This window comes from Pseudomonas nitroreducens (genome assembly GCF_010994165.1).
Taxonomy (GTDB): domain Bacteria; phylum Pseudomonadota; class Gammaproteobacteria; order Pseudomonadales; family Pseudomonadaceae; genus Pseudomonas; species Pseudomonas nitroreducens.
This window is the reverse complement of record NZ_WMBX01000005.1, coordinates 454,202-502,769: the sequence shown is the minus strand read 5'-3', so window position 1 is coordinate 502,769 and position 48,568 is coordinate 454,202. Positions and strand designations below refer to the sequence as shown.

At 65.4% G+C, this 48,568-nt stretch carries 44 protein-coding genes, 2 pseudogenes and 1 riboswitch (1 of these 47 only partly in view); of the genes and pseudogenes, 29 read left to right on the top strand and 17 right to left on the bottom strand.

Annotation, left to right across the window (positions count from 1 at the left end; genetic code table 11):
- The 8 genes and pseudogenes from GJV37_RS23865 to hutG form a co-directional block, all read left to right on the top strand.
- A pseudogene (locus tag GJV37_RS23865) lies at nucleotides 1–258 on the top strand (urocanate hydratase); the annotation flags it as partial.
- Between the two features lie 118 nt (nucleotides 259–376).
- Complete coding sequence (locus GJV37_RS23860; protein ID WP_170858809.1) at nucleotides 377–1,789, top strand: purine-cytosine permease family protein; 1,413 nt, start codon at nucleotides 377–379, stop codon at nucleotides 1,787–1,789.
- Between the two features lie 142 nt (nucleotides 1,790–1,931).
- Nucleotides 1,932–2,840 (top strand): ABC transporter substrate-binding protein, encoded by a 909-nt coding sequence (locus GJV37_RS23855; RefSeq protein WP_420875896.1) that lies wholly within the window; start codon nucleotides 1,932–1,934, stop codon nucleotides 2,838–2,840.
- 62 nt (nucleotides 2,841–2,902) lie between these two features.
- On the top strand, nucleotides 2,903–3,757 hold the full coding sequence (locus GJV37_RS23850; protein ID WP_038803328.1) for an ABC transporter permease: 855 nt from the start codon (nucleotides 2,903–2,905) through the stop codon (nucleotides 3,755–3,757).
- Nucleotides 3,754–4,569 (top strand): quaternary amine ABC transporter ATP-binding protein, encoded by an 816-nt coding sequence (locus tag GJV37_RS23845; RefSeq protein WP_024764190.1) that lies wholly within the window; start codon nucleotides 3,754–3,756, stop codon nucleotides 4,567–4,569. Before GJV37_RS23850 ends, GJV37_RS23845 begins: the two co-directional genes overlap by 4 nt.
- A gap of 49 nt (nucleotides 4,570–4,618) precedes the next feature.
- Nucleotides 4,619–6,151 (top strand): histidine ammonia-lyase, encoded by a 1,533-nt coding sequence (gene hutH, locus GJV37_RS23840; RefSeq protein WP_170858811.1) that lies wholly within the window; start codon nucleotides 4,619–4,621, stop codon nucleotides 6,149–6,151.
- Nucleotides 6,148–7,344, top strand: a complete 1,197-nt coding sequence (hutI, locus tag GJV37_RS23835; protein WP_170858812.1) for an imidazolonepropionase — start codon at nucleotides 6,148–6,150, stop codon at nucleotides 7,342–7,344. The genes hutH and hutI overlap by 4 nt, the downstream gene beginning before the upstream one ends.
- Before the next feature lie 216 nt (nucleotides 7,345–7,560).
- On the top strand, nucleotides 7,561–8,364 hold the full coding sequence (gene hutG / locus GJV37_RS23830) for an N-formylglutamate deformylase (RefSeq protein ID WP_065327951.1): 804 nt from the start codon (nucleotides 7,561–7,563) through the stop codon (nucleotides 8,362–8,364).
- A gap of 116 nt (nucleotides 8,365–8,480) precedes the next feature.
- Here the strand turns inward: hutG and GJV37_RS23825 are convergent, their stop codons facing one another.
- Both GJV37_RS23825 and GJV37_RS23820 read right to left on the bottom strand, forming a co-directional pair.
- Nucleotides 8,481–9,878, bottom strand: coding sequence for a hypothetical protein (locus GJV37_RS23825; protein WP_170858813.1), 1,398 nt, complete (start codon nucleotides 9,876–9,878; stop codon nucleotides 8,481–8,483).
- A gap of 115 nt (nucleotides 9,879–9,993) precedes the next feature.
- Nucleotides 9,994–10,975: pseudogene (locus GJV37_RS23820) on the bottom strand (LysR family transcriptional regulator).
- Nucleotides 10,976–11,038: 63 nt separating this feature from the next.
- Between GJV37_RS23820 and GJV37_RS23815 the strand changes: the two are divergent.
- Genes GJV37_RS23815 through GJV37_RS23805 form a run of 3 tightly spaced genes read left to right on the top strand, consistent with a single transcriptional unit; the run spans nucleotide 11,039 to nucleotide 13,597 of the window.
- Nucleotides 11,039–12,283: a D-amino acid dehydrogenase gene (locus GJV37_RS23815; protein WP_038803330.1), complete on the top strand. Its 1,245-nt coding sequence runs from the start codon at nucleotides 11,039–11,041 to the stop codon at nucleotides 12,281–12,283.
- 24 nt (nucleotides 12,284–12,307) lie between these two features.
- The gene (locus tag GJV37_RS23810; RefSeq protein ID WP_024764186.1) at nucleotides 12,308–12,658 is read left to right on the top strand and encodes a RidA family protein; all 351 of its coding nucleotides are present in this window, start codon (nucleotides 12,308–12,310) and stop codon (nucleotides 12,656–12,658) included.
- Nucleotides 12,659–12,697: 39 nt separating this feature from the next.
- Nucleotides 12,698–13,597 carry a transporter substrate-binding domain-containing protein gene (locus GJV37_RS23805; RefSeq protein ID WP_170858815.1) on the top strand — a complete coding sequence of 300 codons (900 nt, stop codon included), beginning with the start codon at nucleotides 12,698–12,700 and terminating at the stop codon, nucleotides 13,595–13,597.
- 2 nt (nucleotides 13,598–13,599) lie between these two features.
- On the opposite strand, the gene GJV37_RS23800 is transcribed toward GJV37_RS23805, so the two are convergent.
- A complete protein-coding gene (locus GJV37_RS23800) occupies nucleotides 13,600–14,076 on the bottom strand; it encodes an NUDIX domain-containing protein (protein ID WP_170858816.1) in 477 nt (158 codons plus the stop codon).
- Nucleotides 14,073–14,501 carry a hypothetical protein gene (locus GJV37_RS23795; protein WP_065327945.1) on the bottom strand — a complete coding sequence of 143 codons (429 nt, stop codon included), beginning with the start codon at nucleotides 14,499–14,501 and terminating at the stop codon, nucleotides 14,073–14,075. The genes GJV37_RS23800 and GJV37_RS23795 overlap by 4 nt, the downstream gene beginning before the upstream one ends.
- A gap of 179 nt (nucleotides 14,502–14,680) precedes the next feature.
- Between GJV37_RS23795 and pip the strand changes: the two genes are divergently transcribed.
- The 7 genes from pip to GJV37_RS23760 all read left to right on the top strand — a co-directional run bounded on the left by pip (nucleotide 14,681) and on the right by GJV37_RS23760 (nucleotide 23,204).
- Entirely contained in the window at nucleotides 14,681–15,652 is a 972-nt protein-coding gene (gene pip, locus GJV37_RS23790) for a prolyl aminopeptidase (protein WP_170858817.1), read from the top strand.
- On the top strand, nucleotides 15,649–16,086 hold the full coding sequence (dtd, locus tag GJV37_RS23785; RefSeq protein WP_024764182.1) for a D-aminoacyl-tRNA deacylase: 438 nt from the start codon (nucleotides 15,649–15,651) through the stop codon (nucleotides 16,084–16,086). Before pip ends, dtd begins: the two co-directional genes overlap by 4 nt.
- A 201-nt stretch (nucleotides 16,087–16,287) precedes the next feature.
- Nucleotides 16,288–17,856, top strand: a complete 1,569-nt coding sequence (locus tag GJV37_RS23780; protein WP_038803332.1) for a glucan biosynthesis protein G — start codon at nucleotides 16,288–16,290, stop codon at nucleotides 17,854–17,856.
- Complete coding sequence (gene mdoH, locus GJV37_RS23775) at nucleotides 17,849–20,422, top strand: glucans biosynthesis glucosyltransferase MdoH (RefSeq protein ID WP_038803333.1); 2,574 nt, start codon at nucleotides 17,849–17,851, stop codon at nucleotides 20,420–20,422. The genes GJV37_RS23780 and mdoH overlap by 8 nt, the downstream gene beginning before the upstream one ends.
- Nucleotides 20,423–20,643: 221 nt before the next feature.
- Nucleotides 20,644–21,441 (top strand): transporter substrate-binding domain-containing protein, encoded by a 798-nt coding sequence (locus GJV37_RS23770; protein ID WP_024764181.1) that lies wholly within the window; start codon nucleotides 20,644–20,646, stop codon nucleotides 21,439–21,441.
- Between the two features lie 73 nt (nucleotides 21,442–21,514).
- The gene (locus tag GJV37_RS23765; protein ID WP_024764180.1) at nucleotides 21,515–22,477 is read left to right on the top strand and encodes an amino acid ABC transporter permease; all 963 of its coding nucleotides are present in this window, start codon (nucleotides 21,515–21,517) and stop codon (nucleotides 22,475–22,477) included.
- Nucleotides 22,470–23,204, top strand: a complete 735-nt coding sequence (locus GJV37_RS23760; RefSeq protein WP_024764179.1) for an amino acid ABC transporter ATP-binding protein — start codon at nucleotides 22,470–22,472, stop codon at nucleotides 23,202–23,204. The genes GJV37_RS23765 and GJV37_RS23760 overlap by 8 nt, the downstream gene beginning before the upstream one ends.
- A gap of 396 nt (nucleotides 23,205–23,600) precedes the next feature.
- On the opposite strand, the gene rhlE2 is transcribed toward GJV37_RS23760, so the two are convergent.
- The 6 genes from rhlE2 to GJV37_RS23730 all read right to left on the bottom strand — a co-directional run bounded on the left by rhlE2 (nucleotide 23,601) and on the right by GJV37_RS23730 (nucleotide 31,666).
- Nucleotides 23,601–25,640 carry an RNA helicase RhlE2 gene (rhlE2, locus tag GJV37_RS23755; protein WP_170858818.1) on the bottom strand — a complete coding sequence of 680 codons (2,040 nt, stop codon included), beginning with the start codon at nucleotides 25,638–25,640 and terminating at the stop codon, nucleotides 23,601–23,603.
- Between the two features lie 154 nt (nucleotides 25,641–25,794).
- On the bottom strand, nucleotides 25,795–26,643 hold the full coding sequence (gene metF, locus GJV37_RS23750) for a methylenetetrahydrofolate reductase [NAD(P)H] (protein WP_024764178.1): 849 nt from the start codon (nucleotides 26,641–26,643) through the stop codon (nucleotides 25,795–25,797).
- A 54-nt stretch (nucleotides 26,644–26,697) separates the two neighbouring features.
- Nucleotides 26,698–27,228 (bottom strand): HD domain-containing protein, encoded by a 531-nt coding sequence (locus GJV37_RS23745; RefSeq protein WP_024764177.1) that lies wholly within the window; start codon nucleotides 27,226–27,228, stop codon nucleotides 26,698–26,700.
- A 55-nt stretch (nucleotides 27,229–27,283) separates the two neighbouring features.
- Nucleotides 27,284–28,690 carry an adenosylhomocysteinase gene (ahcY, locus tag GJV37_RS23740; RefSeq protein ID WP_170858819.1) on the bottom strand — a complete coding sequence of 469 codons (1,407 nt, stop codon included), beginning with the start codon at nucleotides 28,688–28,690 and terminating at the stop codon, nucleotides 27,284–27,286.
- A 22-nt stretch (nucleotides 28,691–28,712) separates the two neighbouring features.
- A riboswitch (S-adenosyl-L-homocysteine riboswitch) is annotated at nucleotides 28,713–28,825 on the bottom strand.
- A gap of 309 nt (nucleotides 28,826–29,134) precedes the next feature.
- Nucleotides 29,135–30,358 carry a CaiB/BaiF CoA transferase family protein gene (locus tag GJV37_RS23735; RefSeq protein WP_170858820.1) on the bottom strand — a complete coding sequence of 408 codons (1,224 nt, stop codon included), beginning with the start codon at nucleotides 30,356–30,358 and terminating at the stop codon, nucleotides 29,135–29,137.
- 126 nt (nucleotides 30,359–30,484) lie between these two features.
- A complete protein-coding gene (locus tag GJV37_RS23730; protein WP_038803335.1) occupies nucleotides 30,485–31,666 on the bottom strand; it encodes an acyl-CoA dehydrogenase in 1,182 nt (393 codons plus the stop codon).
- 227 nt (nucleotides 31,667–31,893) lie between these two features.
- Between GJV37_RS23730 and gcvA the strand changes: the two genes are divergently transcribed.
- From gcvA to GJV37_RS23705, 5 genes are all read left to right on the top strand, one after another.
- Complete coding sequence (gcvA, locus tag GJV37_RS23725) at nucleotides 31,894–32,802, top strand: transcriptional regulator GcvA (protein WP_037011404.1); 909 nt, start codon at nucleotides 31,894–31,896, stop codon at nucleotides 32,800–32,802.
- Nucleotides 32,803–32,907: 105 nt separating this feature from the next.
- The gene (locus GJV37_RS23720) at nucleotides 32,908–33,315 is read left to right on the top strand and encodes an acyl-CoA thioesterase (RefSeq protein ID WP_015479269.1); all 408 of its coding nucleotides are present in this window, start codon (nucleotides 32,908–32,910) and stop codon (nucleotides 33,313–33,315) included.
- A 193-nt stretch (nucleotides 33,316–33,508) separates the two neighbouring features.
- A complete protein-coding gene (locus GJV37_RS23715) occupies nucleotides 33,509–34,516 on the top strand; it encodes an ABC transporter substrate-binding protein (protein WP_169887120.1) in 1,008 nt (335 codons plus the stop codon).
- Between the two features lie 67 nt (nucleotides 34,517–34,583).
- A complete protein-coding gene (locus GJV37_RS23710; protein ID WP_170858821.1) occupies nucleotides 34,584–35,390 on the top strand; it encodes an ABC transporter permease in 807 nt (268 codons plus the stop codon).
- Nucleotides 35,390–36,166, top strand: coding sequence for an ABC transporter ATP-binding protein (locus tag GJV37_RS23705; protein ID WP_170858822.1), 777 nt, complete (start codon nucleotides 35,390–35,392; stop codon nucleotides 36,164–36,166). Before GJV37_RS23710 ends, GJV37_RS23705 begins: the two co-directional genes overlap by 1 nt.
- A 10-nt stretch (nucleotides 36,167–36,176) precedes the next feature.
- Here the strand turns inward: GJV37_RS23705 and GJV37_RS23700 are convergent, their stop codons facing one another.
- A complete protein-coding gene (locus GJV37_RS23700; protein ID WP_170858823.1) occupies nucleotides 36,177–37,160 on the bottom strand; it encodes a TPM domain-containing protein in 984 nt (327 codons plus the stop codon).
- Nucleotides 37,157–37,771: a LemA family protein gene (locus GJV37_RS23695; RefSeq protein WP_037011389.1), complete on the bottom strand. Its 615-nt coding sequence runs from the start codon at nucleotides 37,769–37,771 to the stop codon at nucleotides 37,157–37,159. Before GJV37_RS23695 ends, GJV37_RS23700 begins: the two co-directional genes overlap by 4 nt.
- A gap of 146 nt (nucleotides 37,772–37,917) precedes the next feature.
- Here GJV37_RS23695 and GJV37_RS23690 point away from each other — a divergent pair, with 146 nt between their 5' ends.
- The 3 genes from GJV37_RS23690 to GJV37_RS23680 all read left to right on the top strand — a co-directional run bounded on the left by GJV37_RS23690 (nucleotide 37,918) and on the right by GJV37_RS23680 (nucleotide 39,847).
- Nucleotides 37,918–38,748 (top strand): EamA family transporter, encoded by an 831-nt coding sequence (locus GJV37_RS23690; protein WP_193452983.1) that lies wholly within the window; start codon nucleotides 37,918–37,920, stop codon nucleotides 38,746–38,748.
- A 100-nt stretch (nucleotides 38,749–38,848) separates the two neighbouring features.
- Nucleotides 38,849–39,235: an MAPEG family protein gene (locus GJV37_RS23685; RefSeq protein WP_170858825.1), complete on the top strand. Its 387-nt coding sequence runs from the start codon at nucleotides 38,849–38,851 to the stop codon at nucleotides 39,233–39,235.
- Between the two features lie 144 nt (nucleotides 39,236–39,379).
- Nucleotides 39,380–39,847, top strand: a complete 468-nt coding sequence (locus GJV37_RS23680) for a c-type cytochrome (protein WP_065327936.1) — start codon at nucleotides 39,380–39,382, stop codon at nucleotides 39,845–39,847.
- A gap of 59 nt (nucleotides 39,848–39,906) precedes the next feature.
- Here GJV37_RS23680 and GJV37_RS23675 read toward each other — a convergent pair whose 3' ends face one another.
- On the bottom strand, nucleotides 39,907–40,305 hold the full coding sequence (locus GJV37_RS23675; RefSeq protein WP_024764166.1) for a DUF1090 domain-containing protein: 399 nt from the start codon (nucleotides 40,303–40,305) through the stop codon (nucleotides 39,907–39,909).
- Between the two features lie 149 nt (nucleotides 40,306–40,454).
- On the opposite strand from GJV37_RS23675, the gene GJV37_RS23670 reads away from it, so the two are divergent.
- Nucleotides 40,455–41,453, top strand: a complete 999-nt coding sequence (locus tag GJV37_RS23670; RefSeq protein ID WP_169887124.1) for a CE1 family esterase — start codon at nucleotides 40,455–40,457, stop codon at nucleotides 41,451–41,453.
- Here the strand turns inward: GJV37_RS23670 and GJV37_RS23665 are convergent.
- Complete coding sequence (locus GJV37_RS23665) at nucleotides 41,450–42,196, bottom strand: metallophosphoesterase family protein (RefSeq protein ID WP_170858826.1); 747 nt, start codon at nucleotides 42,194–42,196, stop codon at nucleotides 41,450–41,452. The two genes, GJV37_RS23670 and GJV37_RS23665, sit on opposite strands and share 4 nt — an antisense overlap.
- Nucleotides 42,197–42,371: 175 nt before the next feature.
- On the opposite strand from GJV37_RS23665, the gene GJV37_RS23660 reads away from it, so the two are divergent.
- A complete protein-coding gene (locus GJV37_RS23660) occupies nucleotides 42,372–43,676 on the top strand; it encodes a ferredoxin reductase family protein (RefSeq protein WP_170858827.1) in 1,305 nt (434 codons plus the stop codon).
- A 5-nt stretch (nucleotides 43,677–43,681) separates the two neighbouring features.
- Here GJV37_RS23660 and ligB read toward each other — a convergent pair whose 3' ends face one another.
- The 3 genes from ligB to GJV37_RS23645 all read right to left on the bottom strand — a co-directional run bounded on the left by ligB (nucleotide 43,682) and on the right by GJV37_RS23645 (nucleotide 47,708).
- Nucleotides 43,682–45,349: an NAD-dependent DNA ligase LigB gene (ligB, locus tag GJV37_RS23655; RefSeq protein WP_170858828.1), complete on the bottom strand. Its 1,668-nt coding sequence runs from the start codon at nucleotides 45,347–45,349 to the stop codon at nucleotides 43,682–43,684.
- Nucleotides 45,350–45,498: 149 nt separating this feature from the next.
- Nucleotides 45,499–46,689 (bottom strand): methionine adenosyltransferase, encoded by a 1,191-nt coding sequence (gene metK / locus GJV37_RS23650; protein ID WP_024764161.1) that lies wholly within the window; start codon nucleotides 46,687–46,689, stop codon nucleotides 45,499–45,501.
- Between the two features lie 17 nt (nucleotides 46,690–46,706).
- Complete coding sequence (locus GJV37_RS23645) at nucleotides 46,707–47,708, bottom strand: ArsR/SmtB family transcription factor (protein ID WP_024764160.1); 1,002 nt, start codon at nucleotides 47,706–47,708, stop codon at nucleotides 46,707–46,709.
- 225 nt (nucleotides 47,709–47,933) lie between these two features.
- On the opposite strand from GJV37_RS23645, the gene tkt reads away from it, so the two are divergent.
- Nucleotides 47,934–48,568, top strand: the 5' portion of a protein-coding gene (gene tkt / locus GJV37_RS23640) for a transketolase (RefSeq protein WP_170858829.1). 1,363 nt of this gene lie beyond the right edge of the window; only the first 635 of its 1,998 coding nucleotides appear in the window; its start codon is at nucleotides 47,934–47,936; the stop codon falls past the right edge of the window.

The following is a 48,568-nucleotide window of genomic DNA, read 5'->3' as shown; positions in this document are numbered from 1 at the left end:
AACGCCCTGCTGAACACCGCCAGCGGCGCCACCTGGGTCTCGTTGCACCATGGCGGCGGGGTGGGCATGGGCTTCTCCCAGCACTCGGGGATGGTGATCGTCTGCGACGGCACCGACGAGGCTGCCGAGCGCATCGCCCGCGTGCTGACCAACGACCCAGGCACCGGCGTGATGCGCCATGCCGACGCGGGTTATCAGATCGCGATCGATTGCGCCAAGGAACAGGGCCTGAACCTGCCGATGATCACCGGCAAGTAATTCGGCGATAGCAAGCCAGGACCAGGGAGAGGGCCGCCGCACGGCGTGGTGCGGCGGCCCGGTCCGTAAAGCAGCAGTACATCGACAGACAAGAATTCCCTTCGGGAGAACAATAACGATGTCCCAGGCCAGTGATAGCTCCAAACCCCTGATCGAGGTGCGCTCGATCGACTACATCCCCGAGGCCGAGCGCCACGGCAAGCTCTACAGCCAGTTCACCCTATGGCTGGGCGCCAATCTGCAGATCACCGCCATCGTCACCGGCGCCCTGGCCGTGGTGCTGGGCGGCGACGTGTTCTGGTCGCTGATCGGCCTGCTCATCGGCCAACTGCTGGGCGGCGGCGTGATGGCGCTGCACGCCGCCCAAGGGCCCAAGCTCGGCCTGCCGCAGATGATCTCCAGCCGCGTGCAGTTCGGCGTCTACGGCGCGGCCATCCCGATCGTGCTGGTGTGCCTGATGTACCTGGGCTTCACCGCCACCGGCACGGTGCTTTCCGGCCAGGCGCTGGGCCAGCTGTTCGGCGTCAGCGACAGCGTCGGCATCCTGATGTTCGCCAGCGTCATCGTGCTGGTGACCGTGCTCGGCTACCGCGTCATCCACGTCATCGGCCGCATCGCCAGCGTCATCGGGGTGATCGCCTTCGTCTACCTGTTCAGCCGCCTGATGAGCCAGACCGACGTCAGCGCGTTGCTGCAGATCCGCCACTTCAGCTGGAGCAGCTTCCTGCTCGCGGTGTCCCTGGCCGCCTCCTGGCAGATTGCGTTCGGGCCGTATGTCGCGGACTACTCGCGCTACCTGCCGAGCAAGACGTCCTCGGTGAAAACCTTCCTCGCCGTGGGCGCGGGCTCGGTGATCGGTGCCCAGGTGGCGATGATCTTCGGCGTGTTCGCCGCGGCCGGGGCCAACGGGCAGTTCGCCGGCCATGAGGTGGCCTATATCGTCGGCCTGAGCGGCAGTGGCGCCGTTGCTGCGCTGCTGTACTTCAGCATCGCCTTCGGCAAGATCACCATCTCGACGCTGAACTCCTACGGCAGCTTCATGTGCATCGCCACCGTGATCAGCGGCTTCCGTGGCCACCTGGAAGTGAGCCGTGTGCAGCGCCTGGTGTTCGTCCTGCTGATCGTCGGCGCCGCGACCCTGATCGCGCTGCTCGGCCAGCATTCGTTCCTTGGCGCGTTCAAGTCCTTCATCCTCTTCCTGCTGGCCTTCTTCACCCCGTGGAGCGCGGTCAACCTGGTGGACTACTACTGCATCACCCGCGAGCACTACGACGTGCCGGCGCTGGCCGACCCCGATGGCCGCTATGGCCGCTGGAACATCCCCGGCATCAGCGTCTATGTGATCGGCGTGCTGGTGCAGTTGCCGTTCATTTCCACCAAGTTCTACACCGGCCCGCTGGTGGACGCCCTGGGTGGCGTGGATATCTCCTGGATCATCGGCCTCGTGGTTCCGGCCGTTCTCTATTACCTGGTCGCCCGCCGCGTCACGCGGGCAGTACCGGACCGGCTGATCCTGCCGGCCCGCACCTGAACAGACCGGCCCGGCCGCGTGGCCACAAGCCTGCGCGGCCCTTGCACTGCCCAACCTCATTCACGTTTAGGAGCATCAGATGAACAACACCAAGAAGACGCTGCTGGGCCTGTTCCTGTCCGCCGGTCTGCTGGGCGGCACCATGACTTCGGCCCAGGCCGCCGGCTGGTGCGAGAGTGGCAAGCCGGTGAAATTCGCCGGGCTGAACTGGGAGAGCGGCATGCTGCTCACCGACCTCATGCAGATCATCCTGAAAAACGGCTACGGCTGCGAAACCGACAGCCTGCCGGGCAACTCCATCACCATGGAGCAGGCGCTGGCGAACAACGACATCCAGGTTTTCAGCGAGGAATGGATTGGCCGCAGCGACGCCTGGAACAAGGCCGCCGCCGCGAACAAGGTGGTCGGCGTGGGCGCGCCCATCGTCGGCGCCACCGAGGGCTGGTACGTACCGCGCTTCGTGATCGAGGGCGACAAGGCGCGCAACATCGAAGCCAAGGCGCCGAATCTGAAGGCCGTCACTGACCTGGCGCAGTACGCCGAGGTCTTCCGCGACCCGGAAGAGCCGGGCAAGGGCCGCTTCTACAACTGCCCGGCCGGCTGGACCTGCGAGCTGGAAAACTCCGAGATGCTGAAGAAGTACGGCCTCGAGGACAAGTTCACCAACTTCCGCCCCGGCACCGGCCCGGCCCTGGATGCCGCCGTATTGTCGAGCTACAAGCGCAAGGAGCCTATTCTCTTCTACTACTGGTCGCCGACGCCGCTGATGGGCCAGGCCGACCTGGTGAAGCTGGATGAGCCGGGCGTAAACAAGGACGTGAAGATCCAGGTCGGCCTGTCCAGGGCCTTCCACGACCAGGCCCCGGAACTGGTCGCCGTGCTGGAAAAGGTCAACCTGCCCATCGACCTGCTGAACCAGAACCTGGCGAAGATGGCCAAGGAGAAACTCACCTCCGAGCAACTGGCCAAGGCCTTCCTCAAGGAACACCCGGAAGTGTGGACCACCTGGGTCAGCGAGGACGCTGCGAAGAAGGTCCAGGCCGCGCTCTGACGCCGCCGAATCCGGGGAGGCGCTGCTTCCCCGGTGATGCCCACTCCTGACGAGTACGTGCCATGTTTCCCGAACGCTTCACCTTCTCCATCGCCGACTGGGTCAACGGTTGGGTCGATGCCCTGGTTACCAATTACGGCGACGTGTTCCGCCACATCTCCGACACCCTGCTGTGGGCCATCGTCAACCTGGAGAGCGTGCTGCGCGCGACGCCCTGGTGGCTGATGCTGGCCATCGTCGCCGGCATCGCCTGGCACGCCACCCGGCGCATCCTGCCGACCGTGGTGATCGTCGGGCTGCTGTTCCTGGTGGGCGCCGTGGGCCTGTGGGACAAGCTGATGCAGACCCTGGCGCTGATGATGGTCGCCACGATCATCTCGGTGCTGATCGGCATCCCGCTGGGTATCCTCGCCGCACGCAGCGACCGCTTCCGGGCGATCCTGCTGCCGCTGCTGGACATCATGCAGACCATGCCCAGCTTCGTGTACCTGATCCCGGTGCTGATGCTGTTCGGCCTGGGCAAGGTGCCGGCGATCTTCGCCACGGTGATCTACGCCGCGCCGCCGCTGATCCGCCTCACCGACCTGGGCATCCGCCAGGTCGACCGCGAAGTGATGGAGGCCATCACCGCCTTCGGCGCCAACCGCCGCCAGCAACTGTTCGGCGTGCAGCTGCCGCTGGCGCTGCCGAGCATCATGGCCGGCATCAACCAGACCACCATGATGGCCCTGTCGATGGTGGTCATCGCCTCGATGATCGGCGCCCGTGGTCTGGGCGAGGACGTGCTGGTGGGCATCCAGACCCTCAACGTCGGCAAGGGCCTGGAGGCGGGTCTCGCCATCGTCATCCTTGCCGTGGTCATCGACCGCATCACCCAGGCTTACGGCCGCTCGCGCCACCATGAGGCCAGCAAATGAGCAAGATCCAGGTCAAGAACGTCTACAAGATCTTCGGCGCCAAGGCCGATGCGGCCCTGGCGATGATCCGCCAGGGCAAGAGCAAGGCCGAAGTCCTCGCCGCCACCGACTGCGTGGTCGGGGTGAACGACCTGTCGCTGTCCATCGAGGCCGGGGAAATCTTCGTCATCATGGGCCTCTCCGGTTCCGGCAAGTCGACCCTGGTGCGCCACTTCAACCGCCTGATCGACCCCACCAGCGGGCAGATCCTGGTCGACGGTGAGGACGTGCTCGGCTACGACGCGGCCGCGCTGGAAAATTTCCGTCGGCGCAAGATCAGCATGGTGTTCCAGAGCTTCGGTCTGCTGCCGCACAAGAGCGTGCTCGACAACGTCGCCTACGGCCTGAAGATTCGTGGCGAGAGCAAGGCGCTCTGCCAGGAGCGCGCGCTGCACTGGATCAACACCGTGGGCCTGAAGGGCTACGAGAAGTCCTACCCACACCAGCTCTCCGGCGGCATGCGCCAGCGCGTCGGCCTGGCCCGCGCCCTGGCGGCGGACACCGACATCATCCTCATGGACGAAGCCTTCAGCGCCCTCGACCCGCTGATCCGCGCGGACATGCAGGACCAGTTGCTGGAGCTGCAGAAAACCCTGCACAAGACCATCGTCTTCATCACCCACGACCTCGACGAAGCGGTGCGCATCGGCAACCGCATCGCCATCCTCAAGGACGGCCAGCTGATCCAGGTCGGTGCGCCCAGCGACATCCTGCACAAGCCTGCCGACGAATACGTCGACCGCTTCGTCCAGCGCCGTGTCGCTGCTATCTAACGTCATTCACCGGCGGGGAAGGGGGCTTCCCCGCCTACAGGAGTTCCGCATGTCGTCCGCTTCCCCCATCACCATCGGCAACGGCCCAGTGCGCTGGCAGGATCTGGTCGCGGTGGCGCGCCACGGCGCGCGGCTGCAACTGTCGGCGGCCGCCTGGGCGCGCATCGACAACGCCCACGGCATCGTCGAGCGCATCGTCAGCCGGGGGGAACGGGCCTATGGCATCAGTACCGGGCTGGGCGCGCTGTGCAACGTGGTGCTGCAGGGCGAGCAACTGGCGCAGCTGTCGCGTAACACATTGCTCAGCCATGCCTGCGGTGTCGGCGAACCGCTGAAGGATGAGCAGACCCGCGCGATTATTTGCGCGGCCATCACCAACTACAGCCACGGCAAATCCGGCCTGCACCGCCGCGTGGTGGAAGCGCTGCTGGCGCTGCTCAACCATGGCATCACCCCGCGCGTGCCGTCGCAGGGGTCGGTCGGTTACCTGACCCACATGGCCCACGTCGGCGTGGCGCTGCTGGGCATTGGTGACGTGAGCTATCGCGGTGAAGTCGTCCCGGCCTTCCAGGCCCTGGCCGCCGAAGGTCTGGAGCCGGTGCAGCTGGGCGCCAAGGACGGGCTCTGCCTGGTCAACGGCACGCCCTGCATGACCGGCCTGAGCTGCCTCGCCCTCGACGACGCAACGCGCCTGATGCAATGGGCCGACGTGATCGGCGCCATGAGCTTCGAAGCCCTGCGCGGGCAGATCGACGCCTTCGACGCCGAGATCATCGCACTCAAGCCGCACCCGGGCATGCAGAAGGTCGGTGCCAACCTGCGCGCGCTGCTCGAAGGCAGCGAAGTGATCGCCAGCAGCAAGGGTGTCCGCACCCAGGACGCGCTGAGCATCCGTTCCATGCCGCAGATCCACGGCGCCTGCCGCGATCAGCTGGAACACGCGGCGAAGCAGATCGAGACCGAACTCAACTCCGCCACCGACAACCCGCTGGTGCTGGGTACGCCGGACGATTACCGCGTGGTGTCCCAGGCCAACCCCCACGGCGAATCCGTGGCCATGGCCGCCGACCTGCTGGCGATTGCCGTGGCTGAATTGGGTGGGGTATCCGAACGCCGCCTGGACCGTCTGATCAACCCGCTGGTCAGCGGCCTGCCGGCTTTCCTGGTCAGCCAGCCGGGCGTCAACTCGGGGATGATGATCGTGCAATACGTCGCCGCCTCCCTGGCCGGCGAGAACCGCCAGCTGGCGCAGCCGGCGGTGGTGGACAACTTCGTCACCTCCGGCCTGCAGGAAGACCACCTGAGCCTGGGCACCAGCGCCGCGCTCAAGCTCGGCCGCGCCATCGACAATACCCGGCGCATCTTCGCCATCGAATACCTGCTGGCTGCCCAGGCCTTTGAATTCCTCAAGCCGCAGCGTTTCGGCGCCGGCACCGACTGTGCCTGGAGCCTGCTGCGCGAACAGGTGCCGGCCTATGACAGCGACCGCTGGCTGGCGCCGGACATCGACCGTGCCACCGCACTGCTGGCCGACCCGGCAGCACTGGAAAGCGTCGGCGCGAGCATCGGGAGACTGCAATGAAACACCTCTGGCACCACTGCCACGCGGCAACCATGAAAGATGGCCGCTACGCCATCATCGAAGACGCCGCGATCATCACCGAGGGTGAACGCATCAGCTGGATCGGTCCGCGTGCCGAGCTGCCCGAGCGCCCGGTACAGAGCACCGACCTGGGCGGCGCCTGGGTCACGCCCGGCTTCATCGACTGCCACACCCACCTGGTGTTCGGCGGCGATCGCAGCGGCGAGTTCGAGCAGCGCCTGAACGGCGTCAGCTACGCGGACATCGCGGCGGCCGGCGGCGGCATCGCCAGCACCGTGCGCGCCACCCGCGAGGCCAGCGAGGACGAACTGCTGGCCAGCGCCATCAAGCGTGCCCGCCCACTGTTGGCCGACGGGGTGACCGTGCTGGAAGTGAAGTCCGGCTACGGCCTGGATCTGGACAGCGAACGGCGCATGCTGCGCGTGGCCCGCCGTCTGGAGCAGGAGTTGCCGGTGACGGTACGCACCACTTGCCTGTCCGCCCATGCGCTGCCGCCGGAATACGCTGGGCGCGCCGACGAGTACATCGATCAGGTCTGCACCCACATTCTCCCGGCGCTGGCCGAGGAAGGGCTGGTGGACGCGGTGGACGCGTTCTGCGAACACCTGGCGTTCTCCCCCGCGCAGGTCGAACGGGTGTTCCAGGCTGCGAAGCGACTAGGTCTGCCGGTAAAACTGCATGCCGAGCAGCTGTCCTCGCTGCATGGTTCCAGTCTTGCGGCGCGTTACGGCGCGCTATCCGCCGACCACCTGGAATTCATGGACGAGAGCGACGCCATGGCCATGGCTGAGGCGGGCACCGTTGCCGTGCTGCTGCCGGGCGCTTTCTTCGTCCTGCGCGAAACCCAGCTGCCGCCGATGGACGCCCTGCGCAAGCACGGCGTGAACATCGCCATCGCCAGCGACCTCAACCCCGGCACCTCGCCAGCGCTGTCGCTGCGCCTGATGCTGAACATGGCCTGCACCGCTTTCCGCCTGACCCCGGAGGAAGCGCTGGCCGGCGTCACCCTCAACGCCGCGCGGGCGTTGGGCATGGCCGACAGCCACGGCAGCCTGGAAGCGGGCAAGGTTGCCGATTTCATCGCCTGGGACATCCAGCGCCCCGCCGAACTGGCCTATTGGCTCGGCGGCGACCTGCCCAAGCGCGTCATTCGTCACGGCGAAGAGTTGTGAAACCGCAAGTTCAAAAGCCCCTCACCCTAACCCTGGCTGCGCGCCCCGCTCCTCAAGCGGGAGAGGGGACTGTTCGGTGCAGGATGACGCTTTGCTGTAGGCCGGTACGGACGGCCCCCTCTCCCCCTGGGAGAGGGCTGGGGTGAGGGGGAAGCATTGGCACAGACTTTCAGCACGAAAATGAACTCATCTCGCTGGGTGTGGAGATAACTACCCATGAATAACGTTCTCGAATTCAAACGTGGCCGCGTGCCACTGCTCATCAGCATGCCGCACCCCGGCCTGCGCCTGACCCCGGCCGTGGAAGCCGGTCTGGTCGACGAGGCCCGTGAGCTGGCCGACACCGACTGGCACATCCCGCAGCTTTACGCCTTCGCCGAAGAACTGGGTGCCAGCACCCTGGCCGCCGGCTACTCGCGTTATGTCATCGACCTCAATCGCCCGGCCGACGACAAGCCGCTGTACAGCACGGCCACCACCGGCCTCTACCCGGACACCCTGTTCGACGGCCGCCCGCTGTTCAAGGAAGGGCAGGCGCCTTCCGCGGAAGAGCGTGCGCGTTACCTCAAGGAAGTCTGGACGCCGTATCACCAGACCCTGGCCGGCGAACTCGCACGGCTGAAGGCAGAATTCGGCTACGCGCTGCTGTGGGATGCCCACTCGATCGCCTCGGTCATCCCGCACCTGTTCGACGGCAAGTTGCCGGACTTCAACATCGGCACCAACAGCGGCGCCAGCTGCGACGCGCAACTGGCCGAGCGACTGGTGGCGGTGTGCGCCGACGCGCCGGCCTATCGCCACATCCTCAACGGCCGCTTCAAGGGCGGCCACATCACCCGCCACTACGGCCAGCCGCAGGACAACGTGCATGCGGTGCAGCTGGAACTCGCGCAGTGCAACTACATGGATGAGCACGCACCCTTCGGCTACCGCGAAGACCTCGCCGCACCGACCGCCCAGGTACTCCGGCGCATGCTGGAAACCTTCATCGCCTGGGGCCGCGAGCACTACGGCCGGTAAGTTTTTACACAGCCTCCTGCCGCGCCGGGGCTTGTCGGCGCGGCGCCGCTGGACCACGCATCCCGGCGGCGCTTCCCCGGTGTGACAGGGGGCTGTCTTTTCTTCCCGAACCTGCTTCAGCGAAAGCGAACGATGCGCGAATCGGAGTAATAGAATTCATTTCGGCTATCGCCCTGGCGGAATACCAGGCCGTAGTCTTCCAGGAAGTATCGGGTATCGATGCGCTTGTATTTGTCGTCGACTACCGAGCAATGAATCTCTTTGGCGCTGCCGGATAGTTGGGGATTCAGCTCGGCTGCGGACAACTCGCGGATCACCTCGCAGCGCGTTTCCTGGGTGTCTCGGGTCTGGCCGATGATGCTGAAGTTCTCTTTTCGAGTGAGCCGGTAGCTGAGCTTTTCACCCACAGGCATCTGTTTCCAGTTGCCTTCCAATTCCAGCTTTTCTACCTCACGGGTGCCCTGCGCCTTGCTGTAGTGGGTCACGCTGCTGAGCTCCAGCATGCCCATGAAACTGGTGTCCTGCGAGACGTAGCCCGTGCCCTGCCGCTTGATGTGCAGCAGGCCGGGAGTATCGCCCGGCTGGAACCAGAACTCCTCAATCAATGGCTTGGTTTCTCCCTTGAAGGTCGAGGTGCCTTCGGTGCGTAGGTAGGACAGAGATTTTCGAGGCGCATCGAAGCCCAGGGAGGTCACGTAGCGAGCGACTCCGGCATCCAGCGCAGGTTGGTTTTCCAGATCAGGGGCGGGCTTGTCGCGATTCTCCGCCCGCGCCAGCGCGGACAGTTGTTCGTGCGGCTTGCAGGCAGCTTGCAGGATGGCGAGGTAGTCGGCTGAGGCGGAGCTGAAGGTGCGCGCGCTGGGGGAGGCCTCGATGCGGCCATCCGTGACTCGCTGGCGCGGATCCAGGTCGTAGCCAGTCAGCCAGGTGTAAGTGTTACGGCCGCAATTGACTTGCAGTTGCTCGACCTTGCTGCCGTAAGGCGCTTGGTAGGGCGCATCGTAGGCCAGCGACGGGTAGTCGAATGCAGCCCAGAGCTTCAGGCTCCCGTCGGGCTGTGGTTCCAGGCTGGCGATGTCCAGCAGGACATGTCCGTCGTTGCCGCTTTCGAAGTTCGCCAGTTTGCGCCAGTCCGGGTTCTGAGCGCAGGCCTGAACCACCTGCGGCAAGCTACGCAGTGTTCTGGCGGTGTCACTCGTCAGCGGGATGGGTTCGCGATATTGCGACTGGCCCACAGCGTACATGCGACCGGGAGTGTCGACATATAACCAGTTGGCGCTCTCAGCCGAGCAACTTACCTGAAGCTGCAGCAGGCCGCGTGGAAGGCGCAGGGCGAGGGCGGCTTCGTTGCCGGCGCGAAGGACGCTGTTTTCCACAACGTTGCCGGCGCTGGCGGTATTGGTCACCAGCTTGTCGAGGGCTTGCGTGGGATTCTTTCCGGTGGCGGTTTGCGTGGCGCAGGCGCCAAGCGAGAGCAGAAACGGAGCAAGGAGAAGTGGGCGAAGCAATGTCATGACGAGTCCTTTCAGATCAAAACCAATCCCTTCGGGGCGCAGAAGATTCGGGTATTTCCCCTCGTTTGACAATGACGCGCAGCAATCAGGCGCAGCAGACTACGCGGACCTTGCTTCAATCCTCGGTCTGGAGATCGGCCAACTGCATCTCGGCATGTCGCACCAGCATCTCCAGCAGCAGAGCCTGGGTGTGAGGAGGCGTCTCGTCGGCTCGGGTCAGGGCGTAGAGCGTGACCTTCACCGGAGGTGACAGCGGGCGCAGTGCGGTGAGTCTTTCGTCCGCGCCCAGTGCCGTGAAGGGGTCGACCAGCGCCAATCCTGTTCCTGCCTCCACCAGCGTGCGCGCCAGTGCATAGGTCTGTACTGAAATGCGAACGCGCGGTGGTGGTTCGACGTTCGCCAGATGACTTTCCAGGCGCGCCGACAGCGGGTCGGAGGTGGACAGCCCGATCATCGGCTCGCCGGCCAGTTCGTCCAGCGTCAGCGCCTTGCCCAAACGGTCTTCCGGCCAGTGCGCGCGTGGTGCCAGGGCTACCAGCGGGCCGCTGGCGATGACCTGCGAGCGCAGGCCGGGATGGTCGGTCTGCTGCAGGGTGAGGGCGAGGTCGAGCTCGCGCATCAGCAGGTTCTGGATCAGTTCGCGGGAATGCTGGGTAGCCAGTTCGCAACTGCTTTGCGGATAGCGGTCGGTCCATTCGCGGATCACCGGCGGCAGCAGCGACAGCGCCAGGGCCGGCGTGGCGCCCACGCGCAGGCGGTTCTCCGGCTGGCCGCGCAGGCTCTGCGCCAGGCGGCGAACGCCCTGCAGGCTTTCCGTGACCTTGGCGACTTCGCGCTCCAGCTCCAGCGCCTCGGGGGTCGCCTGCAGTTTGCCGCGCACGCGCAGGAATAGCGGGAAGCCCAACTGCTGCTCGGCGTGCTGCAGCACCTTGGTCACTGCCGGCTGGGAGACGTGCAGCAATTGCGCGGCGCCGCTGACCGAGCCGGTTTCGCGGATGGCCTGGAACACTTCGATATGGCGCAGGCGCATGGCTTGCCTCCGTCAGCGGATTCGCCAAGGTATAACCCTGGTTTATGGGTTGCCCATGTTTATTCATTGTTCGCCGCCTGTCATCCGGTCCTAAGGTCGGAGCCTGGAATGGATGGACAGTGAGACGGCAATGGCACAGCGGATTTGCATCATCGGCGCGGGCGTGGTCGGGCTGGCCACGGCGCAGGCGCTGGTCCAGGAGGGCTTCGACGTCACTGTGCTGGAAGCGCGGGATGCGGCCGGGCTGGAAACCAGTTTCGCCAACGGCGGCCAGCTGTCCTACCGCTACGTGGCGCCCCTGGCCGATGCCGGCGTACCGCAGCAGGCACTGGGCTGGCTGCTGCGCGGCGACTCGCCGCTGCGCCTGCGCCCGCGTCTGGATCCGGCGCAGTGGCGCTGGCTGATGGAATTCACGGCGGCCTGTCGGCGCTCGGTGAACCAGGCCAATGCGAAACATTTACTGCGCCTCGCGCTGTTCAGCCAGAGCACGCTGGCGCAGTGGCGGGAGGATGGGCTGGACGGCTTCGACTGGCGGCGCAACGGCAAGCTGGTGGCCTTCCGCGATGAAGGCAGCTTCCGCAGTGCGCGGCAGACCCTATCCGATCCTTCAGCGCAATTCGTGCTCTCGGCGCAGCAGTGCCGCGGGCTGGACCCGGCGCTGGCGAGTGCGCCCTTCGTCGGTGGCATCCATACGCCGGACGAGGAGGTCGCCGACTGCTTCCTGTTCTGCCAGCGGCTCGCCGAGCGACTTCAGGCATCGGGACGTTGCCGGCTGGTGTATGCCCGCCCGGCTTCCCGGCTGATGATTCGCAATGGCGTCGTGATCGGTGTGGAGGCGGGCGGCGAGACCTTCGAGGCCGATCACGTGGTCCTCGCCGCCGGCTACCGCAGCGCGGCGCTGCTGCCGGGTAGACCGCGCCTGCCGCTCTATCCGCTGAAGGGCTACAGCCTGACCGCGCCAATCCGCGCCGAGGACCACGCGCTCGAGGTGAGCCTCACCGACTACGACCGCAAGGTGGTCTACGCGCGCATCGGCGAGCGTCTGCGCATCGCTGCCATGGTCGACATCGTTGGCTTTGACCCGCGCCTGGAGCCCAGGCGGCTGGCGCTGATCCGGCAGCAGGCGGCGGATACGCTGCCGGACGCCTGTGACTACAGCGCCGCCATCGAATGGGCCGGCATGCGTCCGGCCACGCCCACCGGCGTGCCGCTGGTGGGGGCCTGCGGGCCGCGTGGCCTCTGGCTGAATCTCGGCCACGGCGCGCTGGGCTTCACCCTCGCCTGTGGCAGTGCGCAACTGATCGCCGCACAGATCGCCGGGCGTCACCCGGATATCGACACGACCGGCCTGACGCCCGCGCGGCTGGCCGGCTGATTTCTTCGAATGGGGAGACACACCATGCAACTCACACGCATCGCCACCAACGATCGCCTTTCCGGCGCTATGGTCTTCGGCTCGCTGGTGTTCCTGTCCGGGCAGGTACCTGGGCAGGCCACCGACATCCAGGGCCAGACCCGCGAAGTGCTGGCGAAGATCGACGCGCTGCTGGCCGAAGCCGGCACCGGGAAGGCGGACATCCTCAGCGCGACCATCTACCTCAAGGACATCGCCGCCGATTTCGAGGCCATGAACGGCATCTGGTCCGGCTGGCTGCCGGAAGGCTGCGCACCGACCCGCACCACGGTGCAGGCGCTGCTGGCGCGGCCGCAGGTGCTGGTGGAAATCACCGTGATTGCCGCGCGGCCCTGACCCCTAACCCGACTCACAACAACAAGAAGGATCGCACCCATGAAACGACTTGCTCTGGGAATGCTGGCGGCGTCCAGCCTGGTCTGCGCGCTGGCACAGGCCAACGAGGCACTGGACGGCACGCTGAAGAAAGTCGCCGAGCACGGCACGATAACCCTGGGTTATCGCGACGCCTCGGTACCGTTCTCCTACCTGGGCGATAACAGCGGGCAGCCCATGGGTTACTCGGTGGACCTGGCCGGCAAGGTGGTCGAGCGCATCCGGCAGAAGCTCGGCAAGCCCGATCTCAAGGTGAAGTACAACCTGGTGACTTCGCAGACGCGCATTCCGCTGGTGCAGAACGGCACGGTGGACCTGGAGTGTGGCTCTACCGGCGTCACCGCCGAGCGCATGAAGCAGGTCGCCTTCTCCTACGGCTTCATCTACGTGAAAGGCCAGTTGCTGACCGCCAAGGACAGCGGTATCCAGGGCTTCGCCGACCTCAAGGGCAAGAACGTGGTGACCACCGCCGGCACCACCAACGAGCGCTACCTGAAGGCCTACAACGCCGAGCACAAACTGGGCATGAACGTGGTCAGCGCCAAGGATCATGGCGAAGCCTTCCTCATGCTGCAGTCGGGCCGTGCGGTAGCCTTCTACATGGATGACGCGCTGCTCTACGGCGAGAAGGCCAAGGCCCGCGACCCGCACCAGTGGGTGGTGGTGGGCGAGCCGCAATCGCGAGAAATCTACGCCTGCATGGTGCGCCGCGACGATCCGCAGTTCCTCGCCCTGGTCAACCAGACGCTGGCCGAGCTGTATTCCTCCGGCGAGATCAAGGGCATCTACCAGCGCTGGTTCGAGCAGCCGATCCCGCCGAAGAACCTCAACCTGGAATTCCCCATGACCGCCGAGCTGCAGGCGATCATTGCCAAGCCCACCAGCGAACCGGTGCAGTAATCCTAGCGCTGCAGGCCGAGGTGGCGGATCAGCGGTTGCGCCTCGGCCAGGCGCTCCCAGACATCGTCGAGCAATTCGGCGGGGTAGTAGGAGGGCAGGCGCGGCAGCTCGCGGCGCGGCACCCAGGCGACTTCGCGGATATCGAACTCGTCGCCACCCAGGCCGCGCAGGTTGTCCAGGTTGACCCGGCCGTCCCAGGCATCCACGCGGTAGAACAGCTCCATGTGGAAGCGCGCGGCCAGCGGCTCGGCGAACTCGCGCACGTAGACCAGCGGGCCGACCTCCACCGCCAGCCCGGTTTCCTCCCGGCACTCGCGGCGCACGGTGTCGCGGGTGGACTCGTCCTTGTCCGACTCGAAGCCACCGCCCGGTGGAATCCAGTATTCGTCGCCGGCGACTGCATGACGCACCAGCAGGATTTCGTCGTTGCTGACCAGCAGCCCGGCGGCGCGAATGCGGTGTTGCAAGGGGGAAGTCATTGCCAGTCGAGCCTCGCCAGTTTCCATTCCGATCCTTCGCGCCACCACTCCAGCCTGACCGAGTAATGCCCGGCGCTATCAGGGAGGAGGTTCTCGGCGCCGGTGAGGGCGACCTGCGCGTCGGTATGGCCGCGGTTGGCGTAGGTCGGGTCGATCCTGCTCTCGCTGCTGAGCAGGATTACCTTGACCTGCTGGTGCCGCAGGAACATCAGCGTCATGGTGCGCCTGGCCCAGTCGCGATCGAACTCGCCATTGGCGCGGAAGTCGCCAGCCAGCTGATCGATCACGGCCCCGCTATTCTTGGCTTCGAGGTTGTCCTGCAACTGCTTCACGGCGGCGTCCAGCTGTGCGCGCGGGTCGTCGCGATCACAGCCGGCCAAGGCGAGCATCAGCAGGAAAAGAGAAAGAAACAACTTCCGTGGCATGGCTCACTAACTCCCTTATGGGTTTTTCGCTGGCCCGAGTATCATGCCCGACACCGTGGGGGCCGAAGACTTTCGATGGAAGTCGCGCTGCGGCAACGCGACTTTCTATAGGGTGGCGACAGGCCCTAGGATGGTTACTGGTCCGGGAGCGACCGTACGCACTGATCCAGGAGCGAGCCATGCAAACTTTGTATCCGGAAATCAAGCCTTACGCCCGCCATGAACTGGCCGTCGATGACCCGCACGTCCTCTATGTGGACGAGAGCGGTACGCCCGACGGACTGCCGGTTCTGTTCATCCATGGCGGCCCGGGCTCCGGTTGCGATGCCATGTCGCGGCGCTTCTTCGACCCCAATATCTACCGCATCGTCACCTTCGACCAGCGCGGCTGCGGCCGCTCCACGCCTTACGCCAGCCTGGAGAACAACACCACCTGGCATCTGGTGCAGGACATCGAGCGCATCCGCGAGCACCTGGGCATCGACAAGTGGGTGCTGTTCGGCGGTTCCTGGGGCTCCACCCTTTCGCTGGCCTACGCCCAGACCCATCCCGAGCGCGTGCTGGCGCTGATCGTACGCGGCATCTTCCTCTGCCGCCCGCAGGAAATCCGCTGGTTCTACCAGGAGGGCGCAAGCCGCCTGTTCCCGGATTACTGGGAAGACTACCTGGCGCCGATTCCCGCCGACGAGCACGACGACCTGCTGCACGCCTTCCATCGCCGCCTGACCGGCCCCGACCAGATCGCCCAGATGCACGCCGCGCGCGCCTGGTCCACCTGGGAAGGCCGGACCGCCACGCTGCGGCCGAACCCGGCGGTGGTGGATCGCTTCGCTGACCCGCACCGCTCGCTGTCCATCGCCCGCATCGAGAACCACTATTTCGTCAACGACGGCTTCCTCGAGCCGGACCAGCTGCTGCGCGACATGCACAAGATCGCCCACCTGCCGGGGGTGATCGTTCACGGCCGCTACGACGTGGTCTGCCCGCTCGACAATGCCTGGGCGCTGCACAAGGCCTGGCCCAACAGCGAGTTGCAGATCGTCCGCGACGCCGGCCACGTGGCCGGCGAGCCGGGCATCACCGATGCGCTGATCCGCGCCACCAATGAAATTGGCCGCCGCCTGCTGAACCTGCCGCCGGAGGCTGAATGAAGGGTTTGATCCAGCGGGTGCGCGGCGCCCGCGTCGAGGTTGACGGCGAAATCGTCGGCGCTATCGACCATGGGCTGCTGGCTCTGGTAGGGGTGGAGCCCCAGGACGACGAAGACTCGGTCAACCGTTTGCTGCACAAGCTGCTTAACTATCGAGTGTTTGGCGACGATGAAGGTAAAATGAACCTTTCATTGAGCGATGTCGGCGGCGGCCTGCTGCTGGTTTCGCAGTTCACCCTGGCCGCAGACACCCGTAAGGGCCTGCGACCGAGCTTTTCCAGCGCGGCGCCTCCTGCAAGGGGCGCCGCGTTGTTCGATCTACTCGTGGAACAGGCGCGAGAGCGTCATCCGCTGGTCGCCACTGGCCGTTTTGGCGCCAACATGCAGGTCCACCTGGTCAATGACGGGCCGGTGACCTTTCTACTGGAGGCTTGAACGCGCGGCAGCTTGTCATATCGCCGTGGGATGATGGTTAGGGCTTATGCATCTAGAACAATGCGCCTCCGGGAGCCGGAAGTACCCGTGGAAAAAAGCGGGGAATCATTCAGGCTCACCGGGGTCGGAATTCAATCGCCGGCAATTTGGCATCGCCTTTGCTGGCTTTAATCGTTTTGTGTTCACGGACGAGGGGGACTCGTGATTTTCCGTTCCGTTCAACAACCGCTTTCGCGCCACATCCTTCGCGGACTGGTCGGCTCCGCCCTGTTGGCGTTGAGCGCTACCCATGCCTGGGCCTTCAATCTCGACGACGTTGGCGAACAGGCCAAGGCGCTGGCTGCTGAGAAGTACAGCGCACCGACGAGCAACCTGCCATCGGAATTCAGCGAAATGAAGTTCGCCGATTACCAGCAGATTCGCTTCCGTAACGAGAAGGCCTACTGGGCCGACGAGAAGACCCCCTTCAAGATCAGCTTCTATCACCAGGGCATGCACTTCGACACCCCGGTGAAGATCAACGAAGTCACGGCGACCGACGTCAAGGAGATCAAGTACGATCCCTCCCGTTTCGACTTCGGTTCGCTGAAGTTCGACGCCAATGCGACCAAGGATCTGGGTTACGCCGGCTTCCGCCTGCTGTACCCGATCAACTCGCCGGACAAGCAGGACGAGATCGCCACCTTCCTGGGGGCGAGCTACTTCCGCATCATCGGCAAGGACCAGTGGTGGGGCCTCTCCGCCCGTGGCCTGGCGCTGGATACCGCGCTGCCATCGGGTGAGGAATTCCCGCGCTTCCGCGAGTTCTGGATCGAGAAGCCCAAGCCCAAGGACAAGCATCTGGTGATCTTCGCGCTGCTGGATTCGCCCCGCGCGACCGGCGCTTACCGCTTCACCATTCGTCCGGGCAACGACACCGTGGTCGATGTGAAGGCCCGCGTGTATTTGCGCGACAAGGTGAGCAAGCTGGGCCTGGCGCCTCTGACCAGCATGTTCCTGTTCGGCTCCAACCAGCCGTCCGCCGAGCACAACTTCCGCCCGGAACTGCATGACTCCACCGGTCTGCAGATCCACGCCGGCAACGACGAGTGGATCTGGCGTCCGCTGAACAACCCCAAACACCTGTCCGTCAGCGCCTACAGCGTCGAGAACCCGAAAGGATTCGGCCTGCTGCAGCGCGGCCGCGAGTTCTCCCGCTACGAAGACCTCGACGACCGCTACGACCTGCGTCCGTCCGCCTGGGTCGAGCCGCAAGGCGACTGGGGCAAGGGCACCATCGAGCTGGTGGAAATCCCGACCCCGGATGAGACCAACGACAACATCGTCGCCTTCTGGAATCCGGAGAAGCGCCCGGAAGCCGGCGAGCCGCTGGACTTCGCCTACCGCATGCGCTGGACCAAGGATGAGGACGCGCTGCACGACGCGAAGAACGCCTGGGTCATGCAGACCCTGCGCTCGGTCGGCGACGTGAAGCAGAAGAACCTGATTCGCCAGCCTGATGGCAGCGTCGCCCTGGTCGTCGACTTCGTCGGCCCGACCCTGAAGGCGCTGGCCGGCGATGCTCCGGTGAGCACCCAGGTGAGCACCGACGACAATGCCGAGGTGAAGGAAAACGCCCTGCGCTACAACGCGGTGACCAAAGGCTGGCGTCTGACCCTGCGGATCAAGGTCAAGGACCCGAAAAAGCCGACGGAAATGCGTGCGGCGCTGGTAAACGGCGGCCAGACCATTTCCGAAACCTGGAGCTACCAGCTGCCTGCCGATGAATAACTCCACCGCTACCACCGCGCCGGTGGCCGACTACCTCGCGCACCTGCCCCTTTCGGCGCAGGAGCGTGAGCAGCTGGCCCAGGCCGGTTCCTTCAGCGAGCTGCATCAGCAGCTCGCTGGCGATATCCAGGGCGAGGACGCTGCGCTGGCTTCGGTCGGCGCGCGTCTGCGCCACGGCTATGGGCAGGACCTGGACGATGCCCAGATGCTGGGCATGGACGACAACGGCCGCACCTACCTCAAGGCCGCGCCGCCGATCCAGCGCACCAAGGTGATTCCCGAACCCTGGCGCACCAACCCGATCATGCGCGGCTGGCGTCGCCTGACCGGGCGCAGCAATCCAGCCAAGCCCGCCCGCGACCTGCCCAAGGCGCGCTGGCAACGAGTCGGTTCGCTGCGCCGGTTCATCCTGGTCCTGCTCATGCTCGGCCAGACCACCGTCGCCACCTACTACATGAAAGGCATCCTGCCCTACCAGGGCTGGGCCTTCGTCGACCTGGAAGAGATCAACCGCCAGACCTGGCTGCAGACCCTGGAGCAGGTGCTGCCCTACGCCATCCAGTTCGGCGTGCTGACCCTCTTCGCCATCCTCTTCTGCTGGGTTTCTGCCGGGTTCTGGACCGCCCTGATGGGCTTCTGGGAACTGCTCACCGGCCGTGACCGCTACCGCATCTCCGGCAGCAGCGCGGGTAGCGAGCCGATTGCCGCCGACGCCCGCACCGCCATCGTCATGCCGATCTGCAACGAGGACGTCCCGCGCGTCTTCGCCGGCTTGCGGGCGACCTACGAATCGGTGGCGGCCAGCGGCGAGCTGGATCGCTTCGACTTCTTCGTGCTCAGCGACACCAATCAGCCCGACATCGCCATGGCGGAAGAAAAGGCCTGGATCGAGCTGTGCAAGGAAGCCCTGGGCTTCGGTCGTATCTTCTACCGTCGCCGCCGGCGCCGGGTGAAGCGCAAGAGCGGCAACATCGACGACTTCTGCCGTCGCTGGGGCGGCCAGTACAAGTACATGGTCGTCATGGACGCCGACAGCGTGATGAGCGGCGACTGCCTGACCAAGCTGGTGCGGCTGATGGAGGCCAACCCCGAGGCCGGCATTATCCAGACCGCGCCCAAGGCGTCGGGCATGGACACCCTCTATGCGCGCATGCAGCAGTTCGCCACCCGCGTGTACGGCCCGCTGTTCACCGCCGGCCTGCACTTCTGGCAGCTGGGCGAATCCCACTACTGGGGCCACAACGCGATCATCCGGGTGAAACCCTTCATCGAGCACTGCGCCCTGGCGCCGCTGCCGGGCAAGGGCTCCTTCGCCGGCGCGATCCTCTCCCACGACTTCGTCGAAGCCGCGCTGATGCGCCGCGCCGGCTGGGGAGTGTGGATCGCCTACGATCTGGAAGGCAGCTACGAGGAGTTGCCGCCCAACCTGCTGGATGAGCTCAAGCGCGACCGCCGCTGGTGCCACGGCAACCTGATGAACTTCCGCCTGTTCCTGGTCAAGGGCATGCACCCGGTGCATCGCGCGGTGTTCCTCACCGGCGTGATGTCCTACCTGTCGGCGCCCCTGTGGTTCTTCTTCCTGGTACTGTCCACCGCGCTGCTGGCGGTGCACCAGTTGATGGAGCCGCAGTACTTCCTCGAGCCGCGCCAGCTGTTCCCGATCTGGCCGCAGTGGCACCCGGAGAAGGCCATCGCCCTGTTCTCCACCACCCTGACCCTGCTGTTCCTGCCCAAGCTGCTCAGCGTCATGCTGATCTGGGCCAAGGGCGCCAAGGGCTACGGCGGCGTAATCAAGGTGACCCTGAGCATGCTGCTGGAAATGCTCTTCTCCGTGCTGCTCGCGCCGGTGCGCATGCTCTTCCACACCCGCTTCGTGCTGGCCGCCTTCCTCGGCTGGGAAGCCCAGTGGAAGTCGCCGCAGCGTGACGACGACGACACCCCGTGGAGCGAGGCGATTCGTCGCCATGGCCTGCAGACCCTGCTGGGCCTGTGCTGGGCGCTGCTGGTGGCGTGGCTGAACCCGCGGTTCCTGTGGTGGCTGTCGCCCATCGTCGGCGCGCTGATGCTGTCGATCCCGGTCTCGGTGATCAGCAGCCGGGTCAAGCTGGGCCTGGCCTCGCGCGATGAGAAGCTGTTCCTCATCCCCGAGGAATACGACACCCCGCGCGAGCTGCGCGCTACCGACGAGTATACCTACCAGAACCGCTGGCAGGCGCTGAAGGACGGCTTCGTCCGCTCTGCCGTGGACCCGGTGCTGAACGCCCTGGCCTGTGCCATGGGTACTGCCCGCCACGGCCAGTCCGCCGCCATCGAATCGACCCGCGCCGCGCTGGTCGAGAAGGCGCTGGAAGCCGGTCCCGAGCAGCTCGACGGCAACCGCCGGCTGGCGCTGCTGAGCGATCCGGTGGCGCTGTCGCGCCTGCACCTGGCGCTCTGGCAGGGGGACAGGGAACAGTGGATCGGTCCCTGGCGGCAATCGCTGAAGGCCGATGCCCATGCTCCCGCCGTCCCCTTGGCCCCGGTTGCGGAACAGGGCGTCTTGGCGCTGCCCGCCGCGCAATCCTGACCGCAGGTCGCCCCGTCTCGTTCGGGACGGGGCGACCTGCCGGTTTCCGCTGTTTTCCCCGCGCACCGCTGCTGGTAACCTTCGCCAGCTATCCAGAAAAGATTGAGATATCCGGCGCATGGGGTACGCTTCGCACCCTTCCGCGCAAGGCTTGCTCTTGCGCGCCCGGTTCGATCGCTGGGAAAAACAACAAGTTCTTTCACTTGCTTGGGAGTATGGGGATGAAAAAGTACCTGGCATCGCTGGTGATGGGCGTCTGCGCCCTGGTCAGCGTGAGCGCGGCTCAGGCCGGCGCCATCGATGAAGCGGCCAAGCGCGGCACCCTGCGCGTGGGCATGGACCCGACCTACATGCCGTTCGAGATGACCAACAAGCGCGGTCAGATCGTCGGCTTCGAAGTAGACCTGCTCAAGGCCATGGCCAAGTCCATGAACGTCAAGCTGGAACTGGTTTCCACCGCCTACGACGGCATCATCCCGGCCCTGCTCACCGACAAGTTCGACATGATCGGCTCGGGCATGACCCTGACCCAGGAACGCAACCTGCGCCTGAACTTCACCGATCCCTTCATCGTGGTCGGCCAGACCCTGCTGATTCGCAAGGAACTGCAAGGCGAGATCAAGTCCTACAAGGACCTGAACGACGCCAAGTACCGCATCACCTCGAAGATCGGCACCACCGGCGAATTTGTCGCCAAGAAGCAGCTCTCCAAGGCCCAGTACCACGGCTTCGACAACGAGCCCGAAGCGGTCATGGATGTGGTCAACGGCAAGGCCGACGCCTTTATCTACGACTCGCCGTACAACGTCGTTGCCGTCGGCAAGTTCGGCGCCGGCAAGCTGGTGCACCTGGATCAGCCGTTCACCTACGAGCCGCTGGCCTTCGGTCTCAAGAAGGGCGACTACGACTCGATCAACTTCATCAACAACTTCCTCAAGCAGATTCGTGAAGACGGCACCTACGATCGCATTCACGACAAGTGGTTCAAGAACACCGACTGGCTCAAGGACATGGAATAATCCACGTCTGACACTGGTCGACCCGACGCGCAGGCCCTGAGCCTGCGCGTTCGCATTTTCACGGTAGAGATTCGTGGCTAGAACGAAACGCGCAACCTGGCCCTGGCACGGGCTGACCGGACTGATCCTGCTGTTGATCGGCCTGGCCATCTGGTACTCCACTTCGCTGATCTCCTACGAGTGGCGCTGGAACCGCGTCCCGCAGTACTTCGCCTACCAGGCCGAAGAACCGCTGCGTGCGGACAGCATCTCGCGGGTGGAGAAGATCGAGCCGCACGGCAGCGATGCCCGCGTCACGCTGGTGGACGAGGATGGCAAGCAGCAGGTGCTGACCGTTGCGTCGGACAGCCTGCAGTTCTCCGAGAACGACGACGTCGCCGAAGGCGATGTGGTCGGCGCAACCCGCCACTGGGCGGCCGGCCCGCTCGCCTGGGGCCTGTGGACTACGCTGTGGATCTCTTTCGTTTCCGGCGCGTTCGGCCTGTTCATCGGCCTGTTCACCGGTCTCTGCCGCCTGTCGAAGAACCCGACCCTGCACGACCTCTCGACCCTCTACGTCGAGCTGGTGCGCGGTACGCCGCTGCTGGTGCAGATCTTCATCTTCTACTTCTTCATCGGCACCGTGCTCAACCTCTCCCGCGAGTTCGCCGGCGTGGCGGCGCTGGCGCTGTTCACCGGCGCCTACGTGGCGGAAATCGTCCGTGCCGGCGTGCAGTCCATCGCCCGCGGTCAGGACGAGGCGGCGCGCTCCCTGGGCCTGAATGCCGCGCAGTCGATGCGCCACGTGATCCTGCCGCAGGCCTTCAAGCGCGTGCTGCCGCCGTTGGCCGGGCAGTTCATCAGCCTGGTGAAAGACACTTCCCTGGTCTCGGTGATCGCCATCACCGAACTGACCAAGAGCGGCCGCGAGGCGATCACCACCTCGTTCTCCACCTTCGAGATCTGGTTCTGCGTCGCCGCCCTCTACCTCGTGATCAACCTGCCGCTGTCGCATCTGGCGGGGCGCCTGGAGCGGAGGCTCGGCCAAAGTGATTGAAGTCCGTAACCTGACCAAGGTCTTCGATACCCGCGGGCAAGTCGTGCGCGCGGTGGATGACGTCACCACCGGTGTGGCCAAGGGTGAGGTCGTGGTGGTGATCGGCCCGTCCGGCTCGGGCAAGTCCACCTTCCTGCGTTGCCTGAATGGCCTGGAGGAGTTCGACTCCGGCTCGGTGAGCATCGACGGCCTCGACCTCGCCAACCCGAAGACCGACGTCAACGCCTACCGTCGCGAAGTCGGCATGGTGTTCCAGCACTTCAACCTGTTCCCGCACATGACCGTGCTGGAAAACCTGTGCCTGGCGCAGAAAGTCGTGCGCAAGCGCGGCAAGGCGGAGCGCGAGGCCAAGGCCAGGGCGCTGCTGGATAAGGTCGGCATCGGCCAGAAGGCCAACGAATACCCGTCGCGCCTCTCCGGCGGCCAGCAGCAGCGCGTGGCCATTGCCCGCGCGCTGTGCATGGACCCGAAGGTGATGCTGTTCGACGAACCCACCTCGGCGCTCGACCCGGAAATGGTCGGCGAGGTGCTGGACGTGATGAAGACCCTGGCCGTGGAAGGCATGACCATGGTCTGCGTGACCCACGAGATGGGCTTCGCCCGCGAAGTGGCGGATCGCGTGCTGTTCTTCGATCACGGCAAGCTGCTGGAGGACGCCGCCCCGGCGGAGTTCTTCGCTCAGCCCAGGGATGCCCGCGCGCAGAGCTTCCTGCGGCAGGTGCTGTGAGGTATTCGCCGCTGTGAAAGAGCCGCCTTCGGGCGGCTTTTTGGTGTTTGTTCGGGGGTGAGGGATGGCTTTGGTAGGAGCAACTGTCTTCTTCAGGTAAGTCCGTGCCGGTGCCTTCCCTCACCCCAGCCCTCTCCCAGAGGGAGAGGGAGCCGCCCGTGCCGGCGGGCACCAAGGTTTCATCCTGCACCGAACGGTCCCCTCTCCCTCTGGGAGAGGGTTAGGGTGAGGGCTGATCCGAGTACAGGACTGTCGGGTAGGAGCAACTCCGTCCGTGATAGCTCACAGCGAGCTCGGAACATCGCGGACAAAGTCCGCTCCTACGATCACAGGGAACACCGGCGACAAATCCCGGACAAAAAGAAACCGCCCCGGAGGGCGGTTTCTTCTGCAGCGTCAGTCGCGGTTGCGGGTCAGCAGGGCGGGACGCTCGGTCTTGCGGCGCGGTTCCAGCTCTTCCAGCTGCTCCGGTGTCGGGAAGCGGTCGGTGCGGACCAGGTCGCGCTTGTTGATCACTACCGGTTGGCGGGTCGGCTTGGCGGCGCCGTACTCGCTCGGCTCGCGCAGCGGGGCGTCGTTCATGCGCGAAGCCGGAGCCTTGCCGCCGCGCTTGCGCTGGCCGGCCTTGCCCTGAGCGTTGCCGCCCTGGCCCTGGGTGCGACCGCCGCCGTTAGGCTTCTTGGCGGCGCGGCCCTGGCCTTGCCCCTGGCCACGGTTCTGACCGCTTCCGCCCTGGCCGGCACCTTGGCCACCCTGGCCGCGCGGGCGCTGCTGGCCCTGCCCCTGGTTCTGGCCTTGCCCCTGGCCGCCACGGCGGCGCTGGCCGCGCTGCTGGTCCTTGTCCGGGAACGGGCTGACGTAGTCGGCACGGTTGCCAAAGTTGTCGAAGTCGTCGTCGAGGAACTCTTCAGGATCGCGGTTACCGTCGACCTTCGGTGCTCGGACCTGCTTGGGCTGCTGCTGGCGGCCCTGACCCTGCTGGTCCTGCTGCCGGGGCTGGCGAGGCTCACGAGCCTGGGTGTGGGCGTTCGGCTGAGCGTCGCTGCCCTGGCCGTCACCCTTCTTCTTGCCACGGCCGCCACGACGACGGCGCTTGCCGGCTGGCTTGTCGCTGTCGGCGAATTCGCCTTCAGCTGCGGGGGCGGCGTTCTGCTGGTCCTCACCCTGGGGCTGCTGAGGCTTGTCCTTGCTGCTGTCCTTGCGTTCGCCACGCTTGGCCTTGTCCTTGCGCGGCTGGCGCTGAGGTACTTCGCGGGCCTCGGGCTGCTGGACCTCGGGCAGCACGGTATCGGGGTCGAAGCCCTGCATGTCGCCATCGGGGATGCGCTGCTTGGTCAGGCGTTCGATGGCCTTGAGCAGTTTCTCTTCGTCCGGCGCCACCAGCGAGATGGCTTCACCGGTGCGACCGGCACGGCCGGTACGGCCGATGCGGTGAACGTAGTCTTCCTCGACGTTGGGCAGCTCGTAGTTGACCACGTGAGGCAGTTGGTCGATGTCCAGGCCGCGGGCGGCGATGTCGGTGGCGACCAGGATGCGCACGTCGTTGGCCTTGAAATCAGCCAGGGCCTTGGTGCGTGCGTTCTGGCTCTTGTTGCCGTGGATCGCGGCGGCCGGCAGGCCATGCTTGCTCAGGTATTCGGCGAGGCGGTTGGCGCCGTGCTTGGTGCGGGTGAACACCAGTACCTGTTCCCAGGCACCCACGGTCACCAGGTGCGCCAGCAGGGCGCGCTTCTGCACCGACGGGATGCGGAACACGCGTTGTTCGATGCGCTCGACGGTGGTGTTCGGCGGGGTGACCTCGATGCGCTCCGGGTTGTGCAGGAGCTTGTTGGTGAGGTCGATGATGTCTTTGGAGAAGGTCGCCGAGAACAGCAGGTTCTGGCGCTTGGCCGGCAGCTTGGCGAGGACCTTTTTCACGTCATGGATGAAGCCCATGTCGAGCATGCGGTCGGCTTCGTCGAGGACGAGGATTTCCACATGGGACAGGTCGACGCTGCCCTGACCGATCAGGTCGAGCAGGCGGCCGGGGCAGGCGACCAGGACGTCGACGCCCTTGGACATCGCCTGCACCTGGGGATTCATGCCGACGCCGCCGAAGATGCAGGCGCTTTTCAGCGGCAGGTCGCGGGCGTAGACCTTGAAGCTGTCGTGCACCTGGGCTGCCAGCTCGCGGGTCGGAGTCAGTACCAGGACGCGGGCCTGGCGTGGGCCATGGCGGTGTTCGCGGTCCGGGTGACCTTCGGGGAACAGGCGTTCGAGCACCGGGAGGGCGAAGCCGCCGGTCTTGCCGGTGCCGGTCTGTGCGGCAACCATGAGGTCGCGGCCTTGCAGTACGGCGGGGATGGCGCGTTCCTGAACGGGAGTGGGGCGCGCGTAGCCGGCGGTTTCAACGGCGCCAGCCAGGGCCTCGGAGAGACCGAGGGAAGTAAAGGACATGCGGGGTTCCTGTAGGCCGGCAACCTGCCGGCTCGAGGGCGCGTGATTTCAAGCTCGGGGCGAGCGCTCAGCCTTGGGCTGGAAGCACTCCGCCCACGATACGCCGGCGTTGCGCTGGCCGGGATCGTGGACGGTAAGCCCGGAGCAATGATCCTCAGCGGGGGAGCTTGAGGTTGTTCCAGAGCGCCAGGCTGGGTTCAGCCTGGTTCAGGGTGTAGAAATGCAGACCCGGTGCGCCGCCTTCCAGGAGACGTTCGCACATGTCGGTGATGACCTGCTCACCAAAGGCCTGGATGCTGGCGATGTCGTCGCCGTAGGCTTCCAGTTGCTTGCGAATCCAGCGGGGGATTTCCGCGCCACAGGCGTCGGAGAAGCGGGCCAGTTTGGTGTAGTTGGTGATCGGCATGATACCCGGTACGACCGGAATGCTGACACCGAGTTTCTCCGCACGCTCGACAAAATGGAAGTAGCTGTCGGCGTTGAAGAAGTATTGTGTGATGGCAGAGTCGGCGCCGGCTTTGACCTTGCGCACGAAATTCGCCAGATCATCCTCGAAATTGCGCGCTTGCGGGTGAACTTCCGGATAGGCGGCAACTTCGATGTGGAAGTGGTCGCCGGTTTCGGCGCGGATGAATTCCACCAGTTCGTTGGCGAAACGCAGTTCGCCGCTGGCCATGCCCATGCCCGAGGGCAGGTCGCCGCGCAGGGCGACGATGCGACGGATGCCGGCGTCCTTGTAATGGGCCAGCAGGGCGGAGAGCTCGGCCTTGGTGTCGCCGACGCACGACAGGTGCGGGGCCGTCGGCACCTGCACGTCGCCGTCCAGCTGCAGCACGGTGGTCAGGGTGCGGTCGCGGGTGGAGCCGCCGGCACCGTAGGTGCAGGAGAAGAAGTCGGGCTTCTTCGCTGCCAGCTGGCGCGCGGTGGCCAGCAGTTTTTCATGGCCGGCTTCGGTCTTGGCGGGGAAGAACTCGAAGCTGAAACGGCGATCTTTCTGACTCATGGTCGTTCCTTCGGCGCCACATCATTGCGCGGCTGCCGGCATGTGCCGTCGACTTCAGAAGTAACGGCGATAATGGTCTATCTTCGTGCGCAGTCGCTCGGCGCTGGGCTCGTGCACATGGCCGAGGACGGCCAGGATACGCTGCGACTCCCCATGGTATTCGGCGATCTTGCTCCGCGCCCAGGTCGAGGGTGGCGGCTGCAGGTTGGTGATCCGGTCACACAGCTTGACGATCGCATATTGCTGCGCGCCGGTTGCCAGCCTTTCGAGGTAGGTATCGAATGACAGCTTTTCGCCATTCACCACCTTGCTCAGGCGTTGGGCGCCCTCGGCGACGAACTCGCCGAAATCCGTCTGCAGTTCCTCGAAGGGCACCGGGGTGTCTTCGAGTACGTCGTGCAGCAGTGCAATCTGGACGGTCTCCGCCAGGCGCTCGATGGGCGCTTCGCGGTCGGCCGCCATCACTTCGTTGGCCACCATCGCCAGGTGGACCGCGTAGGGCAGCGTCGAGGCGGTCAGCGTCTGCCCGGCGTGCGCGCCGGCGGCGAAGATCCAGGCCTGGTTGTAGCTGTCCTGCAGGTCCATGCAAGGTTTCCAATGGCAAAGAGGGCAGACGATTGCTCGTCTGCCCTCTGGTACATCAGTAGCGGTAGGTGTCCGGCTTGAACGGGCCTTCCACGGTCACGCCGATGTACTCGGCCTGTTTCGGGGTCAGCTGGGTGACGACGCCACCGAAGCCTTTCACCATCTCCAGGGCCACTTCTTCGTCCAGCTTCTTCGGCAGTACTTCGACGGTCAGGCGCTGGGCCTTCTTCTCGGCGGAGAGGTCGGCGTACTTCTGCTCGAACAGGAAGATCTGCGCCAGTACCTGGTTGGCGAAGGAGCCGTCCATGATGCGGCTCGGGTGGCCGGTGGCGTTGCCCAGGTTCACCAGACGGCCTTCGGCCAGCAGGATCAGGTAGTCGTCGTTGGCCGGATCGAAGTCGCCGGCGCCGGTGCGGTGGATCTTGTGCACCTGCGGCTTGACCTCTTCCCAGGCCCAGGTCTTGCGCATGAAGGCGGTGTCGATTTCGTTGTCGAAGTGGCCGATGTTGCACACCACGGCGCGCTTCTTCAGCGCTTTCAGCATGCCGGCGTCACAGACGTTGACGTTGCCGGTGGTGGTGACGATCAGGTCGATCTTGCCCAGCAGGGCGGCGTCAACGCTGGCTTCGCTGCCGTCGTTCAGGCCGTTCTTGTACGGGGAGACCAGCTCGAAGCCGTCCATGCAGGCCTGCATGGCGCAGATCGGGTCGATTTCGGAAACCTTCACGATCATGCCTTCCTGACGCAGCGACTGGGCGGAGCCCTTGCCCACGTCGCCGTAGCCGATCACCAGGGCCTGCTTGCCCGACAGCAGGTGGTCGGTGCCGCGCTTGATGGCATCGTTCAGGCTGTGACGGCAGCCGTACTTGTTGTCGTTCTTGCTCTTGGTCACAGCGTCGTTGACGTTGATCGCCGGGACTTTCAGGGTGCCGGCCTTGAGCATGTCGAGCAGGCGGTGCACACCGGTGGTGGTTTCTTCGGTGACACCGTGGATGCGCTCGAGCATCTGCGGGTATTTCTTGTGCAGGATCTCGGTCAGGTCACCGCCGTCGTCCAGCACCATGTTGGCGTCCCACGGCTGGCCATCCTTGAGGATGGTCTGCTCGATGCACCACTCGTATTCCTGCTCGGTCTCGCCTTTCCAGGCGAACACCGGGATGCCGGCGGCGGCGATGGCGGCGGCGGCCTGATCCTGGGTGGAGAAGATGTTGCAGGACGACCAGCGCACTTCGGCGCCCAGCGCAGTCAGGGTCTCGATGAGGACGCCGGTCTGGATGGTCATGTGGATGCAGCCGAGGATTTTCGCGCCCTTGAGCGGCTGGCTGGCGGCGTACTTGCGGCGCAGGCCCATCAGAGCCGGCATTTCGGACTCGGCGATGATCAGCTCGCGGCGGCCCCAGGCGGCCAGGGAAATGTCGGCGACTTTGAAGTCGGTGAAACCGGCAGGCGTGACAGCGCTCATGCGTAACTCTCCATTCGTTGTCTGCGAATGGGCGCCGTTGATGCGTTTGGCGATCGGCGGATACCGACCGTGACGCGCCCCATCCGAGCCTGACAAGCCGAAGCGAATCGACCTGCTGCAGCGCCCCTCGGACAGGTGGCGGGAACGACCGGACAGTGCCGGCCGTTATTGAAGCCTGCGGATTATAGCCATGGCGCATGACAAGCCAAAGGCTTTTGGTCGCGATCACGCAGTGGATCGCGACCGGGTTCCCCGCCGCGCCCGCGCCAGGGGCCGTGAAAACCCTGGCGCGGGCGTCGTTTCGGGGATCGGTGGCGTCCGCTGGAGCGGGCGCCGATGGTCAGTTGTAGGGCGTATAAAGCGGTACGCTTTATCCGCCGCTTCTGGCTTCAGAGCCGACGGACGGCGGATAACGCTCGAGGCGTTATTCGCCCTACGGGGACGTCAGATCACGCCGTCCTCGCGCAGCTTGCCGATGGCTGCCTGGTCCAGGCCGAGCACGCCTTCGAGGATTTCCTGTGTGTGCTGGCCGAGGGTCGGCGGGGCGTTGCGGTATTCGACCGGGGTCTCGGACAGGCGGATCGGGCTGGCGACCTGCGGCACCGTGCCGGCCAGCGGGTGCGGCAGGTCCACGCGCAGCCCACGGGCGATGACCTGCGGATCGGCGAACACCTGGGCCAGATCGTTGATCGGCCCGCACGGCACGCTGGCCTGTTCCAGCACGGCGATCCACTCGGCGGTGGTGCGCATCACGGTGGCCTGGCGGATCAGCGGGATCAGCACCTCGCGGTGCGCCACGCGCGCCTGGTTGGTGGCGAAGCGCTCGTCGGTGGCCCACTCCGGGTGGCCCGCCAGCTCGGCGAACTTGCGGAACTGGCCGTCGTTGCCGACGGTGAGGATCAGGTCGCCGTCGGCGGTGGGGAAGTCCTGGTACGGCACGATGTTCGGGTGCGCGTTGCCCAGGCGCCGCGGCGGGTTGCCGGTGGTCAGGTAGTTCAGGGTCTGGTTGGCCAGGCAGGCGACCTGCACGTCCAGCAGCGCCATGTCGATGTGCTGGCCGATGCCGCTGACATCGCGGTGGGCGAGCGCGGCGAGGATCGCGGTGGACGAGTAGAGGCCAGTGAGGATGTCAGTCAGTGCTACACCCACTTTCACCGGGCCGGCGCCTTCCTCGGCGTCGGAGCGCCCGGTCAGGCTCATCAGGCCGCCCAGGCCCTGGATCATGAAGTCGTAGCCGGCGCGCTTGGCGTAGGGGCCGAACTGGCCGAAGCCGGTGATCGAGCAGTAGATCAGCTTCGGGTTGAGCGCTTTCAGCGACGCGTAGTCCAGGCCATAGGCTTTCAGGCCACCGACCTTGAAGTTCTCCAGCACGATGTCGGCCTTGGCGGCGAGTTCGCGCACCAGGCGCTGGCCTTCGGGCTGGGTGAAGTCGATGGTCAGGGACTTCTTGTTGCGGTTCGCCGACAGGTAATACGCCGCTTCGCTGGTGTCGCGGCCGTCGGCGTCCTTGAGGAACGGCGGGCCCCAGGCGCGAGTGTCGTCGCCGCTGCCGGGACGCTCGATCTTGATCACTTCCGCGCCGAGGTCGGCGAGGATCTGCCCGGCCCAGGGGCCGGCGAGAACGCGGGAGAGGTCGAGGACACGAATGTGCGAAAGGGCGCCGGACATGCAATCACCTGCAGCTTGGATAGGGGCGGGGAGGACGCGGTGCGGGGACTCCACGGTCCTCCCCGGGGCCTCTCGGGCGAGAGGTAAAGCGTGCGCTGGCCCAGGCGGGCCAGCGCGGGGCATTGCTTAGAAGAACGCCTGGATGCCAGTCTGGGCGCGGCCGAGTATCAGCGCGTGGACGTCGTGGGTACCTTCGTAGGTGTTCACCACTTCCAGGTTGACCAGGTGGCGGGCGACGCCGAACTCGTCGGAGATGCCGTTGCCGCCAAGCATGTCGCGGGCCAGGCGGGCGATGTCCAGGGCCTTGCCGCAGCTGTTGCGCTTCATGATCGAGGTGATTTCGACGGCGGCGGTGCCTTCGTCCTTCATCCGGCCCAGGCGCAGGCAGCCTTGCAGGGCGAGGGTGATGTCGGTCTGCATGTCGGCCAGTTTCTTCTGGATCAGCTGGTTGGCGGCCAGCGGGCGGCCAAACTGCTTGCGGTCCAGGGTGTACTGGCGAGCGGTGTGCCAGCAGGCTTCGGCGGCACCCAGGGCGCCCCAGGAGATACCGTAGCGGGCGGAGTTCAGGCAGGTGAACGGACCACGCAGGCCGCGCACGTCCGGGAAGGCGTTTTCTTCCGGGCAGAACACGTTGTTCATCACGATCTCGCCGGTGATCGAGGCGCGCAGGCCGACCTTGCCGTGGATCGCCGGGGCGGACAGGCCTTCCCAGCCTTTTTCCAGGACGAAGCCGCGGATCTGGCCTTCGTCATCCTTGGCCCAGACCACGAAGACGTCGGCGATCGGGCTGTTGGTGATCCACATCTTGGCGCCGGTCAGGCGGTAGCCGCCGTCGACTTTCTTGGCGCGGGTGATCATCGAGCCCGGGTCGGAGCCGTGGTCCGGCTCGGTCAGGCCGAAGCAGCCGATGTATTCGCCGCTGGCCAGTTTCGGCAGGTATTTCTGCTTGGTGGCTTCGTTGCCGAATTCGTTGATCGGCACCATCACCAGGGAGGACTGCACGCTCATCATCGAGCGGTAGCCGGAGTCGATGCGCTCTACTTCGCGTGCGATCAGGCCGTAGCACACGTAGTTCAGGCCGCTGCCGCCGTATTGCTCGGGGATGGTCGCGCCGAGCAGGCCGGTTTCGCCCATCTCGCGGAAGATCGCCGGGTCGGTCTGTTCGTGGCGGAAGGCTTCCAGTACGCGCGGGGCCAGCTTGTCCTGGGCGAACTGCTGGGCGCTGTCGCGCACCATGCGCTCTTCTTCGGTGAGTTGCTGATCCAGCAGCAGCGGATCTTCCCAGTTGAAGCTTGCTTTGGTCGCCATGGAGAACCTCGAACGCAGACAGTGAAAGACCCGCACAAGTCTAGGCGGGCTCGGTGTGGGCCATCCTAGTCAGCCGTCGGGAAGCGGGGCAACCGACTAATTCGCACGCTGTTGTGCTATTTTATCACTCCGTAATTGCTGGGCTGCTGCTGGATTTTGCCTGCTCGCCTCTATTTCAGGCGTTCATGGCGATTCCTGTGCATCACGATATTCCGAAGAGGCATTCGATGCGACGCAAGATCCCGACCACCGCGGCGCTGGTCGCCTTCGAGTCCGCCGCCCGCCATGAGAGCTTTACCAAGGCCGCCGACGAGCTGTCGCTGACCCAGAGCGCCATCTGCCGACAGATCGCCACGCTGGAGGAGTTCCTCGGCGTCGAGCTGTTCCGCCGTTCGCGGCGCGGGGTGAAGCTGACCGAAGCGGGGCTCAACTACAGCCGCCGTGTTGCCCAGCGCCTGGACGCCGTGGAGCGCGACACGCTGGCAGTGATGGGGCAGCAGGGCGGCGGTACGCTGGAGCTGGCGGTGGTGCCGACCTTTGCGACGCAATGGCTGCTGCCACGGCTGAAGGACTTCAAGCGCCTGCACCCGGAAGTCACGGTGAACATGACCAACCGCACCCGGCCCTTCCTCTTCGCCGACACCGAGTTCGACGCGGCGCTGTATTTCGGCGACGGCGTGTGGTCCGGCACGGTGGCCAACTTCCTCATGCACGAGAACCCGGTGCCGGTGTGCAGTCCCGAGCTGCTGGGTGGGTGTCGTGAACTGTCCGCCGCGCAGATCGCCGAATTGCCCTTGATGCAGCAGACCACCCGGCCCTACGCCTGGCGCCAGTGGTTCGGTTCGCTGGGCATGAGCGTGGCGCACGACATGAGCGGCACCCGCTACGAGCTGTTCTCCATGCTCGCCCAGGCGGCGATGCACGGCATGGGCGTGGCGCTGATCCCGCCGATGCTGATCCAGCACGAGCTGGCCGACGGGCGGCTTATCGTGCCGATGCAACATGCCTATTTGAGCGAAAATGCCTATTACCTGATGATTCCCGAACGCAAGGTGGAGTCGGCGACCCTGGGCGCTTTTCGCGATTGGCTGGTCGACGAGGCGGCGCAGTACCGCGCCGAAGCCGGGCTCGGCTGAGCCATGGCAAGGTGCCTGGCACCGGCCGGGTCCAGACTTGCATAGCCGGCGGGGCTTTCCCCGTCATCGCGCTCACGAGGCGCAACCTCCCAAGAAGGAGCTTCCATGAATTTCCACACCCGCAAATGGGTCAAGCCTGAAGACCTCAACCCGAACGGTACCCTGTTCGGCGGCAGCCTTCTGAAATGGATCGACGAAGAAGCGGCGATCTACGCCATCGTCCAGCTGGGCAACCAGCGCGTGGTCACCAAGTTCATCTCGGAGATCAACTTCGTCAGTTCCGCGCGCCAGGGCGACATCATCGAGCTGGGCATCACCGCCACCGAGTTCGGCCGCACCTCGATCACCCTGACCTGCGAAGTGCGCAACAAGATCACCCGCAAGAGCATCCTCACGGTGGACAAGATGGTCTTCGTCAACATCGGCCCCGATGGCCAGCCGGCGCCGCACGGCCGCACCGAGATCAAGTACATCAAGGACCAGTTCAAGGACGATGCCATTCCCCAGCCCTGATGGCTGGCTCGCCAAGGTGATTGCCTGCGTGCCCGGAGCCAAGCCGAACCGCGGCGAAAACCTTTGCATTTGCGTCGATTGAATGTGAGCCTGTGCCCGCCCACGGCGGGCATGGGCCGACGCTGCTCCCCGCCGATCCAGCAGTACTGCATTCAGCAGAATGTTCCTGCAGAACAATGACCGGGGAGAGACCATGCACACCACTTTCGCATCCGCGCTGCGCCAACTGGCCGTGGCCACCTGCGCCAGCCTGCTGCTGGCCGGCGCCGCGCACGCCGCCGCGATCAAGGCCGACACCAAGCCCGAGGCCGGCACCTTCAAGATGGGCATGCAGCCCTGGCTGGGCTATGGCCAGTGGTACGTCGCCGAACAGGCCGGCGCCTTCAAGGCCAACGGCCTGGAGCAGGTCGAGCTGGTCAACTTCACCGAAGACAAGGACATGAACGCCGCCTTGGCCAGCGGCCAGATCGACGGCGGCAACCTCGCCACCCACACCGCCATGGCCATGGTCGCCGCCGGGCTGCCGGTGAAGATCGTCCTGTTGCTGGACCAGAGCACCAGCGCCGACGCGCTGATCGTCGACCCGTCGATCAAGACCCTGACTGACCTCAAGGGCAAGCAGGTCGCCTATGAAGAAGGCACCACCAGCGACATCCTCCTGCACAGCGCCCTGCGCAAGGCCGGCCTGACCCTCGCCGATGTGCAGCCGGTGCCGATGCCCGCCGCCAATGCCGGTAGCGCGCTGATCGCCGGCCAGGTCCCGGCCGCCGTCACCTATGAGCCGTACCTGTCCGCCGCCAAGCAGCAGAACCCCAAGGTCAACCTGCTGTACAAGGGCTCGGATGACCCGGGCATCATCAGCGACGTGTTCGTGGTGCGCGACGAAGTGCTGAAGGAGCGTCCCGGCCAGGTGCTGGCGCTGATCAAGAGTTGGGAAGCGGGCCTCAAGCACTACAACGAGAAGAGCGCCGAAGGCCGCGCCGCCATCGCCAAGGGCGTGGGCGCCGACGAGTCCGAGCTGAGCAGCGCCTTTGACGGCGTGCACTTCTACTCGGTGAAGGAGAACCAGGCCGAGCTGAAGGGCTCCTTCCAGAAAGGCTCGTTCGAGCACATCCAGAAGGCCGCCAGCGAAGCCGGCATCCTGCAGCAGCCGGTCACCCCGGCACAGGCCATCGACGCGCGCTTCGTCGAGGCCCTCTGACTCTCTGAAACACCACGCGCGCCGGCCCCGAGCCGGCGCGCGTCTTTCTCCGTTCGACGAGCCCGACATGAAAGCCCGCAAATCCAACCCGCTGTTCACCATCGGCAAGCCGATCGCGCAGCGCCATTTCCTGCTCATCGGCGGCGCCGTGTTCGTCCTGCTGGCGCTGCTCTGGTGGCTGGCCGGCGCCAGCGGCGCGGTGCCGAAGATATTCCTGCCGGCGCCCGGTGACGTCTGGGCGCGCATGCTCAAGCTGGCCGCCGATGGCACGCTGTGGTCGGACCTGAAGGTCAGCGTGTACCGCATCGCCGTTGCCTTCCTGGTGTCCTCGGTGATGTCCATCGTGATCGGCGTCTTCGCCGGCTGCTACGGCTTCTGGAAAGCCGCCACCGAGCCGCTGGTGGACTTCGTGCGCTACATGCCGGTGGTCGCCTTCGTCCCGCTGACCATCCTCTGGGCCGGCACCAGCGACTTCCAGAAATTCCTCATCATCTGGATCGGTACCTTCTTCCAGCAGGTGCTGATGGTGATGGACGCGATCAAGCGCGTGCCGGCTGACTTCGTCGGCCTCGGTCGCACGCTGGGAATGCCGGATCGCCGCATCCTCCTGAAGATCGTCCTGCCCAGCGCATTGCCGGGTATCTGGGACGCCCTGCGGATCAGCCTCGGCTGGGCCTGGACCTGGCTGGTGCTGGCTGAACTGGTGGCGGCGACTTCGGGCCTGGGCTATCGCATCACCGTGTCCCAGCGCTTCTTCCAGACCGACACCATCATCGGCTACATCCTGCTGCTCGGCTTCCTCGGCCTGATCACCGACCAGGCCATGCGCGCCAGCGAGAAGGTCCTGTTCCGCTACAACCGGAGGCGCAACTGATGGCGACTTTGGAAATCTCCGGCCTGAACAAGAGTTTCGCGGTCGGCCAGTCGCGCCGCGAGGTGCTGCGCAACATCGACCTGACGCTGGCGGACAACGAGTTCGTGTCCATCGTCGGCACCTCCGGCTGTGGCAAGAGCACGCTGCTGTCCATCGCCGCCGGCCTGGAAGAGTTCGACAGCGGCAGTGTGAAGGTCGACGGCGTGCCGATCACAGGGCCGGGCCTGGACCGTGGCGTGGTGTTCCAGTCCTACACCCTGCTGCCCTGGCTCACCGCGCGGCAGAATGTCGAGTTCGCCCTCAAGGCGGCCGGCATGTCCCGCGCGCAATGCCGTGAGATCGCCGACGAGCACCTGGAGCTGGTGAAGCTGACGAAGTTCGCCGAGGCCTACCCGAACGAGTTGTCCGGCGGGATGAAGCAGCGCGTGGCGATCGCGCGCGCGCTGTCCTACCGGCCAAAGATCCTGCTGATGGACGAGCCCTTCGGCGCGCTGGATGCCATGACCCGCCACCAGATGCAGGAACTGCTCACGAGTATCTGGGAAACCCACCGGCTGACGGTGATGTTCGTCACCCACGACGTGGAAGAGGCGGTGTACCTGTCCGACCGCATCGTGGTGATGGGACTCGGGCCGGGGCGGATCAAGGCCACCTTCGACGTGAAGCTGGGGCGTCCGCGCTACGAGGACATGGCTGCCAGTGCCGAGTTCATCGACCTGCAGCGCCAGGTACTGCGCTCGATCCGCGAGGAAGAGCAGGGCGTCGCCGCCCTCTGAGGGCCCAGGATTACCAGCGGCCGGAGGCTCCGCCACCGCCGCTGGAACCACCGCCGCCACGGAAGCCTCCACCGCCGCCGCCACCTCCACGCCCGCCGCGGCCGATCGAGCTGATGATCGTCATGAGCAGTTGCAGCACGCCCATGGTCAGCCACATCGGCGGCAGGAAGAAGATGTACAGCACCAGCGGGATCGAGAAGGCGCCGATCAACTGCTGTTGCAGCGCGGCGGGATTGGCTTCGCTGACCAGCAGCACGCCAGCGGCGATGCCGCCCACCAGCACGCTGCACAGCAGGTAGCGGCCCATGCTGCGCTGGCGCATCCAGGACACCGGCAGCAGCATGCCCAGCAGCGGCACGCCGACCAGCAGGCCGAGTAGCGCTGCCAGGCGGGTGGGCGGGATTTCCTCGGCGGCCGTCGCGTTGCGGTTCGAGTAAGCGTCGCTGTAGTTTTCCGCCGGGCCGGTATGCGGCAATTCGTCTTCGCTGCCGTCCGGCGTGGTTGCGGCGGAGGGCGGCTCGATCAGCGCGATCAGACTGTCGACGCCGGCCTGGATGCCGCCAGCGAAGTCACCTTTCTGAAAGAAGGGGACGATCTGTTCGCGGATGATCCGGCCGGCCTGCACGTCGGTGATGGTGCCTTCCAGCCCGTAGCCGACTTCGATGCGCAGCGTACGGTCATTCTTCGCAACCACCAGCAGCACGCCGTCATCGACACCCTTGCGACCCAGCTTCCATTGCTCGAAAGCACGCACCGTGTAGTCCTCGATGCTGTCCTCGCCAGTGGTGGGAACCAGCAGTACGGCGATTTGCGCGCCCTTGCGTTGCTCCAGGCCGGCGAGTTGGCTTTCCAGCTGCGCGCGCTGCCCGGCATCGAGGGTCTGGGTGAGGTCGGTGACGCGGGCGCTGAGCGGCGGAATGGCGACCGGCGCCGCCTGCAGCACGACCGCCCAGCACAGCAGCAGGGCGGCCAGCAGCCAGCGCGGCAAGGTCATTGTGCGGGCTGCGCCGGCGCGTTGCCGAAGTCCACTTTAGGCGCGGTGGAAATGGCGGCTTCGTTCTCGACGCTGAAGTTGGCCTTGGGCTTGTAGCCGAAGATCTTCGCGGTGATCACCTGCGGGAACTGGCGAATCATCACGTTGTATTCCTGCACGGCCTTCACATAGCGGCCACGGGCGACAGTGATGCGGTTCTCGGTGCCCTCGAGCTGGGTCAGCAGGTCCTTGAACAGGCCGTCAGCCTTGAGCTGCGGGTAGTTTTCCGAGACCACCAGCAAGCGTGACAGCGCCGAGCTGAGCTGCCCCTGGGCCTGCTGGAAGCGCTTGACCGCTTCCGGGTCGTCGAGCTGGTCGGCATTCAGGGTGGTGCTGCCGACCTTGGCGCGGGCCTCCGTCACCTGGGTCAGCACGCTGGCTTCATGGGCGGCGTAGCCCTTCACGGTGCTGACCAGGTTGGGGATCAGGTCGGCGCGGCGCTGGTACTGGTTGAGCACTTCCGACCAGGCGGCCTTCACGCCTTCGTCGCCGGATTGCATGGCGTTGTAGCCGCAGCCGGAGAGCAGGGTGACGAGGATGTAAGCGGTCAGGAACTTGATCAGGCGTGGCATGGCAGAGGCTCGTGCTGGCGAAAAGGCCCAGTCTAGGCCAGTTATGGCTGAGGAGGCAGGTGGAAATGTCCGAAACAGCCCGCGCTTGCCCGGCATGGGGTGGCTCAGGGTAGAATTGATCTGGTCTATACCAGGAGTTCGTTTTCGTGCTTGCCACTACCCTGGTGCTGCTGGCCGCCCTGCTGCACGCTACCTGGAACACCCTCGTCAAGTTCAGCAACGACCGCCTGCTGGTGGTTGCCTGCATGGACATGGTCGGCCTCGCCGCCGCGCTGCTCCTGCTGCCCTGGCTCGAGATTCCTCCTGCCGAAGTCTGGCCCTGGCTGCTGGCCGCCGTGTCGTTGCAACTGGTCTATCGCGTGCTGCTGATCCAGGCCTACAAGGTCGGCGACCTGGGTTTGGTCTACCCGCTGATGCGCGGGCTGTCGCCGCTGGTGGTGCTGGCGCTGACCCTCTACTTCGGCGGCGAGCACCTGACCGGCAAGCAGATCCTCGGCATCCTGCTGATCCCGGTCGGCATGCTGTTCCTGCTCAAGGGCGGCGGCGGCTCGAAGCTGCCGTGGATCGCCTATCCCACCGTGCTGCTGATGGGCCTGTGCATCGGCAGTTACACCTGGACCGACGGCAACGCGCTCAAGCTCTGGCCCAAGCCGCTGGACTACCTGGTTTGGCTGTCGCTGCTGTCGGGCCTCCCATTTCCGCTGGTGGCGCTGTGCGGGCGCACCCGAGCCTTCGCCAAGTTCTGGATCAACGACTGGAAGCTCGGCCTGAGCGTCGGTTTCTGCGTGCTGCTCAGCTACGGGCTGGTGCTCTGGGCCATGCAGCTGGGCTCCATCGCCGAGGCCGCCGCGCTGCGCGAGACCAGTGTGCTGCTGGTGGTGCTGTTCGGCATGCGCTTCCTCAAGGAACCCTTCGGCCTGCCGCGTCTGGCGGCGTGCAGCCTGGTGCTGGCGGGCATGCTGGTGATGAAACTCTGAGGATTGGCTCGTGCTACGGACAAGGTCGCCAAGCCGGTCAAGGACGCGGCGTGCGGCGATGACCTAAGCTGCGCGCTTTCCCCTCGACGAGAGTCCCGCCATGCCCATTGCCTTCTGGTGCGTCCTGATCGCGATCTTCCTGCCTTACGTCGGCACCAGCATCGCCAAGTTCACTGGCGGCGGCTTCGGCCCCCGGCAGAACCACGACCCGCGCACCTTCCTCGCCAGCCTGGAGGGCTATCGCAAGCGCGCCAACGCCTTCCAGATGAACAGCTTCGAGGTGACCCCGGCCTTCGCCGCGGCAGTAATCATCGCTTACGTGGTGAACAATGCCGAACCCGCCACCATCGACCGCCTGGCCATCGCCTGGGTCACCAGCCGCCTGCTCTACCTGATCTTCTACATCGCCGACCTGGCGATGCTGCGCTCGCTGGCATGGTTCCTCGGCATGGCGTTGATCATCGCGAACTTCGTCGTTTCCGCCTGACCCGAGGCTGCCTGAACGGCAGCTGAACGAATGGCACGGCGCTGCGGCGGATGGCCGCAGCGACCGGCACGCGGTCTGGATCATTCGGGGAACGGGGCGGATAATCCAGCGCTTCCGTGTCTGGCCGTCCTACAAGAGTCCCCCATGAAGTTGAAGACCCTGCTCGTTCTGCTGCTGGCCGGTACCGCGCTTGCCGGCTGCCATCGCCTGGACCCCAACTCGCCGGAGTACAAGCGCCAGGCGGTGTTCAAGGAGATGCTCAAGACCAGCGAGGACATGGGCGGCATGTTGCGCGGGCGAATTCCCTTCGACGCGGACAAGTTCCGGAGCAATTCGACCAAGCTGGGCGAACTGGCCGACAAGCCCTGGCAGTACTTCCCCACGACCCAGCCGCCAGCTGACAAGGTGGAAAGCGACGACACCCGCGCCAAGGCGGAAATCTGGCAGCGCCAACTGGAGTTCCAGGCCGACGCCAAGACCTTCGAACAGGCCGTCCGCGCCCTGGGCGAAAACACCCGCAATGCCGCGCCGACGCCTGAAGGCGTGCGCAAGGACTTCGCCGCGGTGGAAGACGCCTGCGAGGCCTGCCACAAGAAATTCCGCGCGCTCTGACGGGCGCTTCCTTGTAGGGGCGAGCTGACTCGCGAACGAGCCAGTTCGATCCTACAGGTTCACTCCTCCAGTTCGCGCTTGGCCTGCTCCAGTTCGGCGCGGGCTTCGGCCAGCTTGTCCTTGCGCTTCTCGATCTTCTCGGCGTCACCCTTGTTCATCGCCTTGCGCAGGTCCTTCTCGCGCTGGGCGACTTCCTTCTCCGCGTCCAGCACATTCTGCTTGCGCTCCTGTGTGAGGCTGGCGTCGGTGCAATAGGTCTTCACCTTCTCCAGGGCGGTCTGCAGGCCGGCGATGCGGTTGCCGTTGCCTTGGGCCTTGGCCTGTTCGAGCTGGGTTTCGAGAGCGGCGCGCTTGGCGGCGCAGCCGGTCAGCGGTTGCCCGGACGTCTCGGCGGCGAGTAGCGGGCTGGCGCAGCCGAGGGCGAGAACGGCGGCCATCAGGGCAGAGCTTCGGAACATTTTCGGAGTCCTTGGTTACCAAACACTATGACGTTGGAGTCAACGGCTAGAGTTTGCCATGGACGGGAGCGCCAGGGGCTGCCCCAGGGCAATGCCTCCGAATCTGGCCCGGACTCGCAAGGCCCGCCGGGCGGGCAAGGAGAAGCGGTATGCGGGTGGCGATGCGGATCGTGCAGGGGCTCATCGCGCTGCTGGTACTGGCGCTGCTGGTGGGCGGTTGGTGGTACGTGCCCGGCGAGCTGATGCAGCGACCAACGCTGACCGGCAGCAGTGAGGATGCCTCGCTGCGCCAGGGGCAGCGACGCCGCAGCTACGTGCTCTACGTGCCGCAGAAGTTGGCCGAGCGCCCGGCGCTGCTGGTGGTGCTGCACAGCTCGCAGAGCAACGGCGAGCGCATGCGCCGCGACAGCGGCTACCGTTTCGACGCGTTGGCAGATCGCGACGGTTTTCTGGTGCTCTACCCCGATGGTTTCGAAGGCCATTGGAACGACTGCCGGCGGGTCGCCTCCTACAGCGCCCGGCAACTGAACATCGATGATGTCGGCTTTCTCTCGGACATGATCGCGCGCCTGCAGCGCGAGCGCGGCGTCGATCCCGCGAGGGTGTTCGTCACGGGCTATTCCAATGGCGGGCAGATGGCCTTGCGGATGGCGGCGGAAGCGCCGGACAAGGTCGCTGGCGTCGCCGCCGTGGCTGCCAGCCTGCCGAGCGCCGACAACGACGCCTGCCGTCCCGCCGAGCAGCCCAGGGCGGCGTTGTTGATGAATGGCACGCGGGACCCCATCAATCCCTACGCGGGCGGCCGGGTCACGCTGTTTGGCTTCGGTGATCGCGGCAACGTGCTCTCTGCCGAGGACTCTGCTCTTGCACTGGCGCGGCGCAACGGCCAGGGAGGCGAGCCGCAGGTGGATAAGCTGACCCTGCCGGGGCCGGTGTGGACGCAGCGCCAGCGCTGGGCTGCCGGCGACGGGCCGCCCGTGGAGCTGGTGACGGTGTTTGGTGGAGGGCACCTGATTTCGCAGCCGCTTTACCGGCCGCCGCGCATGCTTGGCCAGGTCGACCCGCAACTGGATGGGCCGGCTGAAATCTGGCGGTTCTTCAGCGAGCTATCACCTGGCGAGCAGCCACATAGCGGGCAGCCGTTCTAGAGTTCGATCACCCGACAGGGATCGAAACCGCTGTCCTCGCCGGGGTAGGCGCCGGGGTTGGTGACGATGCGACCCCGGCCGACGTGGTAGTCCAGGCATTCGTGAACGTGACCGTGGATCCACAGGTCACAGCGCTCGACCAGTGATTCCAGGTTGGAAGCGAAGGCCGGCGACAGCGCATCGCCCACGTAATGCGGAGGAATCGAGCGCGCGCTGGGTGCGTGGTGGGTGATCACCACCGTGGGCCCGGCAAAGGGCTGTGCCAGTTCCGCCTCCAGCCACCGACAGGTCGACGCGCAGATATCGGCGCTCATGCCTGGGGTGAAGGGTTGGGCGAAGTAGTCGATCGTACGGAAGTCCGGCATGAGTAACTGGGCCTGCTCGTAGGCCAGTTCCGACGCATGCGCGCCATAGAGCTGAAAGTCGGTCCACAGCGTGGCGCCAAGGAAGCGTACGCCGCCCAGGACCACGGCGTCCTTTTCCAGAAAGTGAATATTCAATGCCTGCGCCAGATTGCGCATGGCCTGGGTCAGTTCGGGCAAGTCTGAGTGATAGAACTCGTGATTGCCGGCGACGTAGATGATCTCGCTATCAGGAAATTCCTCGCGCGCCCAGTGCAGCCCCTGCAAGTGTTCGTGGATATCTCCGGCAAGTACGACGATGTCCGACACAGTCTGCGGCAATTGGCGATAACCGTTGGGAAAGTGCTCGTGATGGAGGTCGGAAAGAACGCGAAGGCGCATGGTTGTTTTTATATTTGCCGTAGGAAAGTGCCGAGCATAACGAAGGATGATGCGTTTGACATGGATCATGGCATCACCGGTACGACCCTAAAGGCCCTTCGAAATTAAGGGATAATTCAGAGGAACCCTTCAGCTTCCATGTGGGTGCACTAAGTCAGTGCTCCAAGGAGAAGTCATGAAACTCATCTGGATCGTACTGTTGGCCGTGGCGGCCACCTTTGGCCTCGCCCTGTTCGTCGACCCGCCGGCGACGCTGGATATCTGGGTCGTGCGCAAGCAGGCCATTCTCTTCACTGGCGTCGCGTCATTCGCGCTGATGTCGCTGATCATGCTGCTGGCGGTGCGCCCGGTGTGGCTGGAGAAGCCCCTCGACGGCCTCGACCGCATGTACCGCGCGCACAAGTGGGCGGGCATCCTGGCCATCGTGCTGGGCCTGCTGCACTACCTGATGGAGCTGGGTGGGCCGCTGCTCGCCGAGTTCATCGCCAAGCCGGCCAAGGGGCCGAGGGTGGAAACCTTCCTCGACGTATTCCGCGGCTCGGCCAAGGACCTGGGCGAGTGGTCGGCCTGGTTGCTGGCGGCGATGCTGGTCATCACGCTCTGGCAGCGCTTCCCCTATCACTTGTGGCGCTATGTCCACAAAACCCTCGCCGTGGTCTATCTGGTGCTCGCCTTCCATGGCGTGGTGCTGGCGCCGGCGGGCTACTGGGCGCAACCGGTCGGCTGGCTGGTCGCGCTCTGCGCCGCGGTGGGCAGCCTGTGTGCGCTCTGGTCGCTGACCGGGCAGATCGGCCGCCGGCGCACCCATGAGGGTGTCGTGGTGGCGGTCGACCGCCCAGGCGAGCGAATGCTGGAAGTGACCTGCAAGCTGCAGGGGCGTTGGCAGCACCGTGCCGGGCAATTTGCCTTCCTCACCTGCAATCGCCTGGAAGGCCAGCATCCCTTCACCATTTCCAGCGGCGACCTGGGCAACGGCGAAGTGCGTTTCAGCATCAAGGCATTGGGGGACTACACACAGCGCCTTCAGGATGGACTGAAGGTGGGAGACCCGGTGAAGGTGGAAGGGCCGTACGGCCGCTTCGACTTCCGCCGCGACAAGGGCGAGCGGCAGGTCTGGATCGCCGGTGGTATCGGCATTACACCCTTCCTGGCGTGGCTCGACTCACTGCAGGAGCGGCCGGATGACAGCCCGGAGGTGACGCTGCTGTACTGCGTGCGCTCGCCGTCCGATGCCATCTATGCCGGCCGCCTGCGTGAGTTGTGTGCGAAATTGCCGCGTATCGATCTGCGTGTGCATTACAGCGAGAGCGAAGGTTACCTGCAGGCAGCCGATCTGGGTCTGCAGCCCGGTGTAGGAGGGCGGTGGCCGAGCGTGTGGTTCTGCGGCCCGCAGGCGCTGGCCGAACTGCTGCGCCGTGACCTGCGCCGCCAGGGCATGCCGGGCAACCGCTTCCACCAGGAAGCCTTCCAGATGCGCTGAGGCGCTCAGAAACCGGCAACGCCGAGGTCGTGCAACTGCTCGCGCAATTGCACGACTGCCGGCGCTTTGAAGAAGGCTTCCAGTTGTGCCGCGCGCACCTTGCCTATGCCTGGTTGCATCTGCCACTGCACTGCGTCGCGAGCGGCCAGCGCGGGCCAGTCGTCTCCCTCGGGATGGGCGTTGGGGGACGGTGCACCCAGTGCACGCAGCCAGGTAGCGAACGATCGCCGGCGAGCGAGCTGGAACTGCTGGTGCAGACTCGCTGCACTTCGCTCACCGAGTCCGGGAACCTGGCTCAGTTGCTCTGGCGTCAGCGTCATCCAGGCGAGTATTCCCGTCAGCAGCCCGGCTTCGTGCAGCTTGCTCCAGGTGCCCGGTCCGACACCGGCTAGCCCCAGCCCGCTCTTTCCGCTGAGCCACTCCAGGCGGGCGAGGAACTGTTCCTCGCAGCCCTCGATGGGCTGCCAGCAGGAGAGGGCGTTGAACTGGCCGTCTTCTGGCGCGGCTATTTTGGGGCGATTCGGCGAGCGCCAGACCACGCCGTCCAGGCGAGGAATGGTCAGTCCGGCGAGGGCGATGGCGACCTGGTCGCCAGGGCGGATGTCCAGGCTGCGCCAGCGCTTGAGCGAGCCGACGCCGACGCGCTTGATGGTTCGTCCGTCCAGCTCTACCGGGGCCAGATGCAGCACAGGTGTCACCCGGCCACTGCGGCCGACCTTGAACGCCACGCGACGAACCTCCGCCAGTGCCTGTTGATGTGGATACTTCCACGCCACCGCCCAGCCCGGCGCCTGTGCACTCCAGGCCTTGCCCGGTGGCCGGCGGCCCTGGCGGATGACAATGCCATCGCTGGCGAAGGGCAGCGGCTGGCGATACCAGCGTTCGCGCCAGGACTCGATTTCAGATTGCCCAGCCACCGGTACGGTCAGGTCGGCGCTGTCATCGAATCCCAGCTGGCGCAGTCGTGCCAAACGATCCGGCATTTTCACCGGACCCTCCGGCAGCTCCCAGACGAACAGACCGATCTGTGTGCCTTGGTCGCCCAAATCCTTGCGGGCCATCAGGCCGGCGACCTTGCCGCGGGCACCCGAACCGCCCTGCAACGCTTGCACATGCTGTGGCAGTCGCCAGTACAGCTCGCCTTGCAGCACCAGATCGCCTGGTTCGCCGGGTAACTGCCTGGGGATAGCATCGATTCGTTGCGCGTTGGCGGTCCAGTCCTGCCCGGCGCTGCCGTCGCCGCGGCTGATTGCCTGGATGAAGCGACCGTCGCGGTAGATCAGCGTGACCGCTACGCCGTCGACCTTGGGTTGCGCCCAGAGATCGGAGCGGTTGGCCAGCCAACTGCGCACGGCCGAGGCATCGGGAAGCTTGTCGAGGCCGGTGTGGGGGAAGGGGTGGCGAATCGTCCCCGCGCTGTTGGCCAGCGGTGACTCGGGGGCAACACGGACTTGAGGGAAGCAGTCCCGCCACTGCGCCAGTCGTTCGCGTGCCTGGTCGTAAAGCTCATCGGCCACGGGGGACTTTCCGTCCCGGTGGTAGGCGTCATCCCACTGCGTCAGCTGTCCGCGGAGTGCCTCGATCTGTCGAGGCACCTGCTCGGCCGGCCAGTCGGGGCAGGCACGAACGGTAAGAGGAAGGCAAAGCAGCAAGGTGATGACGAGGCGGAGCATGGCGAGAGACCGTGCAGTGGAAACCCGCAAGGCTAGGAGCCGAAAGCGGCGATTGATGCCGGAATGAGCGTGGATTTTTCGCCAAGGCTTGTGGGCGATCAGAAACGAAAAAGCCCCGCCGAGGCGGGGCTTTTTCCTGCTACCGGGCCTTACAGGCCGGCGGCATCACGCAGGGCGGCAGCCTTGTCGGTGCGCTCCCAGGTGAAGGCGGTGAAGGTGTCACCGTCGTAGGTCATTTCGAACGGGTTGCGACCGAAGTGGCCGTAGGCTGCGGTCGGCTGGTACATCGGGTGCAGCAGGTCGAGCATCTTGGTGATCGCGTACGGACGCAGGTCGAAGTGCTCGCGGACCAGTTGGATGATCTTGTCATCGCTGATCTTGCCGGTGCCGAAGGTGTTGATCGAGATGGAGGTCGGCTGGGCCACGCCGATGGCGTAGGACACCTGGATCTCGCAACGCTCGGCCAGGCCGGCGGCGACGATGTTCTTGGCCACGTAGCGGCCGGCGTAGGCGGCGGAACGGTCGACCTTGGACGGGTCCTTGCCGGAGAACGCGCCACCGCCGTGACGGGCCATGCCGCCGTAGGAGTCGACGATGATCTTGCGGCCGGTCAGGCCGCAGTCGCCCACCGGGCCACCGATGACGAAGTTACCGGTCGGGTTGATGTGGAACTGGGTGTCCTTGTGCAGCAGTTCGGCCGGCAGCACCTGCTTGATGATCAGCTCCATCACGCCTTCGCGCAGGTCCTTGTAGCTGACTTCCGGGTTGTGCTGGGTGGACAGCACGATGGCGTCGATACCGACGACCTTGCCGCCTTCGTAGCGGCAGGTGACCTGGGACTTGGCATCCGGGCGCAGCCACGGCAGCAGGCCGGATTTGCGGGCCTCGGCCTGGCGCTCCACCAGGCGGTGGGAGAAGCAGATCGGTGCGGGCATCAGCACGTCGGTTTCGTTGCTGGCATAGCCGAACATCAGGCCCTGGTCGCCAGCGCCCTGGTCTTCCGGCTTGGCGCGGTCGACGCCCTGGTTGATGTCCACCGACTGCTTGCCGATGATGTTCAGCACGCCGCAGGTGGCGCCGTCGAAGCCGACTTCGGAGCTGTTGTAACCGATGTCGATGATGACCTTGCGCACCAGCTCTTCCAGGTCGACCCAGGCGGAAGTGGTGACTTCACCGGCGATGATCGCGACACCGGTCTTCACCAGGGTTTCGCAGGCCACGCGGGCGTATTTGTCCTTGGCGATGATGGCGTCGAGCACCGCATCGGAAATCTGGTCCGCGATCTTGTCCGGATGGCCTTCGGAGACGGATTCGGAGGTGAAAACTGAGTATTCGCTCATCTAACGGTTCCTATCATTTACCGGTGGGTGAGGACGCTTCGCGAATCCGGTTTGGCGAAGTGCCGCACCTGGATCTGAAAGCCATTGCGTAAACCGATGTACACACTTTCGCCGGACGCGAGCCCGGCGGCGTCGGCCCAGCGGGCCAGGTCTTCCTGTTCGAACCCCAGCCAGAGATCGCCACAGGCCTCGCGGGCCCAGCTCTGGTCGTGGCTGCAGAGTTCGGTCACCAGCAGGCTGCCACCGGGTTTCACCAGGCGTGCCAGCTGCTTCATGGCCTCCGCCGGTGCGGCGAAGTGATGCAGCACCATGTTCAGCACCACACAGTCCGCCGCGTCATCGACGTCCTGCAGGGCGTCGCCCAGCCGCAGCCGGACGTTGTTCAATCCATCGCTGGCGCAACGTTGCCGCGCCATTGCAAGCATGGTCTCGCTGTTGTCCAGCGCCGTGACCTGATCGAAACGCCGGGCCAGCTCGGGGAGAAACCCGCCGTCGCCGGGGCCGACTTCCAGCGCCGTGGCGCCGGCGGCGAAGCTTAGTGCATCGAGCAGCGCCAGTACGCTTTCGCGGTATTGCGGCAGTCCTGCGATCAGGTCCTGGGTCGCCTGGAACTTCTCCGCACTACGGGCGAAATAGTCGCGGCTCACGGCGGCACGTTGGGCGTGTACGCCGTCGACCCGGGCGCTGACGTCATCGGCCAGCGCCAGTTCGTCCACTTCTTCGAGCAGCGCCCCGTGCAGCGTGCCGCCCAGGCTTTCACCCTGGGGCAGGGCGCGGCGATAGAAGATCGCGTTGCCTTCGCGACGGGTAGCGACCAGGCCGGCCTGGGCCAGCACCTTCAGGTGATGGCTCATGCCCGACTGACGCACGCCGAAGATATGCGCCAGTTCCAGTACGCCGAACGAATCATTGGCCAGCACCCGCAGCACGTTCAGCCGCAGCGGGTCGCCGCCGGCCTTGCACAGGGCAGCCAACTGGTCGCAATCGTCGTGGCGGATTTCGGGCAGGCGCAGACTCATGGGTTGCGCAGTCTAGTCATGGCCTTCGGGGTCGGCAAGGGCTGTATCAAAAAGTTTTGATATTGCCGGATGAGTGGTTTTTGATCAGCCCACGGCGATAAACCGGTGCCCTGTGTCAGGCATCTGCCGATCTGTCATTGCCCCACAGGGCCCGGCTGGGCGAAAATACCGGCCTTTTTTCATTCCCTTCGATCTTTCGAAGCAGCCCCCGCAGGAGATTCAGCGATGCCCAGCCGTCGTGAGCGAGCCAACGCCATCCGCGCACTCAGCATGGATGCCGTGCAGAAAGCCAACAGCGGCCATCCTGGCGCCCCCATGGGCATGGCGGATATCGCCGAAGTCCTCTGGCGCGACTACCTCAAGCACAACCCGAGCAACCCGCAGTGGGCCGACCGCGACCGCTTCGTGCTGTCCAACGGCCACGGCTCGATGCTGATCTACTCGCTGCTGCACCTCACCGGCTACGACGTCACCGTCGATGACCTGAAGAACTTCCGCCAGATGCACTCGCGTACCCCGGGCCACCCGGAGTACGGCTATACCGCTGGCGTCGAGACCACCACCGGCCCGCTGGGCCAGGGCATCGCCAATGCCGTGGGCATGGCGCTGGCCGAAAAAGTACTGGCTGCGCAGTTCAACCGCGACGGCCACAGCATCGTCGACCACTACACTTACGCCTTCCTGGGCGACGGCTGCATGATGGAGGGGATCTCCCATGAAGTCGCCTCGCTGGCCGGCACCCTGCGTCTGAACAAGCTGATCGCCTTCTACGACGACAACGGCATCTCCATCGATGGCGAAGTCCACGGCTGGTTCACCGACGACACCCCGAAACGCTTCGAAGCCTACGGCTGGCAGGT

Excerpts from the sequence above, each read along its gene's own strand:
- GJV37_RS23860 (WP_170858809.1), top strand. The coding sequence starts at position 377 with ATGTCCCAGGCCAGTGATAGCTCCAAACCCCTGATCGAGGTGCGCTCG.
- GJV37_RS23855 (WP_420875896.1), top strand. The coding sequence starts at position 1,932 with ATGACTTCGGCCCAGGCCGCCGGCTGGTGCGAGAGTGGCAAGCCGGTG.
- GJV37_RS23850 (WP_038803328.1), top strand. The coding sequence starts at position 2,903 with ATGTTTCCCGAACGCTTCACCTTCTCCATCGCCGACTGGGTCAACGGT.
- GJV37_RS23845 (WP_024764190.1), top strand. The coding sequence starts at position 3,754 with ATGAGCAAGATCCAGGTCAAGAACGTCTACAAGATCTTCGGCGCCAAG.
- hutH (WP_170858811.1), top strand. The coding sequence starts at position 4,619 with ATGTCGTCCGCTTCCCCCATCACCATCGGCAACGGCCCAGTGCGCTGG.
- hutI (WP_170858812.1), top strand. The coding sequence starts at position 6,148 with ATGAAACACCTCTGGCACCACTGCCACGCGGCAACCATGAAAGATGGC.
- hutG (WP_065327951.1), top strand. The coding sequence starts at position 7,561 with ATGAATAACGTTCTCGAATTCAAACGTGGCCGCGTGCCACTGCTCATC.
- GJV37_RS23825 (WP_170858813.1), bottom strand. The coding sequence starts at position 9,878 with ATGACATTGCTTCGCCCACTTCTCCTTGCTCCGTTTCTGCTCTCGCTT.
- GJV37_RS23815 (WP_038803330.1), top strand. The coding sequence starts at position 11,039 with ATGGCACAGCGGATTTGCATCATCGGCGCGGGCGTGGTCGGGCTGGCC.
- GJV37_RS23810 (WP_024764186.1), top strand. The coding sequence starts at position 12,308 with ATGCAACTCACACGCATCGCCACCAACGATCGCCTTTCCGGCGCTATG.
- GJV37_RS23805 (WP_170858815.1), top strand. The coding sequence starts at position 12,698 with ATGAAACGACTTGCTCTGGGAATGCTGGCGGCGTCCAGCCTGGTCTGC.
- GJV37_RS23800 (WP_170858816.1), bottom strand. The coding sequence starts at position 14,076 with ATGACTTCCCCCTTGCAACACCGCATTCGCGCCGCCGGGCTGCTGGTC.
- GJV37_RS23795 (WP_065327945.1), bottom strand. The coding sequence starts at position 14,501 with ATGCCACGGAAGTTGTTTCTTTCTCTTTTCCTGCTGATGCTCGCCTTG.
- pip (WP_170858817.1), top strand. The coding sequence starts at position 14,681 with ATGCAAACTTTGTATCCGGAAATCAAGCCTTACGCCCGCCATGAACTG.
- dtd (WP_024764182.1), top strand. The coding sequence starts at position 15,649 with ATGAAGGGTTTGATCCAGCGGGTGCGCGGCGCCCGCGTCGAGGTTGAC.
- mdoH (WP_038803333.1), top strand. The coding sequence starts at position 17,849 with ATGAATAACTCCACCGCTACCACCGCGCCGGTGGCCGACTACCTCGCG.
- GJV37_RS23770 (WP_024764181.1), top strand. The coding sequence starts at position 20,644 with ATGAAAAAGTACCTGGCATCGCTGGTGATGGGCGTCTGCGCCCTGGTC.
- rhlE2 (WP_170858818.1), bottom strand. The coding sequence starts at position 25,640 with ATGTCCTTTACTTCCCTCGGTCTCTCCGAGGCCCTGGCTGGCGCCGTT.
- metF (WP_024764178.1), bottom strand. The coding sequence starts at position 26,643 with ATGAGTCAGAAAGATCGCCGTTTCAGCTTCGAGTTCTTCCCCGCCAAG.
- GJV37_RS23745 (WP_024764177.1), bottom strand. The coding sequence starts at position 27,228 with ATGGACCTGCAGGACAGCTACAACCAGGCCTGGATCTTCGCCGCCGGC.
- ahcY (WP_170858819.1), bottom strand. The coding sequence starts at position 28,690 with ATGAGCGCTGTCACGCCTGCCGGTTTCACCGACTTCAAAGTCGCCGAC.
- GJV37_RS23735 (WP_170858820.1), bottom strand. The coding sequence starts at position 30,358 with ATGTCCGGCGCCCTTTCGCACATTCGTGTCCTCGACCTCTCCCGCGTT.
- GJV37_RS23730 (WP_038803335.1), bottom strand. The coding sequence starts at position 31,666 with ATGGCGACCAAAGCAAGCTTCAACTGGGAAGATCCGCTGCTGCTGGAT.
- gcvA (WP_037011404.1), top strand. The coding sequence starts at position 31,894 with ATGCGACGCAAGATCCCGACCACCGCGGCGCTGGTCGCCTTCGAGTCC.
- GJV37_RS23720 (WP_015479269.1), top strand. The coding sequence starts at position 32,908 with ATGAATTTCCACACCCGCAAATGGGTCAAGCCTGAAGACCTCAACCCG.
- GJV37_RS23715 (WP_169887120.1), top strand. The coding sequence starts at position 33,509 with ATGCACACCACTTTCGCATCCGCGCTGCGCCAACTGGCCGTGGCCACC.
- GJV37_RS23710 (WP_170858821.1), top strand. The coding sequence starts at position 34,584 with ATGAAAGCCCGCAAATCCAACCCGCTGTTCACCATCGGCAAGCCGATC.
- GJV37_RS23705 (WP_170858822.1), top strand. The coding sequence starts at position 35,390 with ATGGCGACTTTGGAAATCTCCGGCCTGAACAAGAGTTTCGCGGTCGGC.
- GJV37_RS23700 (WP_170858823.1), bottom strand. The coding sequence starts at position 37,160 with ATGACCTTGCCGCGCTGGCTGCTGGCCGCCCTGCTGCTGTGCTGGGCG.
- GJV37_RS23695 (WP_037011389.1), bottom strand. The coding sequence starts at position 37,771 with ATGCCACGCCTGATCAAGTTCCTGACCGCTTACATCCTCGTCACCCTG.
- GJV37_RS23685 (WP_170858825.1), top strand. The coding sequence starts at position 38,849 with ATGCCCATTGCCTTCTGGTGCGTCCTGATCGCGATCTTCCTGCCTTAC.
- GJV37_RS23680 (WP_065327936.1), top strand. The coding sequence starts at position 39,380 with ATGAAGTTGAAGACCCTGCTCGTTCTGCTGCTGGCCGGTACCGCGCTT.
- GJV37_RS23675 (WP_024764166.1), bottom strand. The coding sequence starts at position 40,305 with ATGTTCCGAAGCTCTGCCCTGATGGCCGCCGTTCTCGCCCTCGGCTGC.
- GJV37_RS23670 (WP_169887124.1), top strand. The coding sequence starts at position 40,455 with ATGCGGGTGGCGATGCGGATCGTGCAGGGGCTCATCGCGCTGCTGGTA.
- GJV37_RS23665 (WP_170858826.1), bottom strand. The coding sequence starts at position 42,196 with ATGCGCCTTCGCGTTCTTTCCGACCTCCATCACGAGCACTTTCCCAAC.
- GJV37_RS23660 (WP_170858827.1), top strand. The coding sequence starts at position 42,372 with ATGAAACTCATCTGGATCGTACTGTTGGCCGTGGCGGCCACCTTTGGC.
- ligB (WP_170858828.1), bottom strand. The coding sequence starts at position 45,349 with ATGCTCCGCCTCGTCATCACCTTGCTGCTTTGCCTTCCTCTTACCGTT.
- metK (WP_024764161.1), bottom strand. The coding sequence starts at position 46,689 with ATGAGCGAATACTCAGTTTTCACCTCCGAATCCGTCTCCGAAGGCCAT.
- GJV37_RS23645 (WP_024764160.1), bottom strand. The coding sequence starts at position 47,708 with ATGAGTCTGCGCCTGCCCGAAATCCGCCACGACGATTGCGACCAGTTG.